Source organism: Streptococcus infantis, assembly GCF_047463175.1.
Taxonomy (GTDB): Bacteria; Bacillota; Bacilli; order Lactobacillales; family Streptococcaceae; genus Streptococcus; species Streptococcus infantis_AC.
Genome location: NZ_JASHEJ010000003.1, coordinates 287,205 through 344,875 on the forward strand (window position 1 = coordinate 287,205; position 57,671 = coordinate 344,875).

51 protein-coding genes, 3 tRNA genes and 2 pseudogenes (2 of these 56 cut by a window edge) are annotated in these 57,671 nt (G+C 38.5%); 16 read left to right on the plus strand and 40 right to left on the minus strand.

Going from position 1 to position 57,671, the window contains the following annotated elements:
• A protein-coding gene (gene rnjA / locus QM859_RS07645; protein ID WP_414262674.1) for a ribonuclease J1 crosses the window boundary here: on the plus strand, positions 1-1,564 show its 3' portion. The gene continues 116 nt to the left of window position 1, outside the view; only the last 1,564 of its 1,680 coding nucleotides appear in the window; its start codon lies off the left edge, out of view; the stop codon is at positions 1,562-1,564.
• Positions 1,565-1,606: 42 nt separating this feature from the next.
• Here rnjA and QM859_RS07650 read toward each other — a convergent pair whose 3' ends face one another.
• The 7 genes from QM859_RS07650 to QM859_RS07680 all read right to left on the minus strand — a co-directional run bounded on the left by QM859_RS07650 (position 1,607) and on the right by QM859_RS07680 (position 8,329).
• Positions 1,607-2,644 (minus strand): aldose epimerase family protein, encoded by a 1,038-nt coding sequence (locus tag QM859_RS07650; RefSeq protein WP_414262675.1) that lies wholly within the window; start codon positions 2,642-2,644, stop codon positions 1,607-1,609.
• A 13-nt stretch (positions 2,645-2,657) separates the two neighbouring features.
• Positions 2,658-3,821, minus strand: coding sequence for an SIS domain-containing protein (locus tag QM859_RS07655; protein WP_414262677.1), 1,164 nt, complete (start codon positions 3,819-3,821; stop codon positions 2,658-2,660).
• Between the two features lie 99 nt (positions 3,822-3,920).
• Positions 3,921-4,325 carry a PTS sugar transporter subunit IIA gene (locus QM859_RS07660; protein ID WP_004250403.1) on the minus strand — a complete coding sequence of 135 codons (405 nt, stop codon included), beginning with the start codon at positions 4,323-4,325 and terminating at the stop codon, positions 3,921-3,923.
• A 3-nt stretch (positions 4,326-4,328) separates the two neighbouring features.
• Positions 4,329-5,150, minus strand: a complete 822-nt coding sequence (locus tag QM859_RS07665) for a PTS system mannose/fructose/sorbose family transporter subunit IID (protein ID WP_006152801.1) — start codon at positions 5,148-5,150, stop codon at positions 4,329-4,331.
• On the minus strand, positions 5,137-6,042 hold the full coding sequence (locus QM859_RS07670) for a PTS mannose/fructose/sorbose/N-acetylgalactosamine transporter subunit IIC (protein WP_016466413.1): 906 nt from the start codon (positions 6,040-6,042) through the stop codon (positions 5,137-5,139). Before QM859_RS07670 ends, QM859_RS07665 begins: the two co-directional genes overlap by 14 nt.
• Positions 6,043-6,068: 26 nt before the next feature.
• The gene (locus QM859_RS07675; protein ID WP_006149635.1) at positions 6,069-6,545 is read right to left on the minus strand and encodes a PTS system mannose/fructose/N-acetylgalactosamine-transporter subunit IIB; all 477 of its coding nucleotides are present in this window, start codon (positions 6,543-6,545) and stop codon (positions 6,069-6,071) included.
• Entirely contained in the window at positions 6,542-8,329 is a 1,788-nt protein-coding gene (locus QM859_RS07680) for a glycoside hydrolase family 35 protein (protein WP_414262678.1), read from the minus strand. The genes QM859_RS07675 and QM859_RS07680 overlap by 4 nt, the downstream gene beginning before the upstream one ends.
• A 322-nt stretch (positions 8,330-8,651) precedes the next feature.
• Here QM859_RS07680 and QM859_RS07685 point away from each other — a divergent pair, with 322 nt between their 5' ends.
• The 3 genes and pseudogenes from QM859_RS07685 to QM859_RS07700 all read left to right on the plus strand — a co-directional run.
• Positions 8,652-9,368: a GntR family transcriptional regulator gene (locus QM859_RS07685; RefSeq protein ID WP_414262679.1), complete on the plus strand. Its 717-nt coding sequence runs from the start codon at positions 8,652-8,654 to the stop codon at positions 9,366-9,368.
• A 268-nt stretch (positions 9,369-9,636) separates the two neighbouring features.
• A pseudogene (locus tag QM859_RS09045) lies at positions 9,637-9,891 on the plus strand (YSIRK-type signal peptide-containing protein); the annotation flags it as partial.
• Positions 9,892-9,936: 45 nt separating this feature from the next.
• Positions 9,937-10,002: pseudogene (locus tag QM859_RS07700) on the plus strand (YSIRK signal domain/LPXTG anchor domain surface protein); the annotation flags it as partial.
• 151 nt (positions 10,003-10,153) lie between these two features.
• Here QM859_RS07700 and purB read toward each other — a convergent pair.
• From purB to yfmF, 24 genes are all read right to left on the minus strand, one after another.
• Positions 10,154-11,452, minus strand: coding sequence for an adenylosuccinate lyase (gene purB, locus QM859_RS07705; protein WP_414262682.1), 1,299 nt, complete (start codon positions 11,450-11,452; stop codon positions 10,154-10,156).
• A 65-nt stretch (positions 11,453-11,517) separates the two neighbouring features.
• On the minus strand, positions 11,518-12,594 hold the full coding sequence (purK, locus tag QM859_RS07710; RefSeq protein WP_414262683.1) for a 5-(carboxyamino)imidazole ribonucleotide synthase: 1,077 nt from the start codon (positions 12,592-12,594) through the stop codon (positions 11,518-11,520).
• Positions 12,581-13,069: a 5-(carboxyamino)imidazole ribonucleotide mutase gene (gene purE / locus QM859_RS07715; RefSeq protein ID WP_414262684.1), complete on the minus strand. Its 489-nt coding sequence runs from the start codon at positions 13,067-13,069 to the stop codon at positions 12,581-12,583. Before purE ends, purK begins: the two co-directional genes overlap by 14 nt.
• Before the next feature lie 191 nt (positions 13,070-13,260).
• Positions 13,261-14,523 (minus strand): phosphoribosylamine--glycine ligase, encoded by a 1,263-nt coding sequence (gene purD / locus QM859_RS07720; protein WP_414262685.1) that lies wholly within the window; start codon positions 14,521-14,523, stop codon positions 13,261-13,263.
• Between the two features lie 121 nt (positions 14,524-14,644).
• The gene (gene purH / locus QM859_RS07725; RefSeq protein WP_414262687.1) at positions 14,645-16,192 is read right to left on the minus strand and encodes a bifunctional phosphoribosylaminoimidazolecarboxamide formyltransferase/IMP cyclohydrolase; all 1,548 of its coding nucleotides are present in this window, start codon (positions 16,190-16,192) and stop codon (positions 14,645-14,647) included.
• 243 nt (positions 16,193-16,435) lie between these two features.
• Positions 16,436-16,810 carry a hypothetical protein gene (locus tag QM859_RS07730; RefSeq protein ID WP_414262689.1) on the minus strand — a complete coding sequence of 125 codons (375 nt, stop codon included), beginning with the start codon at positions 16,808-16,810 and terminating at the stop codon, positions 16,436-16,438.
• Positions 16,807-17,364 (minus strand): phosphoribosylglycinamide formyltransferase, encoded by a 558-nt coding sequence (gene purN, locus QM859_RS07735; RefSeq protein ID WP_414262690.1) that lies wholly within the window; start codon positions 17,362-17,364, stop codon positions 16,807-16,809. Before purN ends, QM859_RS07730 begins: the two co-directional genes overlap by 4 nt.
• Positions 17,364-18,386, minus strand: coding sequence for a phosphoribosylformylglycinamidine cyclo-ligase (gene purM / locus QM859_RS07740; protein WP_414262691.1), 1,023 nt, complete (start codon positions 18,384-18,386; stop codon positions 17,364-17,366). Before purM ends, purN begins: the two co-directional genes overlap by 1 nt.
• Before the next feature lie 40 nt (positions 18,387-18,426).
• Positions 18,427-19,869 carry an amidophosphoribosyltransferase gene (gene purF, locus QM859_RS07745; protein WP_414262692.1) on the minus strand — a complete coding sequence of 481 codons (1,443 nt, stop codon included), beginning with the start codon at positions 19,867-19,869 and terminating at the stop codon, positions 18,427-18,429.
• 168 nt (positions 19,870-20,037) lie between these two features.
• Positions 20,038-23,763, minus strand: a complete 3,726-nt coding sequence (locus tag QM859_RS07750; protein WP_414262693.1) for a phosphoribosylformylglycinamidine synthase — start codon at positions 23,761-23,763, stop codon at positions 20,038-20,040.
• A gap of 63 nt (positions 23,764-23,826) precedes the next feature.
• Positions 23,827-24,534, minus strand: a complete 708-nt coding sequence (purC, locus tag QM859_RS07755) for a phosphoribosylaminoimidazolesuccinocarboxamide synthase (RefSeq protein ID WP_414262694.1) — start codon at positions 24,532-24,534, stop codon at positions 23,827-23,829.
• Positions 24,535-24,988: 454 nt separating this feature from the next.
• Positions 24,989-26,029 (minus strand): translation elongation factor Ts, encoded by a 1,041-nt coding sequence (gene tsf / locus QM859_RS07760; RefSeq protein ID WP_414262695.1) that lies wholly within the window; start codon positions 26,027-26,029, stop codon positions 24,989-24,991.
• Between the two features lie 78 nt (positions 26,030-26,107).
• Entirely contained in the window at positions 26,108-26,890 is a 783-nt protein-coding gene (rpsB, locus tag QM859_RS07765; protein ID WP_045613298.1) for a 30S ribosomal protein S2, read from the minus strand.
• 215 nt (positions 26,891-27,105) lie between these two features.
• Positions 27,106-28,317 (minus strand): aminoacyltransferase, encoded by a 1,212-nt coding sequence (locus tag QM859_RS07770; protein ID WP_414262696.1) that lies wholly within the window; start codon positions 28,315-28,317, stop codon positions 27,106-27,108.
• Positions 28,318-28,529: 212 nt separating this feature from the next.
• Positions 28,530-29,735, minus strand: coding sequence for a peptidoglycan hydrolase PcsB (gene pcsB / locus QM859_RS07775; RefSeq protein ID WP_414262697.1), 1,206 nt, complete (start codon positions 29,733-29,735; stop codon positions 28,530-28,532).
• A gap of 92 nt (positions 29,736-29,827) precedes the next feature.
• The gene (mreD, locus tag QM859_RS07780) at positions 29,828-30,322 is read right to left on the minus strand and encodes a rod shape-determining protein MreD (protein WP_070677810.1); all 495 of its coding nucleotides are present in this window, start codon (positions 30,320-30,322) and stop codon (positions 29,828-29,830) included.
• Entirely contained in the window at positions 30,319-31,140 is an 822-nt protein-coding gene (gene mreC, locus QM859_RS07785) for a rod shape-determining protein MreC (RefSeq protein WP_414262698.1), read from the minus strand. Before mreC ends, mreD begins: the two co-directional genes overlap by 4 nt.
• 31 nt (positions 31,141-31,171) lie before the next feature.
• Positions 31,172-31,966 (minus strand): energy-coupling factor transporter transmembrane component T family protein, encoded by a 795-nt coding sequence (locus tag QM859_RS07790; protein WP_070677806.1) that lies wholly within the window; start codon positions 31,964-31,966, stop codon positions 31,172-31,174.
• Positions 31,959-32,798 (minus strand): energy-coupling factor transporter ATPase, encoded by an 840-nt coding sequence (locus tag QM859_RS07795; RefSeq protein ID WP_006153365.1) that lies wholly within the window; start codon positions 32,796-32,798, stop codon positions 31,959-31,961. The genes QM859_RS07790 and QM859_RS07795 overlap by 8 nt, the downstream gene beginning before the upstream one ends.
• On the minus strand, positions 32,783-33,610 hold the full coding sequence (locus QM859_RS07800; RefSeq protein ID WP_414262699.1) for an energy-coupling factor ABC transporter ATP-binding protein: 828 nt from the start codon (positions 33,608-33,610) through the stop codon (positions 32,783-32,785). The genes QM859_RS07795 and QM859_RS07800 overlap by 16 nt, the downstream gene beginning before the upstream one ends.
• A 2-nt stretch (positions 33,611-33,612) precedes the next feature.
• The gene (gene pgsA / locus QM859_RS07805) at positions 33,613-34,152 is read right to left on the minus strand and encodes a CDP-diacylglycerol--glycerol-3-phosphate 3-phosphatidyltransferase (protein WP_247913081.1); all 540 of its coding nucleotides are present in this window, start codon (positions 34,150-34,152) and stop codon (positions 33,613-33,615) included.
• A gap of 11 nt (positions 34,153-34,163) precedes the next feature.
• Positions 34,164-34,991 (minus strand): cytoskeleton protein RodZ, encoded by an 828-nt coding sequence (rodZ, locus tag QM859_RS07810; RefSeq protein WP_414262700.1) that lies wholly within the window; start codon positions 34,989-34,991, stop codon positions 34,164-34,166.
• Positions 34,992-35,033: 42 nt separating this feature from the next.
• A complete protein-coding gene (gene yfmH / locus QM859_RS07815) occupies positions 35,034-36,314 on the minus strand; it encodes an EF-P 5-aminopentanol modification-associated protein YfmH (protein ID WP_414262701.1) in 1,281 nt (426 codons plus the stop codon).
• A complete protein-coding gene (yfmF, locus tag QM859_RS07820) occupies positions 36,311-37,561 on the minus strand; it encodes an EF-P 5-aminopentanol modification-associated protein YfmF (RefSeq protein ID WP_414262702.1) in 1,251 nt (416 codons plus the stop codon). Before yfmF ends, yfmH begins: the two co-directional genes overlap by 4 nt.
• Before the next feature lie 159 nt (positions 37,562-37,720).
• On the opposite strand from yfmF, the gene yaaA reads away from it, so the two are divergent.
• Both yaaA and recF read left to right on the plus strand, forming a co-directional pair.
• The gene (gene yaaA, locus QM859_RS07825) at positions 37,721-38,089 is read left to right on the plus strand and encodes a S4 domain-containing protein YaaA (protein ID WP_414262703.1); all 369 of its coding nucleotides are present in this window, start codon (positions 37,721-37,723) and stop codon (positions 38,087-38,089) included.
• A 2-nt stretch (positions 38,090-38,091) separates the two neighbouring features.
• Positions 38,092-39,183 (plus strand): DNA replication/repair protein RecF, encoded by a 1,092-nt coding sequence (gene recF, locus QM859_RS07830; RefSeq protein ID WP_414262704.1) that lies wholly within the window; start codon positions 38,092-38,094, stop codon positions 39,181-39,183.
• 54 nt (positions 39,184-39,237) lie between these two features.
• Here recF and guaB read toward each other — a convergent pair whose 3' ends face one another.
• Both guaB and trpS read right to left on the minus strand, forming a co-directional pair.
• Positions 39,238-40,716 (minus strand): IMP dehydrogenase, encoded by a 1,479-nt coding sequence (gene guaB, locus QM859_RS07835; protein ID WP_414262705.1) that lies wholly within the window; start codon positions 40,714-40,716, stop codon positions 39,238-39,240.
• A 162-nt stretch (positions 40,717-40,878) separates the two neighbouring features.
• The gene (gene trpS / locus QM859_RS07840; RefSeq protein WP_414262706.1) at positions 40,879-41,904 is read right to left on the minus strand and encodes a tryptophan--tRNA ligase; all 1,026 of its coding nucleotides are present in this window, start codon (positions 41,902-41,904) and stop codon (positions 40,879-40,881) included.
• A 207-nt stretch (positions 41,905-42,111) separates the two neighbouring features.
• Here trpS and QM859_RS07845 point away from each other — a divergent pair, with 207 nt between their 5' ends.
• A complete protein-coding gene (locus tag QM859_RS07845; RefSeq protein WP_006152836.1) occupies positions 42,112-43,734 on the plus strand; it encodes an ATP-binding cassette domain-containing protein in 1,623 nt (540 codons plus the stop codon).
• Positions 43,735-43,924: 190 nt separating this feature from the next.
• Here the strand turns inward: QM859_RS07845 and QM859_RS07850 are convergent, their stop codons facing one another.
• Entirely contained in the window at positions 43,925-46,579 is a 2,655-nt protein-coding gene (locus QM859_RS07850) for a YhgE/Pip family protein (RefSeq protein ID WP_414262707.1), read from the minus strand.
• Positions 46,580-46,707: 128 nt separating this feature from the next.
• Here QM859_RS07850 and QM859_RS07855 point away from each other — a divergent pair, with 128 nt between their 5' ends.
• The gene (locus QM859_RS07855) at positions 46,708-47,250 is read left to right on the plus strand and encodes a TetR/AcrR family transcriptional regulator (protein WP_247922302.1); all 543 of its coding nucleotides are present in this window, start codon (positions 46,708-46,710) and stop codon (positions 47,248-47,250) included.
• Positions 47,251-47,289: 39 nt separating this feature from the next.
• Here the strand turns inward: QM859_RS07855 and QM859_RS07860 are convergent.
• The 6 genes from QM859_RS07860 to rlmH all read right to left on the minus strand — a co-directional run bounded on the left by QM859_RS07860 (position 47,290) and on the right by rlmH (position 50,447).
• Positions 47,290-47,363 (minus strand) — tRNA-Asn (locus tag QM859_RS07860).
• 5 nt (positions 47,364-47,368) lie between these two features.
• A tRNA-Glu gene (locus QM859_RS07865) sits at positions 47,369-47,440 on the minus strand.
• 51 nt (positions 47,441-47,491) lie between these two features.
• On the minus strand, positions 47,492-48,244 hold the full coding sequence (gene comE, locus QM859_RS07870; protein ID WP_004250949.1) for a competence system response regulator transcription factor ComE: 753 nt from the start codon (positions 48,242-48,244) through the stop codon (positions 47,492-47,494).
• Positions 48,241-49,578, minus strand: a complete 1,338-nt coding sequence (gene comD / locus QM859_RS07875) for a competence system sensor histidine kinase ComD (protein WP_414262708.1) — start codon at positions 49,576-49,578, stop codon at positions 48,241-48,243. The genes comE and comD overlap by 4 nt, the downstream gene beginning before the upstream one ends.
• Positions 49,579-49,852: 274 nt before the next feature.
• Positions 49,853-49,926: transfer RNA gene (locus QM859_RS07880), tRNA-Arg, on the minus strand.
• A 41-nt stretch (positions 49,927-49,967) separates the two neighbouring features.
• The gene (gene rlmH / locus QM859_RS07885) at positions 49,968-50,447 is read right to left on the minus strand and encodes a 23S rRNA (pseudouridine(1915)-N(3))-methyltransferase RlmH (RefSeq protein WP_004250943.1); all 480 of its coding nucleotides are present in this window, start codon (positions 50,445-50,447) and stop codon (positions 49,968-49,970) included.
• 183 nt (positions 50,448-50,630) lie between these two features.
• Between rlmH and QM859_RS07890 the strand changes: the two genes are divergently transcribed.
• From QM859_RS07890 to mfd, 8 genes are all read left to right on the plus strand, one after another.
• Positions 50,631-51,815: a S1C family serine protease gene (locus QM859_RS07890; RefSeq protein WP_414262709.1), complete on the plus strand. Its 1,185-nt coding sequence runs from the start codon at positions 50,631-50,633 to the stop codon at positions 51,813-51,815.
• A gap of 56 nt (positions 51,816-51,871) precedes the next feature.
• The gene (locus tag QM859_RS07895; protein ID WP_414262710.1) at positions 51,872-52,633 is read left to right on the plus strand and encodes a ParB/RepB/Spo0J family partition protein; all 762 of its coding nucleotides are present in this window, start codon (positions 51,872-51,874) and stop codon (positions 52,631-52,633) included.
• A 212-nt stretch (positions 52,634-52,845) separates the two neighbouring features.
• Complete coding sequence (gene dnaA, locus QM859_RS07900; RefSeq protein ID WP_254724810.1) at positions 52,846-54,204, plus strand: chromosomal replication initiator protein DnaA; 1,359 nt, start codon at positions 52,846-52,848, stop codon at positions 54,202-54,204.
• A gap of 158 nt (positions 54,205-54,362) precedes the next feature.
• Positions 54,363-55,499, plus strand: a complete 1,137-nt coding sequence (dnaN, locus tag QM859_RS07905; protein ID WP_414262711.1) for a DNA polymerase III subunit beta — start codon at positions 54,363-54,365, stop codon at positions 55,497-55,499.
• 66 nt (positions 55,500-55,565) lie between these two features.
• Positions 55,566-55,760, plus strand: coding sequence for a DUF951 domain-containing protein (locus tag QM859_RS07910; RefSeq protein WP_004250933.1), 195 nt, complete (start codon positions 55,566-55,568; stop codon positions 55,758-55,760).
• Positions 55,761-55,844: 84 nt separating this feature from the next.
• Complete coding sequence (ychF, locus tag QM859_RS07915) at positions 55,845-56,960, plus strand: redox-regulated ATPase YchF (protein WP_195184356.1); 1,116 nt, start codon at positions 55,845-55,847, stop codon at positions 56,958-56,960.
• Between the two features lie 72 nt (positions 56,961-57,032).
• The gene (gene pth, locus QM859_RS07920; RefSeq protein WP_414262712.1) at positions 57,033-57,602 is read left to right on the plus strand and encodes an aminoacyl-tRNA hydrolase; all 570 of its coding nucleotides are present in this window, start codon (positions 57,033-57,035) and stop codon (positions 57,600-57,602) included.
• On the plus strand, positions 57,595-57,671 hold the 5' end (the start) of the coding sequence (gene mfd, locus QM859_RS07925; protein ID WP_414262725.1) for a transcription-repair coupling factor. Its footprint extends 3,427 nt past the window's final position; only the first 77 of its 3,504 coding nucleotides appear in the window; its start codon is at positions 57,595-57,597; its stop codon lies beyond the right edge, outside the window. Before pth ends, mfd begins: the two co-directional genes overlap by 8 nt.

The following is a 57,671-nucleotide window of genomic DNA, read 5'->3' on the forward strand; positions in this document are numbered from 1 at the left end:
AGGGATTAAATTCCCCGAGGATGATCTTCTTGGTATCGACTACGTTATCCCTGATTACTCTTACATTGTCGAAAATATCGACCGCGTCAAGGCTCTCTTGATTACCCACGGACACGAGGACCATATTGGTGGGATTCCGTTCTTGCTCAAGCAAGCAAATATCCCTATCTATGCAGGTCCACTAGCCCTCGCTTTGATCCGTGGAAAACTCGAAGAGCATGGTCTTTTGCGCAATGCTACACTTCACGAAATCAACCACAACACTGAGTTGACCTTTAAAAATCTTAAAGCAACTTTCTTTAGAACTACTCACTCTATCCCAGAACCTTTGGGTATCGTCATCCATACACCTCAAGGGAAAATCGTCTGTACGGGTGACTTCAAGTTTGACTTTACACCAGTTGGTGAACCTGCAGACTTGCACCGTATGGCAGCCCTAGGTGAAGACGGAGTGCTTTGCTTACTCTCTGACTCGACAAATGCTGAAGTGCCAACCTTTACAAACTCTGAAAAAGTCGTTGGTCAGTCTATCATGAAGATTATCCAAAGTATCGAAGGACGTATCATCTTTGCTTCCTTTGCCTCAAATATCTTCCGTCTCCAGCAAGCGACTGATGCTGCTGTTAAGACTGGTCGTAAAATCGCTGTCTTTGGCCGCTCTATGGAGAAAGCTATTGTCAATGGGATTGAGCTTGGCTACATCAAAGCTCCTAAGGGAACCTTTATCGAACCAAATGAAATCAAAGACTACCCTGCAGGTGAAATTCTTATCCTTTGTACAGGTAGCCAGGGTGAACCTATGGCGGCTCTCTCTCGTATCGCTAACGGAACCCACCGTCAAGTGCAACTCCAACCTGGTGATACGGTTATCTTCTCATCTAGTCCAATCCCAGGAAACACCACTAGCGTTAACAAATTGATTAATATCATTTCTGAAGCTGGTGTTGAAGTAATCCATGGTAAGATTAACAACATCCATACATCTGGACACGGTGGCCAGCAGGAACAAAAACTCATGCTCCGCCTCATCAAACCAAAATACTTCATGCCTGTCCACGGTGAATATCGTATGCAGAAAGTTCATGCTGGACTTGCCGTAGATACTGGAGTTGAGAAGGACAATATCTTTATCATGAGTAATGGTGATGTCCTTGCCCTTACTGCAAACTCTGCTCGTATCGCTGGTCATTTCAATGCTCAAGATATCTACGTCGATGGAAATCGGATCGGCGAAATCGGAGCAGCAGTCCTAAAAGACCGCCGAGACCTATCCGAAGATGGTGTTGTACTTGCTGTCGCAACGGTAGACTTTGAGTCTCAGATGATTATTTCTGGACCAGATATCCTTAGTCGTGGTTTCGTCTACATGCGCGAATCTGGCGACTTGATTCGCCAAAGTCAACGCATCCTTTTCAATGCTATTCGTATCGCTTTGAAAAACAAGGATGCCAGCGTCCAATCTGTCAATGGTGCTATCGTAAACGCTATTCGACCATTCCTTTACGAAAACACTGAACGTGAACCAATCATCATTCCGATGATTCTCACACCAGATGAAGAATAATAAAAAATTCTCTGAAATCCTATGACTTCAGAGAATTTTTTATTATTTAACGACAATTTCGTAACGAGTTTTGCTAGTGAATGTTTCACCTGCTTTTAGAATGACTTGATCTTTCAGGTCACTATGAATAGCATCTGGTAAAGCCTGTGCTTCAAGAGCAATCCCATTGTGCTGCATCATTGGTTGACCAGCGATGATGACACTCTCATCCACAAAATTTGCTGTATAAACTACAAAGCAAGGAGCTTCTGTCTTAAAGAGCAAGAAACGACCTGAGTTTTGGTCATAGAGGAAACCAGCATTATCATGTCCTGCAGGCAGAGAAAATGGGTGGTCCAAACCAGATACGAGTTGAATTTGCTCATCTTTGTCTGCAAAGATATCCTTCAACAAGGCACCATTGTAGATATGTTTGACCACATCACGATTAGCATCTGGAGTTTTAGCTGGTACTCCATCAGGAGCAATTGGATAGATACCCTCAGTGTTCAATTGGAAGACATGGCGATCAACAGTTTGAGTGAAATCGCCAGACAAGTTAAAGTAGCTATGGTTGGTCGGATTGACCAAGGTATCCTGGTCCGTCGTCACCTTGTAGCTAACTTCGTAGGCCCCATTTTCTTCTAATTTGTAGCTAATCCAAATCTTAAGATTACCTGGGAAGCCTCCTGTACCGTCTGTTCTTTCTGTGTAAAGAGTCAAACCATGGTCGCTCACCTCGACTAGCTCAAACAAACTAGAATCCCAACCTGTTGAGCCACTGTGGTTACAGTTGCTTGCGTTATTGACTTCGAGTTCATAGGTTTTCCCATTCAATTCGAATGTCGCACCTGCGATACGACCTGCAACTGGACCTACACTCGCTCCATGTTTAGGACTGTTACCTACATAGCTGTCAAAATCATCAAAGCCTAGGATAACATTGGCAAAATTACCAGCCTTATCAGGAGTTACATAGCGTAGAATCGTTGCACCATAGGTCATGATTTCTAGTTGGTAGCCTGCTTCTGTTTCAAAGCGATAAGCGACAACATCCTTGCCATCAACTTTCCCAAATACACGTTCTGTGTATGTTTTCATCCTTTTCTCCTTATTATTTGAATTCGTGAATAATAACACCTTGAACGACGCGGTTTACTGTACCTGTAGGTGATGGTGTATCAGGTCTGTTTCCAACCTTAAGCGAAGTCAAAAGAGCAAATAATTGACCATAAACAATATAAGGGAATACACGGTAAACGTCATTCAAGACACCGCCACAGCCAAGTGCTACTTCCTTAACGTTTTCAAGACCAAAAGCTTGATCACTCAAGAGAACAACGCGACGAGCGATTTGGTCCCCTGCAACTTCACGAACCAAGTCTAAGTCATACTTACGAGTATAGTCCGTTGTAGTACCAAAAACTAAAACTACAGTATCTTCATTGATAAGAGATTTTGGACCGTGACGGAAGCCGACTGGACTTTCATACATTGTCGCAACCTGACCAGCAGTCAATTCCAAAATTTTCAGTTGTGCCTCATGAGCAAGTCCGAAGAATGGACCTGCACCTAAGTAAATCACTCGGTTAAAGTCTAGGTCAACCAACTCTTTCACATCTGCCACATTGTCAAGAACTTTACGAGCAAGACTAGAAAGCACTTCAAAACGTTCAGCTTTAAGAGCAAATTCAGTTGGATCGAAGACCAAAAGTGCTGTCAACATCATTGAAGTAAAGCTTGATGTCATAGCAAATCCAGCATCGTTAGAAGCTGCCGGCTGCAAAAGCAAGAGGTTGCGATCGTCACCGTGGGCTTGAAGTGCTAATTTCCCTTCAGCTGCACAAGTGATCGTTACTTGATAAAGCTCGTCAACTAAGGCTTTTGCTAAGTCAACGGTTGCTACACTCTCAGGTGAGTTTCCACTACGTGCGAATGATACCAAAACAGTTGCCACGTCTTTTTTCAAATAGGTTTGTGGGGTTGCAACGATATCTGTTGTAGCAATAGCATTGAAATTCCATTTACGTTCGTCATAGACTTCCTTGAAGTATGGAACTAAGGTGTCGCCTACATAAGCTGAAGTCCCAGCACCAGTCAGGATAACCTTAATGTAGTCATGTTTATCTGCAATTCCTTGCAAAAAGGCTGCAATTTCATCACGGCGTGCTTGATAAGCTTCAAAAGCTTCCTTCCAAACATCCGGTTGTTGGTAAATTTCGCGTGTGGTGATCTCTGCTCCCAATTCAAGCAAATCTTCTTTTGTATAATCTAGCATTGAAAACCTCTAATCTAATATTGTTTCATGATTGAAAACATGGGAATGGGAGTCGCTCCCATTCCCATGTATATTTTCTATAAGATAGTTTGTTACATCTTATTCATCTTCATCGTCGTCGAAGCTAGCCAATAAATCATTAACTTTCACAATACTTTCTGAAGCACGACTCTTATAGTCCGCATCGATACCTGTTAGGCTTGCATTGATAAATTCAATGACCATCGGAAGGTTCATTCCTGCATAAAGTTCAATGTCACGACCTTCCATAATCAAACGGCTCACCACGTTACATGGAGTTCCGCCAAGAAGATCCGCAAAGACTAGGAAATCATCCAATCCTTCAACAGCAGCTTCAAACTTAGCAGTAAATTCTTCTGGTCCATCTTCTGGAAGAAGAGCAACCGCATGAATGTTGTCTTGTGGTCCCATAATCATCTCTGTGCTACCTTTAAGTTCTTCACAGAAACGACCGTGGCTCACTAAAATTAATGATTTAGTCATAAATTATGCGCCCATTCCAAGTGCAAATTTACCAAAGGCAGAAAGAGCCAAGGCAAGCACGATAATGATACCGATAGCTTTTGTAGAGTTCATACCCTTCTTACCAAGCAACCAGAAGATGAAGGCAGTGAAGATTGCTGGAAGCAAACGTGGGAAGATTGAGTTCAAGATATCTTGGAAGTCAATCATCTTTTCACCGATTGGCAATTTGTATGAAATTTCAAAGTTGATCATTGTTGCTACAAGAGCACCCATCATGAACACACCAAGTACAGATGCAGCTTCAATCAAAGCTGTCAAAGTACTTTGCATGTTGTTGATAAGGTTAACCCCTTCTTTGTAGGCAAATTCCAACTGTTTCCAACGGAAGATGTCATACGCTACTGCAACTGCAATCCAAAGGAAGATACCCCAAGGTTGACCAGCGATAGCCATTGTTGCAGCGATAGATCCCATGATAGCAGGTACAAGTGAACCAAAGATAGTATCTCCAAGAGGAGCGAATGGTCCCATCAAACCTGTCTTGATACCGTTAACCGCATCTTTAGAGACAACGCCATCTTTTTCTTCCATGGCAAGGTCAAAACCAACGATGATTGTGTGGAAGAATGGTGAAGTGTTGAAGAATTGAGTATGAACTTTCATCATTTCTTTCAACTCAGGAGTTCCATCTCCATACATTTTACGCAATTGTGGCAAGATCATGTATAGGTAACCTGATGCTTGCATACGTTCGTAGTTCCATCCCAATTGGAAAGTGAACAAGCTACGTTTGTTAATTTGATTAAAATCTTCTTTTGTTAATTTGTAATTAGAATTCGTCATCTTCAATTTCCCCACTTTCTGATGGTGTAGAAGGTGCTGCTACAGCAACTTTTTGGCTGTTCTTGAAGTGAACAACTGCAAGGAAGATACCCACGATAGAGATACCGATCATAGACAATCCTTTGAAGTTGTTAACAAAGCCAATTTTTTCAGCAACTTCAGCAGGAAGAGTGCCAATGATTCCAGCAACTGCTCCACCAAGACTTGTTACGTTTGAGTAAAGTACAGTCAACATAGCTGTCAAACCGAATCCCATAGCAAGGTAGTGAAGGTTACGTTTAACTGGAAGGTAACGAAGCAAGATAGCGAATCCAAGACCTGGAAGCATACGACCTGCAAGAGTCAAACCGTCTGCAACCCATTGGTATTCTTTAACAAGGTTTACAACACCTTGTACGAATTCTCCACCGAAAGCAAGGGCGAAGAATACTGGAAGGGCACGAGAAAGAGCCCAAGGAACTGCACCAAGAAGATAGTTACGTTCGATTCCTTTGTAGTCAAAGCGTTCGATCGCAGCATCAATACGGTGAGCGAAGAATGTTGTAGTCATACGACCAAGTACGTCGAAGTAAGTCAAAAGTGCCGCTACTGGTACAGCGATTGTAGTGATTGCAAGGTCTGTTTCGATTCCTTGTGAAACTGAGAAAGCTGTCGCAAGAACCGCACCAGAAGTTGCGTCGATACGAGAAGCACCACCGAAGGTACCTACCCCAAGTACGAATAACTGCAAGCTACCACCGATAAACAAACCAGTTGTCAAATCTCCCATGACTAAACCAGTAATGAAACCAGCGAATACAGGCGAACCTGCAGAAGAAACGATCGTCAACTCATCACAGATTTGATAAGCTGAGTACAAAGTGAGAAGTAAAATTTGCCACCATTGTATCATAACAATGACCTCCTAAAAATTTTTTCCTATTTTAATAAGCTCAAAAAGTCTGAAACTGGATCATTTGGAACCATTTGAGCAGTAAGTTTTACACCTTTTTCCGCCAATTTGTGGAAATCTTCTACGTCTTTATCAACAACGTTAATAGAACGTGTGATCGCACGAGTTTCTGGTGTTTGAGACATGTTGCCGACATTGACAGTTTCAAGTGGCACACCTGCTTCTACCAAACCGAGGAAACGGTCAGGTTTGCGTGCTACAATCAAAAGACGTTGGCTATCGTATTTACCAGCAAGGATATTTGCTGCTGCTTTATCAACTGGCAAAATACTAAGTTTTACACCTGGTGGTGTTGCAAGTTTCAAGCCGCTTTTTTCAACATCGTTGTTCACAACCTCATTGTCAACGACCATGATACGTGAAACATTCAGTTTAGCAGACCAAAGGTTTGCGACTTGTCCGTGAATTAAGCGCCCATCGATACGGCATCCTACAATTGTCATAAGTTTTCCCCCTTTATATGTTTTAGTGTAGGTTTACGAGTTAAATGTATGTGTTCTTTATATTCCCCTTCAGTTTCAAAGATAATGATGCGGTTGGCACCTTCCTTGAGATAGCTGTGTGGAATATATAGAGATAAGGTTGGACCGACATTCCAGAAACGACCTAGATTGTGTCCGTTGATATAAGCAATCCCTTTACCAAACTCAGATAAGTCTAAGTAGGTATCCTTTGGCGCCTCAACTGCAAAGTCATAAGCGTAAAAGGCAGGTTGCCCGTCTGTCCATTCTTTAGAGAAATCAATCTTCTCAGGATTATCAAGCGGAAGCGGATATTGTTTCCAGTTGAGTAAGAAATGCAAATCTTTACAAACACCTGTGCGAATTCCTTTTCGCTGGGTATCTGCTAAGAATTTGTGTCCATAGTTGACACGTCCCATATTTTCAATGAGTATATCAATGTTGGAGAGCGCTTTCTTTTCCCCTTGACAAAAAATATCTTCACCGATTTCTGTTTGGTACTGTGTTGCCACTCGTTTACCATCGATAAAGAGTTGAGCTCTATCTCGCCCGTCAATAATTCGAATGCGTTCTTCATCTGCATCCCAACTAACTTCCGTACGATAGAGTAGATATCCGTATCCTTGCCCCAGCTCTTCCATTTTCTTAGGATAGAGACTTTCAATCGGACTCGTTAAGGAATCTAAGGTTTCAAACAAGGAAACTTTCTCAACTAGCGGAATCGCTTTAACTTCCATACTTTCCTTGTGAAGTGGATCAGATTGTGGATACTCAGGATAGTAAGTCGCCATCATTTCTTTCACTGCGTAATATTTAGCAGTTGGGTTTCCAGCTTCATCAAGAAGAGCGTCATAATCATAAGATGTTACTTGTGGTAAATCAATGGTTCCTCGAGCTGAACAACCATTCATAAAACCAAAGTTTGTTCCACCGTGGAACATGTAAAGGTTGATAGAGCCTTGCTCTAAAACCTCGTGGACAGCTTCTGCTAATTCCTCAGGTTCACGCTTGATGATTGGTTCTTTCCATCGATTGAACCAGCCATCCCAGAATTCCATACACATGAGTGGCCATTTCTTGCCGTGCTCATCAAAGAATTCTTGCATTTGTGAGAAATTATAAGCAGCCTTGGAACCAAAGTTCCCTGTCACAAAAAGATCATCCTCAATTAAGGTTCCAGCCTTAAGAGTTGCTCGCCATGGTCCATCTGATGTGAAAAGCGGACAAGTAACTGCTCGTTCTTCCATCAAACGTCGAATTTCCCTCAAATAGGTCTTGTCCTCGCCATAGGATCCGTACTCATTTTCGACTTGCATCATGAGAATGTTCCCACCGTTTTCCAATAATCTCGGAACTAGACGTGGAAGCAACTGATCATAGTAGCGACCAACCATGTCAATGAAAGCCGGGTCAGATGACCGAATTCTCATATCCTTGGTCAAGAGCCATGCTGGTAAACCACCGAATTCCCACTCTGCACAGATAAATGGAGAAGGACGTACAATTGCATATAAGCCCAAATCTTGTGCAGTTTGAAGAAATCTCTCTAAATCAAGATTGCCTTCAAAGTTAAAGTGACCTTCAGCAGGTTCATGCATGTTCCAAGCAACATAAGTCTCAACCGTATTGAAACCTAGTGCCTTGAGGTTATACAATGAATGATGCCAATCTTCCGCAGGAACTCTAAAATAGTGAATGGCCCCAGACAAAATCTTGAATGGTTTCCCATCCAGATAGAAATCATCTTTAATTTCAAATCTTGCCATTCTTCCTCCCCTAAAAACGAAAAGTTTGCGCTTTCATGTATTGTTATATCAACTATAAACTAATCGGGGATTAATGTCAATACTTTTTGAAATTTTCTTTAAAATTTTTCTATTTTTTTACTGAATCTTTTCTAAAAATCATCTCAAATCCTATAAAATCAACATTCTGACTTAAGAGCAAAAATACATGGCAAAACACAAATTATTTATATCTATTCTAATTTCTTATTCTGATATTTTAATTTTTTTATGTGCTTTTCAGCTATTTTTAAGAATTTATGTTAAAATGATAAGTGGAGAAGGAAAAAAATGAGGTGAAAATATGGCAATTCCAAAGTATCAATACATTAAAGATGAATTGAAAAATAAGATCATTTCTGGTCAATTCGCTAGTGGAGATAAGTTCTACACTGAAGCAGAATTGATTTCCATGTATGATGTTAGTTCAATCACAGTAGTTCGTGCCTTGAACGACCTTGCCAAAGACGGATATATTGTCCGCCAACAAGGGAAGGGAACTTTCGTGGCTCGTGCTCGCAAGCATAAACTCGTTGAATTTTCTGATGTAGAAATCTTCGAGACCAAAGACGATAAGGTAACTGTTCTTTCTATCGAACGCGGGAACGATCTTAAATACTTAGAAAAACTCGGCCTACGCGGCGATCAATTCTATTATAAGATTGAACGTGTTCGTGAAACAAATGGTGTTACCTATATCTATCACAGTTCATATATTCCTGAACAATACATCAATGCCAACTATCCAAATCTTGAATACTATAGTTCTATCTATACTCGTTTCAAATTGGACTACCACATTCACATGAATGACGAGCATTTTGAAGAAATTAACGAAATTGTATTTCCGACGCCAGAACATGCCGCTTCTATCCTAGGAATCGACACTAAATTCCCAACTGTTTTCCAAACTAAGACAACTCAGCTTGAAGCAACTGGTCAAGTTTTGGAATACATCGAAACTTATAAACGTTCTGATTTCTACAAAATTAAATTCATCTCTTGTGACCGTGATCACTAATTTTAAAAATCCTGAGGCAACTGTCTCAGGGTTTTTATATACCCATTATAGCATCAGCTCCCTTCCCTGAAAATAGCATTTCAAGCAATTCTATAATTAGTAACCTTTTTACTAAAAAATAGTCAAAATTAGAAAAATATATCTTAATTTATAAATTATTCTATTTTTTATAGTAATTTCCTCAAAAACTTGACTTTATTTTAGTTAGAACATACAATAGAGTCAGTATGTGAAAACGCTATCAAAAATATAAAAGGGAGGTTTTTTAATGAAACCAGAAAATAAACAGCGCTTCTCTATTCGTAAATATGCAATCGGGGCCGCTTCTGTATTGATCGGCTTTGCCTTTCAGGCTCAAGCTGTTGATGCTGACGGAGTTGTGCCTGCTACAACAGAGAATTAACCTGCTGTCCAAACCACTGGAGAAGTCACTCCATCTAAGGCAGAAATTACTGAAGAAGCTAAGAAGTCAGAACCAGAAGAGGTAGAAAATAAAAAAGTTGCTACAGTTGAGGCTCCTTCAGCCAAAGAAAATAAACTTCCTGAGTCAGGAAGCCAAGATTCAGAATGGTTGATTGCTACAGGTTTGATGACTGCACTTACGGCTTATGGACTTAGCAAGAAAAAGGATTAATACTCTTCGAAAATCGAATTCAAACCACGTCAGCTTCACCTTGCCGTACTCAAGTACAGCCTGCGGCTAGCTTCCTAGTTTGCTCTTTGATTTTCATTGAGTATAAGCACAAATAAAAAGCGAGATACAATCTCGCTTTTTTATTTTATGATTAGTCACCCAAACCGATGCGTTCAAAGATTTCATCAACACGTTTAGTGTAGTAAGCTGGGTTGAAGATTTCGTCGATTTCTTCTTGAGTGAGGCGTGATGTTACTTCTGGATCTGCTTCGAGAAGTGGTTTGAAGTCAACTTGGTTATCCCATGATTGAGCTGTCTTAGGTTGTACCAAGTCGTAAGCTTGCTCACGGGTCATACCTTTCTCAATCAAGGTCAACATAGCACGTTGGCTAAAGATAAGACCAAAGGTTGAGTTCATGTTGCGGATCATGTTTTCTGGGAAAACTGTCAAGTTCTTAACGATGTTTCCGAAACGGTTAAGCATGTAGTCAATCAAAATGGTTGTATCTGGTGTGATGATGCGCTCAGCTGATGAGTGGGAAATGTCGCGTTCGTGCCAAAGGGCTACGTTCTCATAGGCTGTAATCATGTGACCGCGGATAACACGCGCAAGTCCTGTCATGTTTTCAGAACCGATTGGATTGCGTTTGTGAGGCATAGCAGATGAACCCTTTTGCCCTTTAGCAAAGAACTCTTCCACTTCACGTTGCTCAGATTTTTGAAGACCACGGATTTCCGTTGCCATACGCTCGATAGAAGTTGCGATGCTCGCAAGAACTGCAAAGTACTCAGCGTGAAGGTCACGAGGAAGGACCTGTGTAGAGATTTCTTGAGCACGGATACCCAATTTGTCACAGACGTATTTTTCAACAAATGGTGGAATGTTTGCAAAGTTCCCAACCGCACCAGAGATTTTACCAGCTTCCACACCAGCAGCCGCATGCTCGAAACGCTCGATGTTCCGTTTCATTTCGCTGTACCAAGTTGCCAATTTAAGACCAAAAGTTGTCGGCTCAGCGTGCACACCGTGGGTACGACCCATCATGATAGTGAACTTGTGTTCTTTCGCCTTGTCAGCGATAATGTTGATGAAGTTTTCAAGATCCTTACGAATGATGTCATTGGCCTGCTTGTAGAGGTAACCGTAGGCCGTATCCACCACGTCGGTAGAAGTTAAACCGTAGTGGACCCACTTGCGCTCTTCACCAAGAGTCTCAGAAACCGCACGTGTGAAGGCCACCACATCGTGACGCGTCTCCTGCTCAATCTCCAAAATACGGTCGATGTCAAAGTCCGCCTTCTCACGAATCAAAGCCACATCTTCCTTAGGGATTTCCCCCAACTCAGCCCATGCCTCATCAGCCAAGATTTCCACCTCAAGCCAAGCACGGTATTTATTTTCTTCAGTCCAAATATTCGCCATTTCGGGGCGAGAGTAACGTTCGATCATGTAATTTTATTTTCCTTTCCTCTTATCCTTATTGATATTAGACTATCCAAGTGTATGAAGATTGTCTATTCAAACTCCTCAACCTCATCCGGTACATCACTAAACAAAGTCACATGTCCCATCTTGCGGTTGTGCTTCGCTTCTATTTTACCATACATATGTAGGTGGGCGCTTGGATTTTCTGCGACATACTTTTCAGCGTCCTCGACATGCTGGCCGAGGACGTTGAGCATGACTGCTGGGGCATGCAATTGGATAGCTGGTAGTGGCGCTCCGAGAACGCCGAGAATATGGGTGTCAAACTGAGAAAAGTCGCAGGCTTCAATCGAGTAGTGGCCAGAATTGTGTGGACGTGGCGCAATTTCATTGACAATAATGTCATCAGCAGTCGCAAACATTTCCACGCAAAGGGTTCCAGACAAGTTGAGTTGTTCTGCGATTCGCACTGCCATAGCTTTGGCTTTTTCAGCTAGACTTTCTGAAATGCGAGCTGGGACAATGGTTTTCGAAAGAATGTTGTTACGGTGGATATTTTCCTGAACTGGGAAAACCGTCACATCCTTGCCATTTCCAGAAACGATAACAGAAATTTCAAGATCAAAGTTGACAAATTCTTCCAAGACGCAGTCTGCTGAGTCAGCTAGAGCGTAGGCTTCTTCCAAATCTTCTGCTGAGCGAATGACCTTCTGGCCATGGCCATCATAGCCACCTGTCGCTGTCTTGAGGACATAGTTTTTCGATAGGTCAATATCTGCCAAGTCTTGGCTTGAGGTCACAATCTTGTAGGGTGCCACAGTGACTTGTGCCTTGTTTGAGAGAAAGTCCTTTTCAAAAATGCGATTTTGAGAAATGCGGAGCAGGTCTGTCCCTTGAGGAAGCTGACCTTCTTTAATAACAGCGTCAAGGCCGTCAGCGTCGACATTTTCAAATTCATAGGTAAGAACATCACAGCGCTCCGCCAATTGACGGAGGGCATCCACATCGTTATAAGGTGCCACGATGATTTCCGCTACGCGAGAGGCTGGGCAATCAGCTGCTGGGTCCAACGCGATAACCTTGTGCCCCATGTAGATAGCTGAGATCGCCATCATCTGGCCAAGCTGGCCACCACCGATGATCCCAATGGTTTTAGTTGAGCTCATTTGTAGACTCCTCTACGATTTTTCCTTGTTCTTCAGCGAAATCCGCCAAAGCTGTCGCAATAACCTGGTCCTCTACTGAAAGAAGACGGAGGGCAAAGAGGGCCGCGTTAGTCGCTCCAGCTTCACCGATCGCCATGGTTGCGACAGGCACTCCACCTGGCATCTGAACGATGGAATAGAGTGAATCCACACCGCTAAGGGCACGAGATTTGACGGGCACACCAATGACTGGAAGTGTAGTCTTAGCAGCGACCATCCCTGGCAAGTGAGCTGCACCACCTGCACCTGCAATGATGATCTTGATGCCACGGCTACGTGCTTCTTCGGCATGTTTGAACATGAGGTCAGGCGTCCGATGGGCGGAAACAACTTTCTTTTCGTAAGCGACACCGAAGTTGTCGAGGACTTCAGCGGCTTTTTGCATGGTTGCCCAGTCGGATTTTGAGCCCATTATGATGGAAATTACTGGTTTCATTTTTAATCCTTTTTCTTCCTTTTTTGATAATGGTCTTAGGTGGTGGGGTCGGAAGCAAACCTTCGGTTTCATTCCTAAACTTTGAACCTAAGGTCTCAAATTTTCCCTAGACCAGAATAGATACTGTTCTGGTCTTTTCACCACGGCGACCATTGTCGGGTTTGGCGACTGCGTCGCCTTTTCTTATATCTTTATCTAATTGCCTTGCTACCGATATCCGTACGATAGAAGAGGCCTTCTGTGTTTTGTTTGTTGAGTTCGTTGTAGATAATGTTTTGGCCGTCTTTGACGGTGTCTGCTGTTGTGACGAGCATGTAGACACGTCCGCCGTTTGAGAGGAGATCTTGGCCATTTTCAGCGAATTTAGCTCCAGCATAGTAAGTGATGATGTCACCCTCTGTCTTGGCTGGAAGTTTAACACCCTTCTCATAAGCGAGTGGGTAGCCGTTTGAGGCTACAACCACGCCTAGTGTCACACCCTTGTCCGTCCAAGTGATGGCTGGCTCTTTGCCTTCCAAAATATCGGTGATATTTTGTGCAAAGTCAGATGTCAAGCGAGGCAAGATGATTTGTGTTTCAGGATCGCCAAAGCGTGAGTTGAACTCAATGACTTTAGGGCCGTCAGCTGTCAAGATAAGTCCAGCGTAAAGGACACCAGTGTAAGGACGGCCTTCTTTAATCATGCCTTCAAGGACTGGCTTGACAATAGTGTCAACTGCTGTGTCAACCACGCTCTGTGGCAAGTGAGGAACTGGCGCATATGCACCCATCCCACCAGTGTTAGGCCCCTTGTCGCCATCATAGGCACGTTTGTGGTCCTGAGCTGTTGGCATGATGTAGAACTTGTCACCATTGACAAAGGCAAAAAGTGAAAATTCCTCTCCTGCAAGAAACTCCTCGATAACCACACGCGCACCTGAGTCGCCGAATTTATTGTCCAAAAGCATCTCGTGAGCGGCTTCGACTGCTTGCTCGACTGTCTCCGCAACGACGACACCTTTCCCAAGGGCCAAACCGTCTGCCTTAACTACGATTGGAGCGCCTTTTTCTTCGATATAGGCCTTGGCCTCCTCGAAATCTGAGAAGGTGCCATAGGCTGCTGTCGGAACATCATATTTGACCATGATTTCCTTAGCAAAATCCTTGGACCACTCCAGCTCCGCTGCCAATCTTGTCGGACCAAAGGCTTTGAGACCAGCTGCATTGAAATCATCCACGATTCCAGCAGCAAGAGCATCATCTGGACCAATGAAGGACCAAGCAATATCGTTGGTTTTTGCAAACTCAATCAATTTAGAATGTTCGGAAATAGAGATATTTACCAATTCCAGACCATCCAGAGTCATCCCGTCATTTCCAGGAGCTACAAAGACTTTTTCAACGTCTTTTGACTCAAGCAACTTCTTAGCAATGGCATGTTCACGACCACCTGAGCCGACAACTAACAGCTTCATCTTTCAACCTCTTTTGCGAATTATTTACTAATATTATACCATAAACGTTCGTTTTAATCTTGTTTCGTTTCGCTTTTAAAGCAAAAAAAGGAAAGAAACTGTTTTCTTCCCTTTTATTTTCTTAATGTCTAAAATGTCTCACGCCTGTGAAGATCATAGTCAAGCCGTATTTATCAGCAGCTTCGATAGACTCTTGGTCTCGTACTGACCCACCTGGTTGAATGATGGCCTTGATACCTGCTTTGGCGATCTCTTCCACGTTATCCGCAAATGGGAAGAAGGCATCCGAAGCAAGTACAGCACCATCAAGGCGGTCTTTAGCTTGGTCAATAGCAATACGAACTGAAGCCACACGATTGGTTTGACCTGGGCCAACACCAAGTGTCATGTGGTCATTGGTCACGATGATACCATTTGATTTGACATACTTGATAGCTTTCCAAGCAAACTCAAGGGCAGTCGCTTCTGTCTCAGTTGGCTGGCGTTTGGTTACCACTTGCCAGTCAGCTGGGCGTTCTTTGATCACGTCTTGGTTTTGAACGAGGAGTCCACCGACAACACCTGTGTATTCTGCTTCCACTTCACTAGCATCTTGTGCGTCAAATGGTAAGGCAAGAATGCGCAAGTTTTTCTTTTTGTTGGTCAAAATAGCTAGCGCTTCATCCGTATAGCTTGGTGCAATGATGATTTCAAGGAAAACGCCGTGCATCTTCTCAGCTGTCGCAGCATCCACCTCACGGTTGAGAACAACAATACCACCAAAGATAGATACTGGGTCAGACTCATAAGCGTAATCCCAAGCAGTTTCGATGTCATCAGCTTGACCGATACCGCACGGGTTCATGTGTTTGAGAGCCACAACCGTTGGGCGTTCTTTGAAATCGCGAATAATACGGATAGCAGCATCCGCATCGCGAATATTGTTAAAGGACAATTCCTTACCGTTAAGCTGTTTCGCTGAAGCAATCGAGTAATCCGTTGGCAAGGCTTTTTGGTAGAAGTCTGCGTCTTGTTGAGGGTTTTCACCGTAACGCATGGATTGTTTAAGGTCATAAGTCAGAGTGAGTTTTTCAGGTTTGCTTTCACCCACTTGAGCTGTGAAGTATTCTGCAATCAAGGCATCATAAGCCGCTGTGTGACGGAAAACCTTGGCTGCCAAACGTTGACGAGTTTCGTAGCTTGTTTCGCCATTAGCTGCCAATTCGTCAAGAACAACAGCATAGTCAGCAGGGTCTACAACAACTGTTACGCTAGCGTGGTTTTTAGCTGCTGAACGAAGCATTGATGGACCACCGATATCGATGTTTTCAACAGCATCAGCATAAGTCACATCTGGTTTAAGGATAGTTTCCTTAAATGGGTAAAGGTTGACCACCACAAGGTCAATGAGCTCAATCTTGTTGTCTTTAGCCGCTTCCAAGTGGCTATCTAAGTCACGACGAGCCAAGAGTCCACCGTGGATATTTGGATGGAGAGTCTTGACGCGACCATCCATCATTTCTGGGAAACCAGTCACATCGTCAATGGCAATGGTATCTACCCCAGCATTGTCAAGGGCAACTTTGGTTCCACCTGTTGAGATGATATCCCAACCAAGTTTTTTAAGTTCTTGGGCAAATTCAACAATGCCCGCTTTATCTGAAACACTAATTAGTGCGCGTTTAGTCATTTTTCTTCCTTTCATGTTCAAACTTTCTACCTACGTAATTTTCTTTTCATAAAGTATAGGGAGACGATTACCAAGACTCCCAAAATTATTGTCAGTAAAAATCTCCCCCAATAGGGAATCTCAGGGAATAAGAAATTAACCAGTAAGCGTAAAATCACTGCTAAGGTGATCAAAGCAAGTGTTTCTAACCATTTTGTCATTTTTTCTCCTTTTGAATAAATAGGATTTTGAGGTGATTAAAGACTAATCTAACTCATATAAAAGGTAGTTATCAAAATTTATGATTCCTTTGAGGTAATCTCTGTCTGCTTTAGACAACTCAAATTCTGGAAAAGTCGCAATTAAACTGGACAAATAAAAATAATTCGGGTGCCTACGATAAGAAAAACCTGCTTGACCGAATCTCCCTTGACAGAAATCATAGGCAAGTTTTAATTCTTGACTTGTGACACCATCTAAAATTTTATCTAACTCTGAAAGCTGACTTTTATCAGTATTTTCTATCATAGCTTTCACTGTATTTGCTAAGACAAAAAGAAAATCATTAGTATTATCCAGTAGGATTGGTCTGTTAGATAACTTGTTCTTTAACTCCATATAGTATTGGTCAGTAATCATTTTTTCCTCTCCACTCCCAAACTATCCAAGACTTCTGGATAGAGCTTGTACTCTGTTTCGTGGATGCGAGTTTCGAAAGTATCAAGGGTATCCCCTTCAAGGCGTGGCACACGGACTTGCTTGATAACCTTACCAGTGTCCACACCAGAATCCACCCAATGAATGGTCACGCCAGACTGATCAACATCTGCATTCCAAGCATCCTCAATGCCATGAGCGCCTGGAAATTCTGGCAGATAAGCTGGGTGAATATTGATGATACGACCTTCATAAGCCGCTAGCAAGGTTGAACCGATGATTTTCATATAACCCGCTAAACAGACTAGGTCAATATCGTGCTCATCCAAGAGCTCGACAATGGCTCCTTCGTAGTCTGCTTTGCTCTCAAACTCCTTGAGTTCGAAGGCATAGGATAAAACTCCAAGATTTTCTGCACGCTCAAGTACATAGGCATCCCGGTGATCTGAAAAGACAAATTCTACTGGAAATTGCTCTGCAATGACCTGAAAGTTTGAACCATTTCCAGAAGCAAAAACAGCAATTTTTTTAGCCATTATTTTATCACCACACTTGCGTCATCTTTCTTCACAATACGACCGATTTCATAAACAGGTTCGTCAAGAAGTTCTTTGACACGTTCCACATGTTCTGGTTTCACTGCAAGCATAAGCCCCACACCCATGTTGAAGATTTCAAACATTTCTTCATGTTTGATTTGACCATATTTTTCAAGGGCTTTGAAAATTGGAAGAACTGGAACTTTGCTTTCCTCAATCTCTGCAGCCAAATCATCTGAGAACATACGTGGCACATTTTCGATGAAACCACCACCTGTTATGTGGGCAATCCCGTTGACCAATTCTTCTTTGATGAGCGGTAGAACAGCCTTAACGTAGATACGAGTTGGTTCAAGAAGAACGTTTTTGAGTTTCTTGCCTTCCAATTCTGGGAGGACTTCTTCACCTGTGTAATCCGCAAATACACGACGAACAAGTGAATAACCATTTGAGTGGATTCCGCTTGAGGCAAGTCCAAGAAGCACATCACCTTCAGCCACTTTTGAACCGTCAATGATTTGAGATTTTTCTGCGATACCTACCGCAAAACCTGCCAAGTCATAGTCGTCTTCGCCATACATACCAGGCATTTCAGCCGTTTCCCCACCGATGAGGGCCGCACCTGCTTGTACACAACCTTCGGCCACACCAGCAACGACTTGTTCTAGTTTAGCTGGTTCATTTTTCCCAGTCGCCACATAGTCTAGGAAGTAGAGGGGCTCTGCACCTGCAGCAATGATATCATTGACACACATAGCCACACAGTCTTGACCGATAGTATCGTGTTTGTCGTACTTGATAGCCAGCATGAGCTTGGTTCCAACACCGTCAGTTCCTGAAATCAAAACTGGCTCTTTAACACCTGTTTTTGAAAGATCAAACATACCACCGAAACCACCAAGAGCTCCCATGACACCTGCACGCTCTGTACGTGCCACGTGTTTTTTGATACGTTCAACAACTTCATAACCCGCTTCAACATCCACACCAGACTGGGCATACGCATTCTTATTTGTCATTTTATTCATTCCTTTTCTTTAATCGAGAGTCTTTAGCCGTCTATTTGTAAAAACTGATCTTGTCATCCAAACTTCTACGATATTCTTCTTCATAGTCATAGAGAGGAGTTGGATATTTCCCGTCAAAGTAAGCCACACAGAGACCACCATTTGGCGCATCTGTTTCGATGCCGATAGAATCAATCAAGCCATCAATCGAAAGATAGGTCAGGCTATCCGCACCAATGATTTGGCAAGTTTCCTCCACCGTATGATTGGCTGCAATCAGCTCCTGACGTGTCTGGATATCAATCCCGTAGAAACAAGGATAGGCAAGAGCAGGACTCCCGATGGCAACGTGTACTTCTGATGCCCCCGCTTCTTTCAAAAGTTGGACAATGCGACGAGATGTCGTGCCTCGTACAATGGAATCATCAATCATGACAACGCGTTTGCCTTTAACGACACCAGAAACAGCAGATAACTTCATCCGAACCCCTTGCTCGCGTAATTCTTGAGTCGGCTGGATAAAGGTCCGTTGCGTATATTGGTTCTTGATGAGCCCCATTTCATTTGGCAGACCTGATTCTTCCGCAAATCCCATAGCTGCGCTAAGAGAGGAGTTTGGCACCCCGACTACGATATCAGCTTCATACTTGAACTCACGTGCCAGTTGAGCTCCCATTCTCTTACGAGCCGTATGGACATTGACTCCGTGGATATTGGAGTCAGGACGTGCGAAGTAGATATACTCCATGGAACATATAGCCAGCTGAGTATCGTTTGTATAGCTGTCATACTGGATGCCATTGTCATCAATAATGACAATCTCGCCTGGTTTTACGTCGCGAATCCACTCAGCACCGATTACTTCAAAGGCACAGGTTTCAGATGAAACCACTACTGCTCCATTAGCCATTTTCCCGATTGACAGAGGACGGAAGCCATTTGGGTCAAGCGCTGCAATTAACTTATCTTCAAACATCAAGAGATAAGCAAAACCACCTTTAACAAGACTGAGTGCTTCCTTGATTTTACCCATCAGGTTTGGATTGTGGCTACGGCGAATAAGGTGAGCCAAGATTTCAGAGTCAGAGGTTGAGCTGAAAATCGCTCCTCTTTGTTCCAATTCTTGCTTGAGCGATTCTGCATTGGTCAGATTCCCATTATGAGCCAAACCAAACTGCATATCGTGAAAGCGGAAAAGGAAAGGTTGGATATTGTCTACAGAAGCTTCTCCTGCAGTCGCATAGCGCACGTGCCCAATCGCTCCAGTTCCTGTCAATTTATCCAAATTCGCAGGATTTTTGAAGACTTCTGATAAAAGCCCCATATCACGATGACGCTTCAGTTTCCCTTGGTCATTGGAGAGGATTCCTGCCCCCTCCTGACCACGGTGCTGAAGACTATGGAGTCCAAAATAGGTCAATTTGGCAGCGTCTGGGTGACCCCAGATACCAAAAACACCACATTCCTCATTAAGAGATTTTACTTCGTATGTCATTTTATATACCTAATTTTTATTTGTGTATCATTCCTTAACGATACTAGAGCTGAATGATACGGCAGAAGCTCGTTTCACTCGCAACAATAAATCATTTGCAACTGTCGTAAGTTAGATCTACTTGATTTTACATTTACTAATGGTTATCTATTAGAAAATCTGCAAATCCTATTTTCCAGTAAAGTATTTAACCGCTGATGCAAAGAGATATTGGTCTTTATTCCCTGGAATATTTTGGAAGAGACCGTCTTCGAAACGTTCTGAGTGTCCCATCTTACCGATGATTTGACCGTTCTTACTTGTGATACCTTCGATCGCATTGACAGAACCGTTAGGATTGTATTTAGAATCCATGCTTGGTTTGCCTTCGAAGTCAACGTATTGGCTAAAGATTTGACCATTGTCACGAAGTTCTGCAAATTCCTCAGCTGTCACGACAAATTTACCTTCACCGTGTGATACTGGGATGGCATAGATGTCACCAACTTCCACTCCAGCAAGCCATGGTGAGTTCGTGTTAGCAATACGTGTTTCAACCATCTTAGCCACGTGTTGGTTGGCATCATTGTAGAAGAGGGTTGGACTAGTACTGCTTGCATCTTCAAAGTTACCGTATGGAAGAAGACCTGATTTGACAAGAGCTTGGAATCCGTTACAGATACCGATAATCAAACCACCACCTTCGATGAAGCTATCGATGGCTGCACGTACTTTTTCATTGAGCAAGATATTAACGATGAATTTAGCTGATCCATCTGGTTCGTCGGCGGCTGAGAAGCCACCTGCAAAGAAGATAATGTTAGCTTTTTCGATATTGTCAACCATGGTGTCAACAGACTTGACAATTGCCTCCTCATTCAATGTGACAAATGGTACTAAGTTGACTTTTGCACCTTCTTTTTCAAAGGCCTTAGCGGAGTCATACTCCGAGTTGGTCCCTGGGAACACCGGAATGTAAACCACAGGTGTCTCAACTGTTTCTTTAGCTTTGATCAAAGCATCTGATGCCACCGCAGGTACTTCTTCCAACTCAGTTGCTTGTGCAAATTCCGTTGGGTAGACCTCTTCCAATTTACCTTGGAAGGCACTGTCAAGCTTGTTTCCATCAAGCCTTACACCATTGACAGTAAGTGTAAAGTCAGCTGCGGTTTGTCCAATCTTGGCAACACCTGCAATATCTTCAGGAGATGTAAAGATGAATCCACCCAATTGAGCTGTCAAGCTAGTGTCAACATCAGCTAATTCGACGTTAGCTCCGATATGGTTACCAAATGTTGCAAGGGCAAGAGCTTCAACCACACCACCATATTTGACAGCTGATGCTGCTGTCACTTTGTGGTTAGCTTGGATGGCTTCAAATTGAGTAAAGTTAGATTTGATAAGATCAAAGTCAATTTCTTGTGCCAAAGCTTGACCTGGGATGTAATAGATATTTTCACCAGCAGCTTTAAATTCTGGAGAAAGGACCTTACGGCTATCTGCAGTTGTGACACCAAAAGCAACCAAGGTTGGTGGTACTGTCAATTCTTCAAAGGTACCAGACATAGAGTCTTTACCACCGATAGATGGCAAACCAAGTTGAATCTGAGCTTCAATTGATCCAAGAAGAGCTGATACTGGTTGACCAAAACGCTCTGCTTGTTTATCCATACGCTCGAAGTATTCTTGATAAGAGAAACGAGCCTTAGACCAATTTGCGCCAGCAGCAACCAAACGAGCAGTTGCTTCGATGACCGCATAAGCCGCACCATGATATGGAGACCATTCTGCTACATAAGGGTTGAATCCTTGCGCCATAACAGAAGCAGTTGTTGTCACGCCGTGTTGAACTGGCAATTTCTGTACTGAAGCCTCCGTTGGTGTGATTTGGTAGCGACCACCAAGTGGGTGATTAACCGTAGAGCGTCCAACAGAGCAGTCAAAGATAGTCTGTAATCCTTTTTGACTCGCATGGTTGAGGTCAGATAGAACCGTAAAGGTATCTGCTTCAAGTGTGTCAGCGCTTGTTGTGCGTTCTTCTGGAAGCTTGACATCCTTGTCAACCACCTTAGCATCTACAACAACACGTACACCATTTGTATCAAGGAAACGACGTTCCAAATCAACGATGGTTTCACCATTCCAGTGCATGACAAGATTTGGTTTTTCAGTCACTGTTGCAACGACAACCGCATCAATATTTTCTTTGTTACATGCTGCAACGAAGGCGTCTACATCTTCCGGACGAACCACTACAGCCATCCGTTCTTGAGATTCAGAGATGGCAATTTCGGTACCGTTCAAACCTTGGTATTTCAATGGCACTTTATCCAGATCAATTTCAAGACCATCTGCTAATTCACCGATCGCCACACAGACACCACCAGCACCAAAGTCATTTGATTTCTTGATCAGACGTGTCACTTCCCCATTACGGAAAAGACGTTGAATCTTCCGTTCTTCGATGGCATTCCCTTTTTGGACCTCAGCACCAGCCGTTTCAACAGATTCAACCGTTTGAACTTTAGAAGAACCTGTCGCACCACCGACACCGTCACGTCCAGTCTTACCACCGAGCAAGATAATCACGTCACCTGCTTCAGGTTTTTCACGAACAACATTTCCCTTGGGAGCTGCACCGACAACGGCACCTAGCTCCATACGCTTAGCAACGAAACCTGGGTGGAAGTATTCACGAACGTAAGTCGTTGCAAGACCAATTTGGTTCCCATATGAAGAATAACCGTGAGCCGCTGTTTTAGAAATCACTTGTTGTGGCAATTTACCAGCGCGAGTTTCTGAAATCGGTGCTGTAATATCACCTGCACCTGAGATACGCATGGCTTGGTAAACGTAGGAACGGCCTGACAACGGGTCACGAATGGCTCCACCGATACAAGTGGCAGCCCCACCAAATGGTTCAATCTCCGTTGGGTGGTTGTGAGTTTCGTTTTTGAACATGAGAAGCCATGGCTCTTTCACACCATTGACATCCACTTCAATTTCAACAGAGCAGGCATTGATTTCATCAGACACTTCCATGTCGTCCAAACGACCATTGGCACGCTCATAACGACCAAAAATAGTCGCCATATCCATCAAGGTCTGAGGTTTTTCCGTACGTCCCAACTCATCACGCATGGCGATATATTTGTCATAAGTCGCTTGCAATTGTTTTTGGAATTTAGAAGCTGAGAAGTCAATATTCTTCAACTCAGTCTCGAAAGTTGTGTGACGGCAGTGGTCAGACCAGTAGGTATCCAAGACCTTCAACTCAGTCTCAGTTGGCACACGACCAATAGACTTAAAATAATCTTGAATGAAAAGAAGGTCATCCACTTCCATGGCCAAGCCTTGCTCTGCCTTATACTGTGCAAAATCTTCTGCTGTATATGTTTCAAAGAAATCCAAACTTGGAATGGTCTTGTCAGACTCAGAGAAATCCTGTTTAGCAATGCCAAGAGTGATATCTTTGAAACGAGAGTCCACTGGGTTCAAGAGATAGTTTTTAACAGCTTCCAATTCATTCGCATCAATATCCTTATTGACCAAGTAAAGTTGTGCTGTGTTCACCGTTACATCATTTGAACTACCAAGCAAAAGCAAAGCTTCTTGTGAAGATGCCGCACGTTGGTCAAATTGACCAGGCAAACTTTCGATAGCAAAGAAAGCATAATTCTCAAGATCAGCCTTAACTGCAGCTTCGTCCAAAACAGTATCGGTCACCTGCTCAGAAAAAATATGTTTTTCCGCACGCGCAAACAAGTCCTCTGACAAATTAAAAACATCATAAACCTGAACAATCCGAAGATCATTCAAAGTTTTCAACTGAAGATTATGCTGTAATTCTTTTACTAAAGAGTCAGATTTGACACGAAAATCAGCTTTTTTCTCAACGAAAATACGTTTATCCATTTTAGTTCCTTTATTTCTATTCAAATAGGTTATCGAAGACGAAGGGGTTCCGTTCCAAAATGATTACTTCAATCCCTGCAATTTCTCTAACACAACCTTATAAACATCCGTTAGACTGCCCAAATCTCTACGGAAAACATCCTTGTCCATGTGGTGCCCTTCCGCATCCCAAAGACGGCAGTTGTCTGGTGAGAATTCGTCTGCCAAGATAATCTTGCCATCCTTATCAAAGCCAAATTCCAATTTGAAGTCAATCAACCGAAGACCAATTTGTGCAAACCAATCTTTCAACAATTCATTGATACGACGCGTTTCTTCTTTGATATAAGCAATTTGTTCATCATTGGCAATATCCAAGAACTTGACGTGTTCATCATTGATAAATGGATCATCCAAATCATCGTTTTTGTAGTAAAATTCAACGATTGGAGTTTCTAAGTCCAAACCTTCTTCCACGCCAAAACGTTTTGAGAAAGAACCTGCAGTCACGTTACGAAGTACAACCTCCAAAGGAATGATTGAAACCTTCTTATTGAGTTGTTCTGTGTCAGAAATACGTTCGATAAAGTGTGTCGCCACACCAGCCGCATTCAATTTTTCGAAAATAAGAGACGAAATCTGATTATTCAGCACACCTTTGCCTTCGATGGTCTCTTTGCGAGCTCCATTCAACATAGTGGCCTGGTCCTTGTAGACCGACTTAATCACATTTTCGTCTTCTGTAGTATAGATATCTTTAGCTTTTCCCGTATAAATAATTTTACTGGACATTTTCTTGTTCGCCTTTCGCATTACTTTACATCATTCTAACACAACATACACTAAAAATCAAATATTTCACGAACTATATTTGATGTCATGTCTGAAAAGGTACAGAAAAATCGCAAACGATTTTTCATTTGCGATTTTCTAAGATTGATTTGAGTTAAAATGAGAACTTTATTCTTGTTTCAGAAGGAAAAATAAGTATTCAGAATCACAAAGTAGATATAAAAGAGTATCTTAAACTATTTTTCATTCTACTGCTAAATTCTCATACATTCTTTTCGGTAGGGTATGTCAATCTCACTATTACACACTACCAAAATCTTAATTGAACCAAATTATTACTACTAATTAATCAATTTGTCTTAATCAAGTAAGGAACTAATAAAAACTGCACTCCAAAAGTTAGATACAGAAATCTAATATTTAGAGTGCAATTCATTTACTTTATTTTTTATTATTAGTTATTCAAGGCTGCTGCCATTGTCGCTGCAACTTCAGCTTCAAAGTCATTTGCAGCTTTTTCGATACCTTCACCAACTTCAAAGCGAGCGAACTCAACTACTGAAGCGTTAACTGATTCAAGGAATGCTTCAACTGTCTTGCTGTCATCCATGATGTAGACTTGTGCAAGAAGTGTGTAAGCTTGGTCAACTTTAGTGTTGTCAAGCATGAAGCGATCCATTTTACCTGGAATGATTTTATCCCAGATTTTTTCTGGTTTACCTTCTGCAGCCAACTCTGCTTTAATGTCAGCTTCAGCTTGAGCGATAACTTCATCAGTCAATTGTGCTTTTGATCCATACTTCAAGTGTGGGAGTGCTGGTTTGTTAACCATTGCACGGCTTTCGTTATCTTGGTCGATTACGTGGTTCAATTGAGCCAACTCATCTTTAACAAATTGCTCATCTAATTCTTTGTATGAAAGAACCGTTGGTTTCATCGCAGCAATATGCATTGAGATTTGTTTAGCAAGTGCTTCATCTCCACCTTCAATAACAGAGATAACACCGATACGTCCACCATTGTGTTGGTATGCTCCAAAGTGTTGTGCATCTGTTTTTTCAAGTAAAGCAAAACGACGGAATGAGATTTTTTCTCCAATAGTTGCTGTTGCAGATACATATGCAGCTTCAAGAGTTTCACCTGAAGGCATTGTCAAAGCAAGAGCTTCTTCGTTGTTAGCTGGTTTTCCTTCAGCGATTACTTTTGCAGTTGCATTTACCAATTCAACGAATTGAGCGTTTTTCGCAACGAAGTCAGTTTCAGCATTTACTTCAACCACTGCTGCAACGTTACCGTTCACATAAACACCAGTCAAACCTTCAGCAGCAACACGGTCAGCTTTCTTAGCAGCCTTAGCCATACCTTTTTCACGAAGCAATTCGATTGCTTTTTCGATGTCACCGTCAGTTTCTACAAGTGCTTTTTTAGCGTCCATAACACCAGCACCAGATTTTTCACGCAACTCTTTAACAAGTTTAGCTGTAATTTCTGCCATTTTGATTCTCCTATATTTTTTAAAAATAGGAGAGCCGGGCTAAGCCCCGCCCTCCTAGGTAATTACTATTTATACGAATTAAGCGTTGTCGCCTTCAACAACTTCAACGATTTCTTCGATTGAGTCTGCTTGAGCTTCTGAAGCTGCAAATTCTGCTTCAACTGCTGCTACAGCATCTTCACCTTGGCGACCTTCGATGATAGCGTCTGCCAATTTAGCTGTGATCAACTTAACTGCGCGGATAGCATCATCGTTAGCTGGGATGATTACATCGATATCATCTGGATCAGTGTTTGTGTCAACCATCGCTACAACTGGGATACCCAATTTTTTAGCTTCTTTAACAGCGATTTGCTCTTTATGTGGGTCAACTACGTACATTACATCTGGGATACGAGGCATATCTTCGATACCACCCAAGAATTTTTCAAGACGAGCGCGTTGTTTGTTAAGAAGTGCAACTTCTTTCTTAGGAAGAACGTCGAAGATTCCTTCTTCTTCCATGCGTTTGATTTCTTTCAAACGAGCGATACGTTTTTGGATTGTTCCCCAGTTAGTAAGGGTACCACCCAACCAACGGTGGTTGATGAAGTATTGACCTGAACGTTCTGCTTCTTCTTTAACAGCGTCAGCAGCTTGTTTCTTAGTACCAACAAACAATACAACTGCATCATTAGCTGCTGCATCACGCATAAAGTCGTATGCTTGGTCAGCGTATTTTACAGTTTGTTGCAAGTCGATAACGTGGATTCCGTTACGCTCAGTGAAGATGTACTTAGCCATCTTAGGGTTCCAGCGACGAGTTTGGTGACCAAAGTGTACACCAGCCTCAAGAAGTTGTTTCATTGAAATTACTGCCATGAGTATTTCTCCTTTTTTGTTTTTTCCTCTTCTCGATTTCAGCTTGCAAAACAACCCAAAGGCAACAGTTTCACAATTCATCAAGAATGAGTATTATCGTTCACACGACAAGTTTCATTTTATCATAATTGGAGCTTTATTTCAAGTAATTTTGTTATTTTCTCCTTATTAAATTACCAGTTAAAAGCTCTAAATTTAATGTAGTGGTGTTTATGCTATCTACTTCGAAGTTTCTTACGAATCTTATAAGCTAGATTAAACAAGAAATATAATGAACTAGTTGGGTAGTTAAACTCCCCAGCAAATTCCTCAATAGTGGGATTAAATTTAGATTTAAAATTAAATAATCCACCCTCTAAGTTGTTTTCAATTCCACCCATATTATGAGTCTCTGCCCCACGTTCAAATGAATGTTGAGCAGTCTCAAACCATGTTGGAATAGCAGGTTGATAGTGTCTAAATTCTTCATTCATTCCAGCATATAAGTTTTCAGATGTTTTCCCAAATTCGACGGTCAAAGTTCCAGACAATGGGACAACACTATCCCCTCTATCAATACAGCTCTTGAGAAAAGCAATTTCTTCTTCTAATCGTTCTCTCTCTTGCTGATTATCTTTTACTTTACCTTCTTTCGTTTTATCTGTAAACTTCTGCGCTATTTTTAGATTCTTTTCGAGTTGCTTCTCAATTTCTATCAGTCTATTTGGTAAATCTAAATAGCTTAGCGTGATAAAGGAGTGGTTAGGATAAGTAGTCAGTAATTTTTGATAATAATCTTTGCCTCGTAAACTGATGTTCTTACGAGACTCTGTTTTCTTCATTAAAAATGAAAATTCATCTAATAAATCAAGTCCGCCAAATTTCACTTCCAATCCTTTATTTCTTGCAGTTCGGATGGCCTGTCGAGTAGATTTGGACAGTTGATCCAGCGAGAAGTTTTCTTTATGAATATTAGCTTGAAAACGAGGTTGTATGTTTTCTGCCATATCCTTTGTCAATCCTGTCCAATGAACTTTATTTTTTTGCAATTCCTCAACAATTTCAAAAGTTTTAGAATTTTGAATAGTTTTTTGGTCGATAAGACTTCGACTGATAAAAAGGCTTGGATCAAATTTAACCATTATTGCATTGCTTTTTTTAGCAAGTTTTTTCAACGTTAAAAGTACAAATTTCAGAAGCTCTTTATCTTCATAGTCAATTACAGGACCTCGTGGAATATAGAACATAGAAAGTCCTAATGGTAGCGGCTGAATTAAGATATTCGCTACTCCAACTAGTTGATCCTCTTTATAAAAGCCAACTCTCTCATTCCCCCAAGTATCCTTTATCTTGGACCAATCACTACTCTGCAATAAATTTCCTTGAGGATGATTTTCTAAAAACAAATCCCACTCTTTGACATCAACATTCATTTTATAAGTAAACATAATTCCAGTACCAATTCCCTTTAGAAACCATTTTTTATTAACAAGCTACACTCGTACTAAATCTCTAAATTTCATCTAACTTTAACTAAATAATTATTAAGAATAGAATACAAAATAAGTTCAAGTAATTATATAATGAAATTTACTTTTTAGCACTATACAAAAGGTGAGATTAATAAAACCTCACCCTAAATTTAATAATAATCAGTATATTAGTTTGGATAAATGTATCTTACTGTACCACGTGATGCTGTAGGATTAAACCATCCACGATAATTTCCGATTGGTTGAGTTCCGCTACCATCATAGTTACATTCTGAAACTTGAATGCGAGTTGATGATTCAACTGCTGTAACAACTGCTACGTGTCCGTATCCTCCATCATCCCATGAAGCAATTGCTCCAACTTGTGGTGTAGAACCTGTACGGAAACCTGCAGCCGCTGCACTTGCAGCCCATTGACCACCATTTCCCCAGTAATCGCCAGCCCATGGTGCTAAAGTTTTTGCTCCCCATGTACATTGACCTACTGGATAACTTGAAGCGTTTGTACTATATGTAGGACGTTGGCTTACAGGAGTTGGTGCAGGTGTGTAACTTGAGTCATCATATGACGATGAGCTTGAAGTTGCTTGTACTTGTGCTGCAAAGGTTGTATTTGCTGAAGCAGCAACTGTTTGTTGTTGACTTGTTTGTTTCGCTTTGTATGCTGCTTCTGCTTCAGCTGCTGCCTTAGCTTCTGCTTCAGCTGCTGCTTTTTGCTCTAACAAAGTAGCTTTTTCACTTTCTGCGGTAGCTTTTTCTGCTGCAAGATTCAACTCAGCGGCTTTCAATTCTGCCTGTTTTGTTGTCAAGGCTTGAGCGTCATCAGCAAGTGTTTGTTGATTGGCAATAACTGTGTTGATTGCATTATTGTTTGCAACTTGTTTTTCAGAGATAGCTTTTTTATCTTCTTTTTGTTGTTGCAACATTTTATTGTTTGCTGAGACAATTTCACTCATAGCTGCTACACGAGAAATAGCTTCTGTGATTGAGTTAGAGTTAATAATTGTATTAATGTAGCTTGTAGCAGTTCCGTTAGTTTGTGCACTTCGAGCTTGGTTTTCAAGCGATTCATTACGAGCTACGATGTTTTTTGAAAGCTCTGTGATTTCACCTTCAAGTTTTTTAGACTCTTCTTGAAGTTTTTCATTCTCAGCTTGCAACTTTTCTTGTTCCGTTTGAATAGCTGTTACTTTAGTTTGAATCTCATCAACTTGTTTTTGAGCTTCCTTTTGTTGTGTTGTCAATTCACTAATTTTGCTATCTTGAGCAGCAATTTTTTCATTTGTTGTATTGGCTTGGACACTTGAAAGCACAGTTCCTTGTGAAACCAATACTGTACTTAATAAGAGTGATGCTAGAATTTTTTTCTTCATAGTGTAAATACTCCTTCTTTAAAAAGACAATACTAGTATATCAAAAAAAGGCCTAATAAATATTACGCCTTTATTACAGTTTTGTTTCTTTCTTATAGATATATTTTTTCAAAAATATATTGGAAAACTAACATCCATATAAAATTCAATATCATAGTAGGACCCAAACTATAAACTATAAAAACAGGTAGATTTTCTGCAGTCAATCCTACCACATGTGCTAGGATAAAGCTACCAAATTCAAATATAAAAGTCATCATTAAAACTGCTAGCAATCGAGTCCATCTATTTGACAAAATAACTGAGTTGCTTTTATATACGATTGCTCCAATAATCACAAAAAGAAGACTGGCTATCCCTATCAGATGGAAGAAATAGATATCGTATATAAGTCCTAGAACCAAGCAATAGGCCAAAAACAGATATTCTGATACTTCTATTGTCTCGAATAATAAGAAGATGAAGATAAAGTGGCTTACAATTTGAAGATGTGGAAAAAAGCTATTTACAAATTGCCCTAAGTGGCTATCTATTAAAATGATTACGGGCAAGAGCAAAAACATCCCTATTTGCTTAAAAAGTCTCATGATGGATTCCCCACTAACTCTACGACTTTAAGATTCATTGGATCAGCATGCATTTTAACCATAACTTCTCTTGTCAGATAATCATTGGTAGGGGTCACAGATACGACCTCTCCTACAGGAATGTCTGTGACATTGAAGTTCCCCAAACCTCCAGTTACTACTTTATCACCTTTACTAATATCCCCACTATTATTTAGCTGACTAATTTTCAGTAGTTCTTTTTCCTTTTCATAGCCAACGATAATACCATAAATACTACTAGATCCATGCTGAATTTTAACAGAAATTTTCTCTGTATTTTCAACATTTGTTAATAAATTGACCACAGTTGAGTTATCTTCTACGTTTTCAACGCTTCCAACCAATCCTCCACCAGAAACAACAAGCATATTAGTCGTTGCACCTTGTTGTGAACCAACATTAATTGTTAGTTCTTGTTTCCAAGTCGCAGGAGTTCTCATAATGACATCGGCAGCAATTAGTTTGGTCGCATTTAATTTGGACTTCATATCTAATAACTGACGTAATTGTTCATTTTCTTCCTTCAGACTGTCTGCTTCATTCTTTTCTTTTTCCATTTGATAGAGTTCTTTTTTAAGAGTTTCATTCTCATTATAGGCTCTCGTCAAATTTCCTAAATCAGACTTTGTAGATTCTAACCATTGAAATGGCTTTTGCACAATTCTATCTATCAGAGAGATACCATCTCCAGCTTGTGTCACAACTGTACTTGACTGTGTCGTTACTAAAAAAATAGAAACTACTAGTATAACGACAAATAGAACAATAATATATTTTGATTTTTTAAAACGGTTCATACCTCTACCTTATAGTATTCTATACTTCACTTTAGGATTTCAACAAAAATAGAATGCCACCCAACACACATACCAGGAGTAAGGCTACACTATCTTTATTCATCCAATTTAACTGTCGATACTGACTGCGTCCGTTCCCACCTTGATATCCTCTAGCCTCCATGGCTGTAGCAAGAGAATCTGCTCGTTTCAAACTCGTAGCGAATAATGGAATCAAAATAGGAATCATAGCCTTAACTTTTTGGATTATATTTCCTTCTCCAAAATCAACACCACGCGCCTTTTGAGCGTTCATAATTCGAATCGTATCATCCATTAAGGTTGGTACAAAACGTAAACTCATAGACAACATGAGCCCGATTTCATGAACAGGAACCTTAAATCTTTTCAAGGGTCCAAGCAAGGACTCAACTGCTGTAGCCAAGCTTAATGGCATGGTTGTCAAGGTAAGCAAAGTTGAGAAAAAGATAATCAACACAAAGCGGCAAAAAATAATTCCCGCCTGCTCAATGCCATGACTCGTGATTTTAATAAACCCCATCTCGAACAAGACATCTCCACCAGAGATAAAGAAAAGTTGAAAAAGAGTTGTAAAAGCAATCAGAAAAAACATAGATCGCAAACCTTTTATGAAAAAGGATAAGGGAACCTCAGATAAGGCTACAAATATACCTGTTACAACGAAAAGGATTACATTAGTTATTGGATTATTGGCCCAAAAAACGATCATAATCAATAAAATCATTGCCACTAACTTACTACGAGGATCCAAACGATGAACAATCGAATTTCCTGGTATGTAACGACCTAAAATCATGTTATCCATTGATGAACTCCTTAAACTCCTCTATCGTTATCGGCAATTGTTTAAAAGAAACTCCTCGTTCAGCTAGCCTTTGAGCAAATCTTGTGATTTTTGGAACACCTAATTGGATTTTTTCCATGAATTCGACATTTTGAAAAACAAGACTTGGCTTCCCACTCTTGACCAACTTTCCTTTTTCCATCACATAAACTTGGTCAGCAAATTCGGCCACGTCATCCATCAGATGGGTCACTAAAACAATCGTGATACCATCCTGATGAAGTTTTTTAAACAAGGCCATTAACTCTTTTCGACCAATTGGATCCAAACCAGCTGTTGGCTCATCTAAGACCAAAATGCTAGGCTCCATCGCCAAAATACCAGCAATCGCAACCCTTCTCATTTGTCCGCCTGAAAGCTCAAAGGGACTACGTCCAAAGAGTGACTCATCAATTCCTACTAAAGCTAGTTTTTCACGCGCAATAGCTTCTGCCTCTTCTACAGAGACTCCAAAATTTTGAGGTCCAAAAGCCACATCTTTTAAGACAGTCTCCTCAAAGATTTGATTTTCTGCAAACTGAAAGACTAAGCCCACTTGTTTGCGAATTTGACGAATTTGCTTATTGACGGATGTTGATGTAATTAATGTATCAAAGACACGAACACTTCCCTTTGTGGGAACCAACAAACCATTCAAAAGTTGAAGAATTGTAGATTTCCCGCTTCCTGTATGCCCAATAATTGCTGTATAAGATCCATCCTCTATTGACAAATTAACATCGGACAAGGCAGCTGAGGCAAAGGGTGTTCCTTCCTGATACGTATAACTCACATTGTCTAGAATAATTCCCATAAAGCCTCCTCGAGCTCCTCTTCGGTCAGGTAGTGCTCTGGTAATTTCAAGCCACTAGTACGTAGCGATTCTTTTAATTGGTTGACAAAGGGTTGATCTAAACCAATTTGATCTAAATCTGACCTAGAGAATAATTCTCTAGGAGTGCTTGTTGACTCGACCTCTCCTTTTTTCATCACCAAAACACGGTCGCTCATAGCAACCTCATCTAAGTCATGTGTAATGGATATGACTGTCATATGGTGATCTTGGCGAATCTTTTGGACGATCTTAATCAACTCTAGACGCCCCTCTGGATCCAACATGCTTGTAGCCTCATCCAAAATTAAAATGTCTGGTCGCAGAGCGACAACTCCTGCGATAGCCACTCTCTGTTTTTGGCCACCTGACAAGCGAACTGGTTCCTTTTTAGAAAATTCAGCCATCCCAACTAATGACAGAGCTTCAGAAACTCGCTTCTTCATCTCTTCAAGTGGAATCCCTTGATTTTCAAGCCCAAAAGCAACGTCATCTTCTACGGTTGCCCCCACGAATTGGTTATCAGGATTTTGAAATACCATACCAATCTTACGTCTTTTTTCCCAGACGTTTTCCGGAGTTAGGCAATCACCGTCTATCCAAATTTCTCCAGATTCCGCTTCTAGCAAACCGTCAATCAAGCGAACAGTTGTTGATTTTCCACTACCATTATGACCAACGATAGACAACCATTCTCCACGTTTCACGTGAAACGAAATGTTATGAACATCATAGTGTTCTTGATCTGCCTGATATCGAAATGACAGATTCTTAATTTCAATAATCGATTCCATATCTAGCGAAAGGTTCCTTTAAACAAATACGCGCTTCCCTTGAAGTAATCATAACCAGAATAAACTGTAAAGAACAAAGCGATATAAAGAGTTATCTGACCAAGTAAATTCCAATGAAATAACAAGAAGATAATCGCAAACATCTGGCTAAATGTTTTGATTTTTCCTGGCATTGCTGCAGCTAAAACAGTTCCACCAGTTTCAACTAAGAGTAGGCGCAACCCAGTAACTGCAAGTTCTCGGCAAATGATAATAGCTACTACCCAAGCAGGAGCCATATTTAGACCTACTAGCATGATAAATGCCGACATAACTAACAATTTATCTGCCATTGGATCTGCGAATTTCCCAAAATTGCTAACTACTTGCCATTTTCTAGCTAAATAGCCATCTAGATAGTCAGTGATACTGGCAACGGCAAAAATAATTGCTGCTATTTTATGTAACACAGGAGACTGTCCAAATGATAGAAGGAGAACAAAAATCGGAATAAATAAAATTCTACCAAGCGTAAGTATATTAGGAATATTCTCTTTTTTCATGTTATCCTTCCTTAATTTGAACTTAATTTCAATGTAATCCAGCCAGTTTGACCAGTTAATTTCGAAGTATCAATTTCCTGATTATCGATCTTGATTTTCACGCCTTTGACAACACCTAATGTGATAGTTACTGGAGAGCCTTTAGAAACTGTTGTTTTGGCCATCTTATTATTAGGCTCAAGAGTAGTTCCTCCAGCTAATTCAGTATCTGAAACACTAATCCAACTTGTTGCATCCGTCACAGATAGTTGAAGTTCGGCAGTATCTTTAGCAGTTTTATATTCTACCGATATAACATCTCCCTGGCCAGAAATAGTCACCGTTGATGCGTCGCTCGAACTTGATGGGCTAGTGGTTTGATTGCTAGTTGTTGTTTCACTACTTGTAGCACTTGTTGTCGTAGTCACAACATTATAGTTGGCTGAAGTTGTTGCTGTCGGTTGTGTTTGAATGTAATTCCAAACATAATAAGAAACAAAAATTATAATAGATAAGGAGAAGAGAATAAAGTAAAACAGAGGGAGCAAGGAACGTTTCTTGCGATTAGAACGTCTACGACCTGATAGTTCTATCTCATCAACATCAACTTCCTCATAGGTAATCATACTCCCTGAATCATATGCATCTAAAACAAGGTTTTCATCCAACTCAACTGCCCAAGCATACTTCCTCAAAAAAGAACGTGTATAAAAAGGGCTTGGCAATTGGTCAAAATCATCTGATTCTAAAGCCTCAAGCAGATTCAGTTGAATGTCTGTCTTGCGCTGCAATTCCTCTAAACTCAAACCTTGATTGATTCTTGCTAAACGTAACACTTCACCAATTGTTTTTTTTCTCATACTTACCATGCCTTCTTTCTAGTTTATTTTATATTTCGATGACTATAGTGGAAAAATCGTAAATTCAACTATTTCACTATTGTCGATAAAATGATGTCCTACCTCAAGAACATCATCCAAGGTCATTTCCTGTATAATCTTTGGTAAATCAAACAGGGTTGTTTCGTCAGAATGTGACTGATACTGGGTCGCAATAAATTCTAAAGAGTTCATACTATGGATAAATTCTCCATAAATTTCACTTTTGATTAAATCAAGATGTTCTTCCGAAATATCTGCATCAGTAACAAAGCTCTGAATCGCCTTTCGGAATTGATGCGAAATAGCAACAGGTTCCTTTGTGTCCATTGTCAGCATCAAAAAGTTAAAACGTCGATTGATTTCAACTTCTAAAGATAATGAAGAATCTAATTTCCCGGTTTCATACAAACTCTGAAATCTTTTAGAGGTCCAACCAAACATCATCGTAAATAACGCTCTTAATAGAACGCTATATCGATAGCAGTCCTGATACCCCATATCAGAATTCGTTCGAACTCCTATTGCTAATTTAGGTGATGCAACATCCATACGAATGCTCTCAACCTTCTTTACAGGGTGTAAAGCGATTGGTTCTTTTGGATTTTGAACTATACAACCTCCAACATCCTTTTGCAAGAAATAATTCTGTATCAACTCTAAATCAAAATTTCCAACGAGGAAAATTTGGCTATTGACAGGAGTGTAAAATTCATCAAAATTGTCCCGTAGATCCTCTAAAGTAATATCTTCTATCGAATCTTCAGTCCCAACAATATCTGAAGCTAGGGGAGTTTCCGGATATAGATTTGCAAGTGTTTTAAAGAACAAGCAAGAATCAGGATCATCCTGATACATTTCGCGTTCTTGCTGAATAATATCCTTTTCTCGTTCAACAGATTCTTCAGTAAAGTTAAAGCTAGTAACAAGCTCGTCAAGCAAGTCCAAACAATCAGCGACATTGTCAGAGGTTGAAAAAAGATAACTTGTATTTGTAAAGCTTGTAAAGGCGTTACTATCTGCACCTAATTTGGTAAATGCAACCATGATATCTTCAGAATTTCCTCTTTCAAAAAGTTTATGTTCTAAAAAATGAGCAATCCCCTTAGGATATGTTTTCTTTTTACTATCTCTAGCTGTAAACTCAATGTCAACCGAACCAACATAGACAGTTACTACACCATAAACTTCGTTAAAATCATTTTTAGGAAGTAAAGAAACTGTCAATCCGTTTTCTAATTTTGCTTGATAAAGAGTTTCCTTTACAGCAGGATAGTATTTCTCTTGAAAAGTAACTCTAGTCATTCTGCTCCTTCCATAAAATAGATAGCCTGCAATTTCAAACTAGATGCCGCCCTACAGATTTCATCCTTGTCAACTTGCTCTAGTCTCTCTATCAAAGTATCCAGGTCTAAAACCGATTTACCAAAAAAGAGGCTTAAGTATTCTCTATCTATAATCGAATCTTGATTATCCTGACTCAACAACATCATCCTACGAATCATTTCCTTAGTTTGATTAACTTCAGGATCTGTAAATCTACCATTTTTGATAGCTAACAATTGATCATTCATCAATTTTCTTACCTTGTTTCGATTTTGACGATTTATCCCAGCAAACAATCTTAAAAATCCACTAAAGAGATCTAAGTGACTAGAAACCGTGTAAGCCAACCCTTCCTTTTCCCTAACTTGGGTAAACAATTTAGAGTGCGGGAAAGCTCCAAGCAAACCATTCACGAGAAGCAAGGCCATCTTTTGATCATCTCCATAACCAATTGTGTTATGATAACCCATTTCTAGAATAGACTGACCTAGGTTTTTCCTAGCAATTCCTTCTCTAAGAACATTTGAATAACCTTGCTGATATTGAATGTTTACAGTTTCTTTACGACCTATCAAGTTAAATTTCTTCAAGTTTTCTAAGACTTCAATTTCATTAAAATCACCTAAAAAGAATAAATCAATTCTATCTTCCTTCAGCATTTTTTGAAAACTTGAATAGCAAGATTTAGAAGTCTCTTCGGAAATTCTGGCAATTAAATTTCTAGGAACTAACTGCATTGATTCCTCTTGGAAAAACAACTGATCCAATTCTTTATGGGCAAAGAAGAAAGGATCCTCTAATTCTGATTCTAATCTCGCCAACAATTGTTTTTTTTCAATTTCAAAGGCATTGTTCTCAAATTCATCTTCATTTGACAATGGATTAAATATGACTTGATACAATAATTCTAAAATCTGAGCAGTTAAGACGTTTTTCTTACTTAAAAATTCATCTCGAACATAAGTCAAACTCACGTCTACTAAGTGACTTTGCCCCCTTCTATACGCATGAGTTGACAAATCTGCTCCATACAATGCTGCCAGATGTTTTCTAAGAACCTGAGCAGTTGGATAGCCTTTATTAGCAGTTTCAAGCATACTGGCACTTAGCATGCGACCAGAAATTAAATCCAGAGATAATGGAGCTGTGAAACGCATGGTTATTTTATTTGTCTTAAACTTTTTAGATTGGATAAAATGCACTGCAATTCCAGGGAATAACTCCATCTTTTACCTCCTTTTACATAGAGTTCTATTATACCATGAAAATGAAAATTTTTCCTGTTCTCTTTGACTCTTTTGAAATTAAAATCGTTTTCATATCAGTTGTTTCTTCTCAACTATTTTGTGCAAAATATGGTATAATACCAAAGATTGAGGTGAACTATGGAATACAAATTATTTGAAGAATTTATTACTCTCCAAGCTCTTTTGAAAGACCTTGGGATCATCCAAAGTGGCGGTGCTATTAAATCTTTTTTGGCGGACCATCTTGTATATTTTAATGGAGAATTAGAAAATCGTCGAGGCAAAAAAATTAGAATCGGGGATTCTATTGAAATCCCTGATTTAAAAACTCAAATTATTCTAGTTAAACCAACATCAGAAGAACTAGAGGAGTTTCGTCTAGAAAAACTTGAGAAAGAACGTGTAGCTAAGCTTGTCAAGGAAATGAATAAAAAGGTACAAAAAAAGCCAACAAAAAAAGCTCAAGCAACAAAAACAAAACCTGCACCACGTTTCCCAGGTAGATAATTATGTGGTTGAAAAACTTATCCATTAAACAATTTCGTAACTATCATAATATCGAAATTGATTTTAATCCAAAATTAAATGTATTTGTTGGCCGAAACGCTCAAGGAAAAACCAATCTTCTTGAAAGTATTTACTTTTTAGCCTTAACGAGAAGTCATCGAACAAAGACTGATAAAAATTTAATTCAATTTGAAGAAGAACAACTGCAAGTTTCTGGAATCTTGCAAAAGAAAACAGCAAGCATTCCACTTGAAATTGACTTAACACAAAAAGGGCGAATTACTAAAGTGAGTTACTTAAAACAAGCTCGCCTATCAGACTATATTGGTCATATGAATGTTGTCTTATTCGCTCCAGAAGATTTACAACTTGTCAAAGGCGCTCCGGCTGTTCGTCGTAAATTCATTGACATAGAATTAGGTCAAATTAAACCGATTTACTTGTCAGACCTGTCAAGTTATAACCACGTCCTTAAACAGAGAAACACCTATCTCAAATCAACACAAAACATAGATGAGACTTTCCTAACTGTTCTTGATGACCAACTGGTAGAGTATGGCTGTCGTGTAATGAATCATCGAGCTGACTTTATTCAGAAAATGGAACACTTTGGCAAGAAAAAACATTTTGACATCTCAGATCAGTTAGAAGAGCTGTCAATCTGTTATCAACCTTCTGTAAATTTTGTTGACAAGAAACATTTGGCTGAATCTTTCTATATAGCACTTCAAAAAAGTAGATCCAGAGATTTATTTAAGAAGAATACTGGAGTTGGTCCTCATCGGGATGATATGATTTTCATGATTAATGGAATGGAAGCAAGTTTCGGAAGTCAAGGGCAACATCGTAGCTTGGTGCTTTCTATAAAACTTGCTGAAATCGAATTGATGGAGAGCATTACCAAGGAATCTCCCATTCTTTTGCTTGACGATGTCATGAGTGAACTTGACAATACTCGTCAACTTAAATTATTGGAAACTATTTCTCATAACATTCAAACTTTTATTACAACTACTAGTTTAGACCATCTTCAAAACTTGCCTGATAACTTGAGTATCTTTACAGTAGATAATGGTCAATTGACTGTAAATTAAACTTTACATCTTTGTAAAATAAAAAAATCTCCTGTTAAACGGGAGATTTTTTTATTACATTGAATAGTTTGGTGCTTCATTAGTGATTTGCACATCGTGTGGATGGCTTTCTTTTAGACCCGCACCTGACATTTCGATAAACTGAGCATTGTCATGTAATTCTTTTAAGTTAGCAGCACCACAGTAACCCATACCAGAACGAATACCACCAATCATTTGGAAAACAATATCGGCTGCTGCACCTTTATAAGCAACACGACCTTCGATTCCTTCTGGAACGAGTTTGTTTGCTTCATTGACAGAACCTTGGAAGTAACGGTCGCTTGAACCCTTTTTCATAGCAGCGATTGAACCCATACCGCGGTATGTCTTGAACTTACGCCCTTGGAAGATTTCAGTTTCACCTGGAGCTTCATCTGTTCCTGCAAACATTGATCCGAGCATCACTGCGTTTCCTCCAGCAGCAAGGGCTTTTACAATATCTCCAGAATATTTGATTCCACCATCAGCGATAATTGTTTTACCATATTCACGAGCAACTGCTGCTGCATCGTAAATTGCTGTTACCTGGGGAACTCCTACACCAGCAATAACACGAGTTGTACAGATTGAACCTGGGCCAATACCGACTTTAACAACGTCAACACCTGCATCATAAAGAGCACGCGCACCTTCAGCAGTAGCGATGTTCCCAGCAATCAGTGTACGGTCTGGGAAATGAGCACGAATTTCAGCGATTTTACGAAGTACACCCGCTGAGTGACCATGAGCAGTATCGATAACAATAGCATCAGCTCCTGCTTCAAAAAGGGCTTCTGCACGTTCAAATGTGTCAGAAGTAACACCTACCGCACCTGCAACTAGAAGACGACCGAATTCATCTTTTGCCGCATTTGGGAACTCAATCACTTTTTCAATATCTTTAATGGTGATTAAACCAGAAAGACGACCCTCTTCGTCAACTAGAGGTAGTTTTTCAATACGGTGTTCTTGAAGAATACTCTCAGCAGTTTTTAAATCTGTACCAACCGGAGCAGTAACTAGGTTTTCACTAGTCATGTGTTTTGAAATTGGTTGGTTGTAGTCAGAAATGAAACGCAGATCTCGGTTGGTCAAAATACCAATTAACTTACGGTCTTCTAGAGTTTCAACCACTGGGATACCACTGATACGGTAACGGCCCATGAGTTCATCTGCTTCAGCGATTGTATGTTCAGGAGTCAAGAAGAATGGATCAATGATAACACCATTTTCAGAACGTTTTACCTTACGAACTTCATCTGCTTGTTGTTCGATAGACATATTTTTATGGATAACTCCAAGTCCACCTGCACGCGCGATTGCAATGGCCATTTGGCTTTCTGTTACAGTGTCCATTGCAGCTGTAATAATTGGGATATTTAAAGTCAAGTTATCTGCTAATTTTGTTGTTAAATCCGCATCATTAGGCAAAACATGACTCTCTGCTGGAATTAGCAATACATCATCAAAGGTAAAACCTTTTTTCAAAAATTTAGTGTCCCAATTAGACATTGAAGTTTCCTCTTTTCTTCCTTTATTGAGCTAAACGCTTTTTGTATTGTATCTATCATACCATTCTATGAAAATTTGTCAATTAAATTTATAAGAGAATAAATAAAAAACTATCCCTCTTATTTTAAAGAAGAAATAGTTTTATAGTTCATATTTTATCCATTAGTGAAAGTAATTTAGACCCATTGCAGCTTTTACTTCTGATAGTGTTTTCCCAGCAACTTCTCGAGCTTTTTCACTACCTTTTTGGAGCATATTATAAACCTCACCCATATCTTTAGCATATTCTAGGCGACGTTCGCGGATTGGACCAAGTTCACGTTCTAGGATTTCAAGTAGGTAACGTTTGGTCTTAACATCACCAAGGCCTCCACGTTGATAATGTTCCTTCATTTCAGTAATTTCTTGAGCATCCTCAGGTCGACCGAATACGTCCAAGTAATGGAAAACCATATTTCCTTCAATCTTACCTGGATCCTCAACACGAATATGGTCTGGATCTGTATACATACTCATTACTTTTTTACGCAAAGTATCTGCATCATCAGCTAGGTAAATTCCATTATTAAGTGATTTCGACATTTTGGCATTACCATCAAGACCTGGTAAACGTCCCGCACCTTCGTGCTCAGGGTAAATTCCTTCTGGTTCTACTAAAACATCACAGTTATAGGCATGGTTGAAAGAACGCACAATTTCACGTGTTTGTTCAATCATCGGCTTTTGATCATTCCCTACTGGAACCAAGTTAGCCTTAAATGCTGTAATATCTGCTGCTTGCGCAACTGGATAAACTAAAAATCCAGTTGGAATACTTTCACCAAAGCCTTTTTGAGCAATTTCAGTCTTTACGGTTGGATTTCGTTCCAAGCGAGCTAATGAAACTAGGTTCATATAATACATAGAGAGCTCTGCCAATTCTGGAATCTGGCTTTGAATGAAAATCGTTGCTTTATTAGGATCTAATCCCACTGCAAGATAGTCCAAAGCAACATTCCCAATAGACTCTACAATAGTTTGTGGATCTTTTGCATGGTCTGTTAGTGCTTGCTGGTCAGCTAAAAAAACAAACATGTCATATTTATTTTCTTCTTGTAGTAAGACACGATTTTTCAAACTACCAACGTAGTGCCCAATATGTAATTTCCCCGTTGGGCGATCTCCTGTTAAAATAATGGGTTTACTCATCTTATTCTCCTTTGATATGGTCCTTTCAATTATAGCATTTTTTTAATAAAAAGACAGATAATTTTTTTATTGAAACAATAGAGATGTTACCCCTTTCAATCGTAAAGGGGTTGTCAACTTTATTTACAAAAAATTGACAAATAAAAATTTGAATAATTGATGATTTTCTAGTAGAATTAGAGTATTACATATAATAGGAGAAAAACTTTGCTAACAGTATCTGATGTTTCACTACGTTTTAGTGATCGTAAACTTTTTGATGATGTAAACATCAAATTTACAGAAGGAAATACCTATGGTTTGATTGGTGCCAACGGTGCTGGAAAATCAACCTTTTTAAAAATCTTAGCTGGGGATATTGAACCGACAACTGGCCATATCTCTCTTGGACCAGACGAACGTCTTTCAGTACTTCGTCAAAATCACTTTGACTACGAAGATGAGCGTGTTATTGATGTTGTTATCATGGGTAATGAAAAACTATACAACATCATGAAAGAAAAAGACGCCATTTATATGAAAGAAGATTTTTCAGAAGAAGATGGTGTTCGCGCAGCTGAACTTGAAGGAGAATTCGCTGAACTAGGTGGTTGGGAAGCTGAGAGTGAAGCTTCACAACTATTACAAAATTTGAATATTCCAGAAGAACTTCATTACCAAAATATGAGTGAACTAGCAAATGGCGACAAAGTAAAGGTTCTCCTTGCTAAAGCCCTCTTTGGTAAACCAGATGTCCTTCTTTTGGACGAGCCAACCAATGGTCTGGATATTCAATCCATCACTTGGCTAGAGGATTTCCTAATCGACTTTGATAATACTGTCATTGTCGTATCCCACGACCGTCACTTCTTGAATAAAGTATGTACTCACATGGCTGACCTTGACTTTGGAAAAATCAAACTCTATGTCGGAAACTACGACTTCTGGAAGGAGTCTTCTGAGCTTGCTGCTAAACTACTAGCAGACCGTAATGCTAAAGCAGAAGAAAAAATCAAACAACTTCAAGAATTCGTTGCTCGTTTCTCTGCTAATGCTTCTAAATCAAGACAAGCAACTTCACGTAAAAAAATGCTTGACAAGATTGAGCTAGAGGAAATTGTTCCTTCTAGTCGTAAATACCCATTTATCAGCTTTAAAGCTGAACGTGAAATTGGGAACGACCTCTTGACAGTAGAGAATCTATCTGTAAAGATTGACGGTGAAACTATTCTTGACAACATCAGCTTCATCTTGCGTCCAGGTGACAAGACAGCTCTTATCGGACAAAATGACATCCAAACAACTGCCTTGATTCGTGCCATTATGGGTGAAATTGACTATGAAGGGACTGTCAAGTGGGGAGTTACAACTAGTCGCTCTTACTTGCCAAAAGACAATTCAGCTGATTTTGCTGGCAGTGAATCTATCCTTGACTGGCTCCGTCAATTCGCAAGTAAAGAAGAAGATGACAACACTTTCTTGCGTGGTTTCCTAGGTCGTATGCTCTTCTCTGGAGACGAGGTTAACAAACCTGTAAACGTCTTGTCAGGGGGAGAAAAAGTGCGCGTGATGCTCTCAAAACTCATGCTTTTAAAATCAAACGTTCTTGTACTTGACGATCCTACAAATCACTTAGATTTGGAATCTATCTCAAGCTTGAACGATGGATTGAAAAACTTTAAAGAGTCCATCATCTTTGCCAGTCACGACCATGAGTTTATTCAAACTTTGGCTAACCACATTATTGTCTTATCTAAAAACGGCGTCATCGATCGTATTGATGAAACCTATGATGAATTTTTAGAAAATGCTGAAGTTCAAGCAAAAGTCAAAGAACTTTGGAAAGATTAGGTAAAACTTAAAAACTCAGTTGGGAATCCAACTGAGTTTTTTTATTTCTTATGAATTTTTAGTTGATAGTTCTGTCAATCTGATTCTATTCAACATATTCATTGTTTCACGTGAAACATTCTATTATTAGATTTATAAATTCTTGACAAGATTCATGCACATAAAAAATCGACCAAATTGGTCGATTTTTTTAATCTTCTTCCAGTTTTTTAGGTTGATAAGCAAGCATACCTAATCCTATGAATAGAACTAAAGTTACGAGAAGGAAAATTACCTGATAATGAACATTCCCTGTCATAGAAATCGTTTGTCTCAATCCTGAAACTGAATAACTCATTGGTAACCAAGGATTGACAGCCTTAAAGAAATCATTAGTCAAAGCAAGTGGATAAGTTCCTGCACTTGATGCTAATTGTAATAATAGTAAAATAAGAGAGAAGAAAGCACCTAAGCGACTATTCCATGTCGTTAACGCGGTTACCATAGACATAAAGGTCAAACTTGCGATGATGATTAAGAACAAGGTTCTCATTTCATGATTTGCCGTTAGACCGATAAGATGAACTCCTCCATAGACTAAGACAGCTGCTAAAACAGCTATAACTCCATTTATTTCGAAACGAGATTTAACCCAAGCCCAACGACTTTCAGGATGACGACCTGAAGGTAACTTAGCAAAAATCATATTTGTTGATAACGCAGCAACAAAGAGGGCAACAGATATCATATAAGGAGCCATAGCAATCCCATTTACAGGAACCTGATCATTGTCTGTTTTTGAAAGACTCAAGGGTGCAGATAATACTTCTGCGTTATTAGACTCTGTTGATGCTGTTTTTAGTTGATTGCTAGCACTATTTAATCCTTCTCCTAGTCCTGTAGCTCCTACTTGCAAACTTTCAATACCAGCAGTTAAAGTTGTTCCACCATCTGCTAGTTTTCCAGCGCTATCAGCAATTTTCATTGCTCCACTTTCCAACTGAGAGCTAGCTGAAAGCAATTGACTTGATTTATCTGTTAATTGACTAGAACCTAACTGTATTTTATTCAGTCCTGCAATTAAGTCTGAACTCTTACTATTTAATTGGCTAGAACCATATGAGAGTTTTTCGATACCTGTTACTAATTCTGGAGTTTTTCCAGCTAGCGAATCCAAACCAGTTGTCAAGGTTGAAGAGTTTTCTGTCAACTTACTTGATCCAGAAACCAATTGATTCAAACTTGTTGTTAAAGTTGTATTCTTTTCACTTAGTTGGTTTACACCTAAAGAAATAGTATCCAACCCTTTAGTATAATCATTAACTCCATTTTCAATCGATTGACTTCCAGGAACTAACTGATTATCTACAGCATTTTGCAACTGTGTAAATCCACTTGACATAGATGTCAAGGAACTAGACGCCACAGGTAATACTTGATTTGCTTTAGTCTGTAAAGTAGAAAGATTAGAGACTGGTTGGTTTACACTTCCCAAATTTTCTTTTAAATCTCCTACCGTCGTTAAAATTGCTTTTGCTGACTCTATCGTAGAATTAGAATTATTTGAAACAGCTGCAGTCAGTTCTTGTTTCTGAGTATCAGTAAGAGATTGATAAGTTGCTGTTGCTTGAAGATTGGTAAGAGTTTTCTCTTGCTCTGTTTGACTATTAGTCACAATAGTTTGAGCAAGAGTAGATATATTCGCTAAATCATTAGATATTGTACTTTTAAGTTCAGTATTATCTGAAATAGTTACAGCTTGAAGTGCTTTATTCAATTCATCTAAACTAGTTGCTAATTGAGTGATTTCCTCTTTTTGTTGAGATGAAGTATTCAATTGAGTCGAAATTTCTTTAATCCCTTTATTTAATTGGGTAATACCGTCTCTCAATGTATCTGATTGACTAGATAATTGATTTGCCCCAATAGATAGTTTGTCAACACCGCTTGTGTAAGCATTGACACCAACTGAAAATTGATTGAAACCTGTATTCAGTTGCGAAACTCCTCCTACATATGACTTCATTCCAGTATTTAGCTGATTGACACCTGCTACTAATTCTGGAGTCTTGGAAGATAATTGATTAAGTCCAGTGTCAACCTGTGAAACTGCACTTGTATAGTTCTGTAAACCATCATTAAATGTACCTAAGCCACTATTCAGTTGCTTTACTCCTGTTACATACGTTGTCAACCCTTTTGTGAATTGATTTGTGCCATCAGAAAAGGTTAAACTTGAACTAGCTAAAGTATCAAGATTAGAAGACAATGTCTGACTTCCTACAGCTAACTGACTAGCCCCATTGGCCAATTGTTCACTTCCATCAGCTGCCTTCGTTAAACCAGATTTTAAATCTCCCATCTTTTGAAATAAAGCTTTCGTATAGGTTTCGGTTACATTAGCAGAAACATTCTGTTTTAACTGTGTCATGGCAGAATCACTCATCTTACTTGCAATGAAACTATGCCCGCTAGAAGTTTGATAGTTGATATTCATTTGTTCTGGGTGATCTGATAGAATAGAAGCAGCCTTTTCAGATAAGTCACTTGGTAAAGTTACTACCATATAGTAATCACCATCTTCTAGACCCTTCTTACCTTCTTCTTCACTGACAAAATTAAAATCTAATGATTTATTTTGCTCTAAATTGGACACCATGTCTTTTCCAATAGTCATTGTGTTTCCATTATAAGATGCTTCTTTATCATTATTAACGACCGCTACAGGCAACTCAGATAATTTGCCATATGGATCCCACATAGATGATAAAAATATGATGTTGTATAAAGCAGGAATAAGAGAAATCCCTATCATTACAATGATAAAGGTTGGTTTTTTAAAAATTGCTTTCCATTCTTTAAACATATTGTCTCCTTTTTTACACATATTGTCTAAAATTTTGATATAATAGATTATACATTAAAAATTCTTATTTACAAGTCAAAATCACTATATTTGGACACTACGTCTATTTTTGTTCATGAGGAGGAACTATGAAAGAGAGCAACAAACGCTTAAAAACTAAACGTACTATTGAGAACGCCATGGTTCAATTATTAATGGAACAACCATTTGATCAAGTTAGCACCGTTAAACTGGCAGAAAAAGCTGGAATTAGTCGCTCTAGTTTTTATACTCATTACAAAGATAAGTATGATATGATTGAACAGTACCAAAGTAAGCTTTTTCATACCTTTGAGTATATTTTTCAAAAACATGCAAATCATAAAAGAGATGCTATTCTAGAAGTGTTTGAATACTTAGAGTCTGAACCTTTACTAGCTGCTCTTCTATCTGAAAATGGTACAAAAGAGATACAAAACTTCCTGAGAAATAAACTTCACATTATGCTTAGCACTGACCTCCAAAAACGCTTTATGCAATTAAATTTAAACAATATTGAATTAGAGTATAGCAGTATTTATCTAACAAACGCACTATTTGGTGTATGCCAAACCTGGATTGCTCATGGAAAAAAAGAAAGTCCACAAGAAATGACAAACTTTCTTATGAAAATGTTGGGAGATGCAAATTAGAGACAAAAAAAGAACACCAATGGTGTTCTTTTTGTTTAACTCCGCCAGTAGGACTCGAACCTACGACATCATGATTAACAGTCATGCGCTACTACCAACTGAGCTATGGCGGATAATATAGTCCGTACGGGATTCGAACCCGTGTTACCGCCGTGAAAAGGCGGTGTCTTAACCCCTTGACCAACGGACCATCTATCTGTAGCAGATATAACCATTATATCAATTTCTTACTAATTGTCAATCACTTTTTAGATTTTTTCTCCAGAATATCTCTTAATTTCCGTACCTTTAGACGGGTAATTGGACAACGATGATCCTCATAAAAAACCACTTCTAAATTTTTTCGATCAATTTCCCTAATATTTCCTACATTGACAAGAAATGATTTATGAGCAGAATAAAATCTTTGAGTATCTTTATCTTTTTCTTGAATATCCGCCATAGTACCATAAAATTCTTTGGCAAAATTCTTACCAATAATCCTTAATTTATGAGATACTCCTGTTGTTTCAATATATAAAATATCATGGTAGGGAATTTTCAAATCATTTCCCTTGTAATTATAGTCAAAATAATCCACAACATCTTTATTTTCAAGCAGCATACTTTTGGTATATAAGATACTCTGTTCGATACGTTTTTTAAATAATTCATCATTGATATCTTTATCAACAAAATCCAAGGCTGATACTTGATATTTGTAAGTTAAGGTAGCAAATTCTGATCTACTAGTGATAAATACGATAATTGCATAGGGGTTGTGGCGACGAATAAACTGTGCTACCTCAAATCCTTTTTTCTCAACGCCATGAATATCAATATCTAGAAAATAAAGCTGGTTTACTTCATCATTTTCGATATATTCCTTAAATTCTCGTTCTTTACCTGTTGTTTTATAAGAAATAGGAATATTCAATTCCTTTGAAATTTCATCCAAGGTTCTTTCTAATCTGACTTGATGTTGAATAACATCTTCTAAAATTAATACTTTCATTCAAACTCTCTCTTAAATCTAATAATCTGTCTAAACTTACTATCTTCCATCTCTGTCTCTAAAATGATATTTTCATACTTATCCAAAATCTCTTTGACATTATTAAGGCCAATTCCTCTATTTCTACCTTTAGTAGAAAAACCTAGTTCAAACAAGTCTTCTGAAGGTGTCATAGTGATTTTACATGAATTTTGAATCACAATAACTGTCTCCAAATCCATCTTAATCACTGCAACTTCCATTTGTTTCAAATAACTTTCTGCAGCACCTTCAACAGCGTTGTTTAGCAAAACACTCATAATCCGAACAAGATCGAGTAAATCGATTGACAATCTTGTGATAATATCCTTTACTTCTAATGTAAACTCTACGTCATTATTTCTGGCATATACAATAGATTGAGCAATCAAACTTCGTAAAGCTGAATCTTCTATATTGTTTAAATCAAAGTATGTATACTTATCTGAACGTAATTTTTGATTAGCTTTGACTAGAACTTCATTGTAAATCCTGTCAATTTCCTGTAAATCTTTACTGTCAATCGCCATTTGCATACTGACAAGCATCCCTGCATAATCATGACGAAAACCACGGATTTCATTGTACAAACCAACAATTTCATCTGTATATGTCTGTAAATGTTCTTGTTCAAATTTTTTCTGATTTAGAGCAATTTCTCTTTCAACTTGAACCTTCTTGGCATTCATTGCAAAGAAGATTAGTAATAAACAAATAAAGACAATTGTTGCTAAAATACTACTAAAACTATTTAAATGAGGAAAAATACTGACAATATCTGAAATAAACAGTACAGTATGTAAAATAAAGCAAGAAACTATAACTTTTTTTAAAAAAGTATAGAGATAGTCTTTATCGAAATATTTAAGTTCTAGGTTAAAATAGGTAATAATTTTATCTATTACAAAATAGGAAATTAAATTAATGATGAAAAAGAATAATCTTTCATGTTGTTCTACAAGTAAGTCCCCTGTAATAGATGATAGAGTAACAGACAAAAAAGTATGAGCACTTTGATACAATAGTGAAATAATTAAACTTAAAAATATATTTTTTGAGGAGTCATACTTTTTAAAAAATTTAAAATAGCAATAGAATAGAATTGGATAAAAATTCTTTAAAGTATAATGTAAAATGAGTATTAATTTATCAGAATCTATAAAAGAAAATATAAAGGCATAAATTAGTTGAAATACAAAGAATAGAAAACCCAAAATATAACTTTCTTTTTTTGAAATTTCACAAATTCGACTATAAATTTTACTGATAATAACACAAGTTAAGAATTCATCTAATATTCCTACTATAATGTCCATTTTATACTCCTTTTTTTCTCCTAAAAATAGGAATGTGTTTGAAATCCTCTTTTATCTCCACCTCGAATCTCCTACAATTCTACCTCTATTCTAATTTAACTGTGTTTTTCATAATAAAGTCTCCTGTATTGTTTTTCTTATAAATGAACTTACCAATCTATTATACAAAATGTGATTTATATTATAAGTGATCATTCTCAACTGCACATTTTTGTACCTGAACTGTCAATTTTTACAAAAAACGCTGGGTTTCCCCAGCGTTAAATCTAGTATATGATCCCAGCAGGATTCGAACCTGCGACCGTTCGCTTAGAAGGCGAATGCTCTATCCAGCTGAGCTATGAGACCTAACTAGTTTATCTTATCAAAATAATCGAGAATAGTCAATCCTATTTATGATAGGGAGAACCTTGTTGGATGGTAAAGGCTCGATATATCTGTTCTACAAGAACTAGACGCATTAATTGGTGAGGAAGAGTTAAACGACCAAAACTAAGGGATAGATTCGCACGCTTTTTTACTTGAGGAGAGAGTCCTAAACTCCCACCGATAACAAAGGTTAAGGTTGAAAAACCATTAATAGATGCTTGTTCTAACTGTTTACTGAATTCTTCAGAAGACAAGGTTTTCCCTTCAATAGCTAAAACGACAACAAATTCTCTATCCCCAATTTTGGAAAGGATTCGATTTCCTTCTAAATTCAAGATTTTTTCATTTTCAGAATCACTAGCACGATCGGGAGTCTTTTCATCAGCTAATTCGATCATTTCTACGGCAGCAAATCGTGATATTCTTTTAGAATATTCTGCAATTCCATCTTTGAGATACTTTTCTTTTAGTTTTCCAACTGTTACAAGTTTAATTTTCATGCTTCTATTTTACCATAATCGTGTTCTATTCACATCTTATTCACAAATGAAAAAGGTGAAAAACACAATAAATTCACAAATTTTCAACAATTATCCACAGATTGTTGAAAACTTAAGTTTTTTAAGTTAGAATTAAGTTAATAATCTTATACTTTCACTAATTAATCAAATATGGAGGATTCTATGAAAAACTTAAACAAGTTTTCAAAAACAATTGGACAACTTTTACTAGTTATTCTTATTAGCTTTTTTAGTGGTCTATTAGGAAGTTTGGCTGTTCTTCAGTTCAACCAAAAGCAAGGAGGTGGAGAACAAAATAGTGCAGCAGTCACTCAGACTGCTTCGAAAAATGAAAATTCTACCACACAGGCTGTAGATAAAGTTAAAGATGCTGTTGTATCTATTATCACTTATTCAGGAAACTCTCAAGGTGGTTTTGTTGGAACTGATGATACTGATATAGATTCAAATACTGAGCAAGTTAACAGTGAAGGTTCTGGTGTTATTTATAAAAAAGAAGGTGAATCTGCCTATTTAGTTACTAATACTCACGTTATTAATGGCGCTAAAAAAGTTGATATTCGTCTAGCAGATGGAACAAAAGTCCCAGGTGAAATTGTTGGTTCTGATACCTATTCTGATATTGCAGTAGTTAAAATCTCTTCAGAAAAAGTTTCTACAGTTGCTGAGTTTGGTGATTCAAGTAAATTAGCTGTTGGAGAAACAGCTATCGCAATCGGTAGTCCTTTAGGTTCAGAATATGCAAATACGGTTACTCAAGGGATTGTATCAAGCTTGAACAGACATGTTTCTTTGAAAGCTGAAGATGGTCAAGCCATTTCAACGAATGCTATCCAAACAGATACAGCTATTAACCCTGGTAACTCTGGAGGTCCTTTGATTAATATCCAGGGACAAGTTATCGGTATTACATCAAGTAAAATTGCCTCAAATGGTGGAACATCTGTAGAAGGCCTTGGTTTTGCTATTCCTGCAAATGATGTTATTAATATTATTAAACAATTAGAAAAAGATGGAAAAGTAACTCGACCAGCGCTTGGTATCCACATGGTTAACTTAACAAACCTCAACACAGCTGACCTTCAAAAATTAAAACTTCCTGACAACGTTACTTCTGGTGTAGCTGTTCGTTCTGTTCAAAAGAACATGCCTGCAAATGGACATTTACAACAGTATGATGTCATCACAAAAGTAGATGATACCAAGATTTCATCTACTACTGAATTGCAAAATGCGCTTTACAGTCACTCTATTGGAGATGAAATGACTGTAACTTATTACCGTAATGGTAAAGAAGAAAAAACTACAATCAAACTAGATAAGAGTACAAGTGATTTAAATCAATAGTTTACATATTTGTAAACCTACTTTACAGAATATCAAAGATGTGATACTGTAGAAATATGGAAGAATTCAAATTAATTCGTATCAGTGATATTCAAAAAAATCCCTATCAACCTCGTAAAGAATTTTCAAAAGAAAAGATTCAAGAACTTGCCCAATCTATTAAAGAAAATGGTTTAATTCAACCCATTATTGTCCGTCAATCTCCAGTTATCGGATATGAAATCCTAGCTGGAGAAAGACGGTATCGGGCATCGATAGCAGCTGGGCTATCAGAAGTTCCTGTAATCATCAAAAAATTATCTGATCAGGATATGATGGTTCACTCAATCATTGAAAATTTACAACGAGAAGACTTAAATCCGATTGAAGAAGCAAAAGCTTATCAATCTTTAATTGATAAAGGATATACTCATGCAGACATTGCTGAAAAAATAGGGAAATCACGCCCTTATATCACTAATCTTGTTCGATTGCTAACGCTCCCTAATTTTATTTTAAAAGAAGTAGAAACTGGAAAATTGTCTCAAGCACATGCTAGACTTCTAATCCAACTACCTTTGAAAGAACAAAAAAATTTACTCAATCGCATTCAGAAAGAGGATTTATCAGTTCGGCAGGTGGAACATCTACTTAAAGAAGAAAAAAATAAGAAGAAAAGCAAAGAAAAAGATCACTTTATCAAAGAAGAAGAAGAAAATTTGAAAAAATTGTTGGGATTAGATGTCCAAATCGTCCTTCAAAAAAAAGAGGCAGGAAAAATAACTATCTCTTTTCATAATCAAGAAGAATACCAACGTTTTATTAACAGCCTGAAATAAGGCTGTTATTTTATTTTTCTAAACTCACATATTTATCCACTGGATTAGTATAGAAAAAGTCTATTAAATCAAAATCTAGACCTTTTATCCACAAGTTGTGGATAAATCTTTTAAACATTGTGGATTGTTTTTCACAAGTTGTGGAAAAAATGCTTGCTATGTGATAAAATAGTGTTTAAGATTACACCATTTAGAAAAGGAGGAGTTTGTTGTTGAAAGAAAAACAATTTTGGAATCAGATTTTAGAATTAGCTAAAGAGAGATTGACACGATCAATGTTTGATTTCTACGCAACACCTGCTGAATTAATAAAGGTTGAGGGAAATGTAGCTACCATATTTTTGCCAAGATCTGAAATGGAAATGGTTTGGAGTACAAAACTCAATGATATTATTGTAGCTGTCGGTTTTCAAATCTATGACACTGAAATAAAAGCTCAATATGTATTGACTAAAGAAGATTCTAATACCTCCGATATAGCAAGCAATGTTGAAAACAGTAATCATCAACAGGAAGAAATTAAAAAATCTATACCCTATTCAGAAACAGGATTAAGAGACATCTATACTTTTGATAATTTTATCCAAGGTGATGGAAATATTTGGGCCAAGTCTGCTGCTTTAGCCGTCTCGGAAGATCCTGGACTAACTTATAATCCTCTGTTTATATATGGAGGACCTGGTCTAGGGAAAACTCACTTGCTCAATGCTTTGGGTAATGAAATTCTCAAAAAAAATCCTAATACGCGTGTAAAATATATTCCTGCTGAAAGCTTTATTAATGAATTTTTAGATCATCTAAGACTCAATGATATGGATAATTTTAAAAAAACCTATCGAAGTATAGATCTCCTTCTTATTGATGACATTCAATCTCTCAGTGGAAATAAAGTGCAAACTCAGGAAGAGTTTTTCAACACATTTAATAACCTTCATAGTAATAATAAACAGATTGTTTTAACGAGTGACCGTAGGCCAGAACAACTAGAAAATCTACCTGAACGACTTGTCACGCGCTTCTCATGGGGATTAACAACGGATATTACTCCACCTGATTTCGAAACTCGTATCGCTATCCTAAATAGTAAAACAGAGGATTTAGATTATCATTTTCAACCTGACACAATCGAATATTTGGCTGGCCAGTTTGATTCAAATGTACGTGAATTAGAAGGTGCCCTCAAAGATATTAGTCTTATGGCTAAAGTCAAACAAATCAACACTATAACTGTGGATATTGCATCTGAAGCTATACGTGCTCGAAAACAAAGCGTCAGCACCATGATCGTCATTCCGATTGAAAAAATCCAAGAGGAAGTCGGAAAATTTTATGATGTGAGCGTTAAGGAGATGAAGGGAACTAGACGTGTTCAGAATATTGTTCTAGCTCGCCAAGTTGCTATGTATCTAGCTAGAGAATTAACTGATAATAGCCTTCCTAAAATCGGAAAAGAATTTGGTGGTAAAGATCATACAACCGTCATTCATGCTCATGCAAAAATCAAATCTATGATTGAAACTGATGATAAATTACGTATAGAAATCGAAACCATCAAAAAGAAAATTAAATAACTTGTGGATAAGTGTTTAAAATTTTACTGATTTATTAACAAATTTTAAACAAGTATAACTTCTTGATTTTTCTAAACTAAACTTGGTTTTCCACAGATTTCACACAGCCTACTATTACTATTAACCTTCTAATAATAAAAATAAATAAAGGAGATTCCATGATTCATTTTTCTATTAATAAAAATTTATTCCTGCAATCATTAAATATTACTAAACGTGCTATTAGTTCAAAAAATGCTATTCCTGTTTTATCAACTATTAAAATTGATGTGACTAACGAAGGAATTACATTAATTGGATCAAATGGTCAAATTTCAATTGAGAATTTCATTTCTCAAAAAGATGAAAATGCAGGTCTTTTGATTAACTCTTTAGGATCAATTCTTTTAGAAGCTTCTTTCTTTATCAATGTTGTTTCTAGTCTTCCAGATGTGACTCTTGATTTTAAAGAAATTGAACAACATCAAATTGTACTAACAAGTGGAAAATCAGAAATTACTCTGAAAGGAAAAGACAGCGAACAGTATCCACGTATTCAGGAAATTGCAGCAAGTAATCCTCTAGTTCTTGAAACAAAACTTCTTAAGAAAATTATCAATGAAACTGCTTTTGCTGCTAGTGTACAAGAAAGCCGTCCAATCTTGACTGGTGTACACTTTGTCCTAAGTAATCATCAAGAATTAAAAACAGTAGCAACAGACTCACATCGTCTCAGCCAGAAAAAATTAACTCTTGAAAAAAATAGTGATAATTTTGATGTTGTTATCCCAAGTCGCTCTCTACGCGAATTTTCAGCTGTTTTTACGGACGATATCGAAACAGTAGAGATTTTCTTCGCAAACAACCAAATTCTCTTTAGAAGCGAAAATATTAGCTTCTATACACGCCTCTTAGAAGGTAATTATCCTGATACAGATCGTCTGATTCCAACAGATTTTAATACGACAGTGACTTTTGATGTTGTGAATCTACGTCAATCTATGGAACGTGCACGTCTCTTATCAAGTGCTACTCAAAATGGAACTGTAAAATTAGAAATCAAACAAGGAGTAGTTACAGCTCATGTAAATTCTCCTGAAATTGGTAAAGTAAACGAAGAAATCGATACAATTGCTGTATCTGGTGAAGATTTAACTATTAGCTTTAACCCAACTTACTTGATTGAAGCACTAAAAGCCTTGAATAGTGAAAAGGTAACAATCAGCTTCATTTCAGCAGTTCGTCCATTTACCTTGGTACCAGCTGATACAGATGAAGATTTCATGCAGCTGATTACACCAGTTCGTACAAATTAAGTTAAAGAGGTTGAGCCTAGCTCACCTCTTTTATGATATAATCAGAAATATGAAAAGGAGAGTAGTATGTATCAAGTTGGAAATTTTGTTGAAATGAAAAAACCACATGCTTGTACAATCAAATCTACAGGCAAAAAAGCGAATCGTTGGGAAATTACACGTCTAGGTGCAGATATCAAAATAAAATGCAGTAATTGTGATCATGTTGTCATGATGAGTCGCTATGATTTTGAAAGAAAAATGAGTAAAATTATCGACTAAATGCAAGGAGTTAGAGGGTTAGCAAGTTTTCCCTTTTTGTGTTATAATATTGAAGATTGAAATGTGAACGGAGATTGAGAAACTATGGCTTTAACAGCAGGTATCGTGGGTTTGCCAAACGTTGGTAAATCAACCCTATTTAACGCAATTACAAAAGCAGGAGCAGAGGCTGCAAATTATCCATTTGCAACCATTGATCCAAATGTTGGGATGGTAGAAGTTCCAGATGAACGCCTCCAAAAATTGACTGAAATGATTACTCCTAAGAAGACAGTCCCAACAACCTTTGAATTTACAGATATTGCAGGGATTGTAAAAGGTGCATCAAAAGGAGAAGGTCTCGGTAATAAATTCTTAGCCAATATCCGTGAAGTGGATGCGATTGTCCATGTAGTTCGTGCCTTTGATGATGAGAATGTCATGCGTGAGCAAGGTCGTGAAGATGCTTTTGTAGATCCATTAGCAGATATTGATACCATTAACCTAGAATTGATTCTGGCTGACTTAGAATCTGTTAATAAACGCTATGCGCGTGTGGAAAAGATGGCACGTACGCAAAAAGATAAGGAATCAGTTGCAGAATTTAACGTTCTCCAAAAGATTAAACCTGTCCTTGAAGACGGTAAATCAGCTCGTACTATTGAATTTACAGATGAAGAGCAAAAGGTTGTCAAAGGTCTTTTCCTCTTGACTACGAAACCAGTTCTTTATGTAGCTAACGTTGATGAGGATGTTGTTGGAGACCCAGATTCTATTGATTATGTGAAGCAGATTCGTGAATTCGCAGCAACAGAAAATGCAGAGGTAGTGGTGATTTCTGCGCGTGCTGAAGAAGAAATTTCTGAATTAGACGATGAAGATAAAAAAGAGTTTCTTGAAGCCATTGGTTTGACAGAATCAGGTGTGGATAAGTTGACTCGTGCTGCTTACCATCTACTTGGACTTGGAACTTACTTCACAGCTGGTGAAAAAGAGGTTCGTGCTTGGACCTTTAAACGTGGCATGAAAGCCCCTCAAGCTGCTGGTATCATCCACTCTGACTTCGAAAAAGGTTTTATTCGTGCAGTAACTATGTCTTATGATGATTTGATTAAATACGGATCTGAAAAGGCTGTAAAAGAAGCTGGACGCTTGCGTGAAGAAGGAAAAGAATATGTCGTTCAAGATGGCGATATTATGGAATTCCGCTTTAACGTATAATCAACATTTTTAATAGTGTCAATTAGGTTGGAAAAAAATTCCAACCCTTTTGGCTTTTGAAAGGAAATTTAAATGACAAAATTACTTGTAGGATTGGGAAATCCAGGGGATAAATATTTTGAGACAAAGCATAATGTTGGTTTTATGTTGATTGACCAAATAGCAAAAAAACAGAATGTATCCTTTACACACGATAAAATATTCCAAGCTGAATTAGCTTCATTTTTCCTTAATGGTGAAAAAATTTATCTAGTGAAACCAACAACTTTTATGAATGAAAGTGGGAAAGCAGTTCATGCTTTATTAACTTACTATGGTTTAGATATCGAAGATTTACTGATTATTTACGATGATCTTGACATGGAAGTAGGAAAAATTCGACTTCGCGCTAAAGGATCAGCTGGCGGTCATAATGGTATCAAGTCAATTATCCAACATATTGGTACACAGGTTTTCAATCGTGTAAAGATTGGTATCGGTAGACCTAAAAAAGGAATGTCTGTTGTTCACCACGTTTTGAGTAAATTTGACAAGGATGACTATATAGGTATTTTACAGTCTATTGACAAGGTTGACGATGCTGTAAATTATTATTTACAAGAGAAAAACTTTGAAAAAACAATGCAGAAATACAATGGGTAAGGGAATGTCATTAATCGAATTCTTTTTAGAGAACAAGCAGATACAATTATGGGATGAGCATTTATCTCT

Excerpts from the sequence above, each read along its gene's own strand:
- purK (WP_414262683.1), bottom strand. The coding sequence starts at position 12,594 with ATGAGCTCAACTAAAACCATTGGGATCATCGGTGGTGGCCAGCTTGGC.
- comE (WP_004250949.1), bottom strand. The coding sequence starts at position 48,244 with ATGAAAGTATTAATTTTAGAAGATGTTATTCAACATCAAGTCAGATTA.
- yfmH (WP_414262701.1), bottom strand. The coding sequence starts at position 36,314 with ATGACTAGAGTTACTTTTCAAGAGAAATACTATCCTGCTGTAAAGGAA.
- pcsB (WP_414262697.1), bottom strand. The coding sequence starts at position 29,735 with ATGAAGAAAAAAATTCTAGCATCACTCTTATTAAGTACAGTATTGGTT.
- QM859_RS07795 (WP_006153365.1), bottom strand. The coding sequence starts at position 32,798 with ATGGGAATTATTCTAGACAATGTGAGTTATACGTATCAGGAAGGAACA.
- QM859_RS07750 (WP_414262693.1), bottom strand. The coding sequence starts at position 23,763 with ATGGATAAACGTATTTTCGTTGAGAAAAAAGCTGATTTTCGTGTCAAA.
- QM859_RS07855 (WP_247922302.1), top strand. The coding sequence starts at position 46,708 with ATGAAAGAGAGCAACAAACGCTTAAAAACTAAACGTACTATTGAGAAC.
- pth (WP_414262712.1), top strand. The coding sequence starts at position 57,033 with ATGACAAAATTACTTGTAGGATTGGGAAATCCAGGGGATAAATATTTT.
- QM859_RS07850 (WP_414262707.1), bottom strand. The coding sequence starts at position 46,579 with ATGTTTAAAGAATGGAAAGCAATTTTTAAAAAACCAACCTTTATCATT.
- QM859_RS07660 (WP_004250403.1), bottom strand. The coding sequence starts at position 4,325 with ATGACTAAATCATTAATTTTAGTGAGCCACGGTCGTTTCTGTGAAGAA.
- mreD (WP_070677810.1), bottom strand. The coding sequence starts at position 30,322 with ATGAGACTTTTTAAGCAAATAGGGATGTTTTTGCTCTTGCCCGTAATC.
- purB (WP_414262682.1), bottom strand. The coding sequence starts at position 11,452 with ATGATCGAACGTTACTCTCGCCCCGAAATGGCGAATATTTGGACTGAA.
- QM859_RS07655 (WP_414262677.1), bottom strand. The coding sequence starts at position 3,821 with ATGCTAGATTATACAAAAGAAGATTTGCTTGAATTGGGAGCAGAGATC.
- comD (WP_414262708.1), bottom strand. The coding sequence starts at position 49,578 with ATGGACATTATAGTAGGAATATTAGATGAATTCTTAACTTGTGTTATT.
- QM859_RS07770 (WP_414262696.1), bottom strand. The coding sequence starts at position 28,317 with ATGTTTACTTATAAAATGAATGTTGATGTCAAAGAGTGGGATTTGTTT.
- purH (WP_414262687.1), bottom strand. The coding sequence starts at position 16,192 with ATGACTAAACGCGCACTAATTAGTGTTTCAGATAAAGCGGGCATTGTT.
- trpS (WP_414262706.1), bottom strand. The coding sequence starts at position 41,904 with ATGAGTAAACCCATTATTTTAACAGGAGATCGCCCAACGGGGAAATTA.
- QM859_RS07675 (WP_006149635.1), bottom strand. The coding sequence starts at position 6,545 with ATGACAATTGTAGGATGCCGTATCGATGGGCGCTTAATTCACGGACAA.
- yfmF (WP_414262702.1), bottom strand. The coding sequence starts at position 37,561 with ATGGAGTTATTCCCTGGAATTGCAGTGCATTTTATCCAATCTAAAAAG.
- QM859_RS07730 (WP_414262689.1), bottom strand. The coding sequence starts at position 16,810 with ATGATTACTGACCAATACTATATGGAGTTAAAGAACAAGTTATCTAAC.
- QM859_RS07670 (WP_016466413.1), bottom strand. The coding sequence starts at position 6,042 with ATGATACAATGGTGGCAAATTTTACTTCTCACTTTGTACTCAGCTTAT.
- tsf (WP_414262695.1), bottom strand. The coding sequence starts at position 26,029 with ATGGCAGAAATTACAGCTAAACTTGTTAAAGAGTTGCGTGAAAAATCT.
- QM859_RS07665 (WP_006152801.1), bottom strand. The coding sequence starts at position 5,150 with ATGACGAATTCTAATTACAAATTAACAAAAGAAGATTTTAATCAAATT.
- QM859_RS07650 (WP_414262675.1), bottom strand. The coding sequence starts at position 2,644 with ATGAAAACATACACAGAACGTGTATTTGGGAAAGTTGATGGCAAGGAT.
- pgsA (WP_247913081.1), bottom strand. The coding sequence starts at position 34,152 with ATGAAAAAAGAGAATATTCCTAATATACTTACGCTTGGTAGAATTTTA.
- recF (WP_414262704.1), top strand. The coding sequence starts at position 38,092 with ATGTGGTTGAAAAACTTATCCATTAAACAATTTCGTAACTATCATAAT.
- rlmH (WP_004250943.1), bottom strand. The coding sequence starts at position 50,447 with ATGAAAATTAAACTTGTAACAGTTGGAAAACTAAAAGAAAAGTATCTC.
- mreC (WP_414262698.1), bottom strand. The coding sequence starts at position 31,140 with ATGAACCGTTTTAAAAAATCAAAATATATTATTGTTCTATTTGTCGTT.
- QM859_RS07890 (WP_414262709.1), top strand. The coding sequence starts at position 50,631 with ATGAAAAACTTAAACAAGTTTTCAAAAACAATTGGACAACTTTTACTA.
- QM859_RS07895 (WP_414262710.1), top strand. The coding sequence starts at position 51,872 with ATGGAAGAATTCAAATTAATTCGTATCAGTGATATTCAAAAAAATCCC.
- purN (WP_414262690.1), bottom strand. The coding sequence starts at position 17,364 with ATGGCTAAAAAAATTGCTGTTTTTGCTTCTGGAAATGGTTCAAACTTT.
- QM859_RS07790 (WP_070677806.1), bottom strand. The coding sequence starts at position 31,966 with ATGGATAACATGATTTTAGGTCGTTACATACCAGGAAATTCGATTGTT.
- purF (WP_414262692.1), bottom strand. The coding sequence starts at position 19,869 with ATGACATACGAAGTAAAATCTCTTAATGAGGAATGTGGTGTTTTTGGT.
- purD (WP_414262685.1), bottom strand. The coding sequence starts at position 14,523 with ATGAAGCTGTTAGTTGTCGGCTCAGGTGGTCGTGAACATGCCATTGCT.
- QM859_RS07680 (WP_414262678.1), bottom strand. The coding sequence starts at position 8,329 with ATGGCAAGATTTGAAATTAAAGATGATTTCTATCTGGATGGGAAACCA.
- yaaA (WP_414262703.1), top strand. The coding sequence starts at position 37,721 with ATGGAATACAAATTATTTGAAGAATTTATTACTCTCCAAGCTCTTTTG.
- purM (WP_414262691.1), bottom strand. The coding sequence starts at position 18,386 with ATGACAAATAAGAATGCGTATGCCCAGTCTGGTGTGGATGTTGAAGCG.
- QM859_RS07910 (WP_004250933.1), top strand. The coding sequence starts at position 55,566 with ATGTATCAAGTTGGAAATTTTGTTGAAATGAAAAAACCACATGCTTGT.
- QM859_RS07685 (WP_414262679.1), top strand. The coding sequence starts at position 8,652 with ATGGCAATTCCAAAGTATCAATACATTAAAGATGAATTGAAAAATAAG.
- QM859_RS07800 (WP_414262699.1), bottom strand. The coding sequence starts at position 33,610 with ATGGAATCGATTATTGAAATTAAGAATCTGTCATTTCGATATCAGGCA.
- guaB (WP_414262705.1), bottom strand. The coding sequence starts at position 40,716 with ATGTCTAATTGGGACACTAAATTTTTGAAAAAAGGTTTTACCTTTGAT.
- rodZ (WP_414262700.1), bottom strand. The coding sequence starts at position 34,991 with ATGAGAAAAAAAACAATTGGTGAAGTGTTACGTTTAGCAAGAATCAAT.
- purC (WP_414262694.1), bottom strand. The coding sequence starts at position 24,534 with ATGTCCAGTAAAATTATTTATACGGGAAAAGCTAAAGATATCTATACT.
- purE (WP_414262684.1), bottom strand. The coding sequence starts at position 13,069 with ATGAAACCAGTAATTTCCATCATAATGGGCTCAAAATCCGACTGGGCA.
- ychF (WP_195184356.1), top strand. The coding sequence starts at position 55,845 with ATGGCTTTAACAGCAGGTATCGTGGGTTTGCCAAACGTTGGTAAATCA.
- rpsB (WP_045613298.1), bottom strand. The coding sequence starts at position 26,890 with ATGGCAGTAATTTCAATGAAACAACTTCTTGAGGCTGGTGTACACTTT.
- dnaN (WP_414262711.1), top strand. The coding sequence starts at position 54,363 with ATGATTCATTTTTCTATTAATAAAAATTTATTCCTGCAATCATTAAAT.